Source organism: Streptomyces tyrfis, from assembly GCF_037034285.1.
Lineage (GTDB): Bacteria > Actinomycetota > Actinomycetes > Streptomycetales > Streptomycetaceae > Streptomyces.
Window position 1 is genome coordinate 1 of record NZ_JBAGJZ010000046.1, and the last position, 56,156, is coordinate 56,156.

Here is a 56,156-nt window from a genome sequence, read left to right on the forward strand (position 1 = left end):
GGCTCGTCGCGCTGCCGATGACCAGTCGGCTCACTCTCTACTGCGTCACGGCCCCGAAAAACGTCACACCCGGTGCGGAACGGCGGTGCCGCGGCCCTGGCCGCGCCGGTCGTCCGCGCCCGGGGAGCCGGTGCCGGCACCGGCCGCCCGGCCCGCCGCGGCCGGGAACACGGGCACGGTCACGGACCGGTCCGCCGACGAAAGCGCCGAACCGAGCGCGTACGAGACGGCGGGCGGCAGCACGGCCGTCGCGGCGCGCGGGCCCCTGGGCGGGGTCGCGGGCGGGCGCTTCGGGTTCGGGCCGGTGGTGAACCGGTTCACCGGGGACGCGGGGCCGCGCCCGTCGCCGAACGCGTTCGCCTCGTCGCCGTCGCGGCCGTTGTTCCCGACGGTGCCGCCCGGCCCGTTCTGTCCCTTCCCGCCCTGGTCGTCCTGGTCGTCGTTCTCGTTCCCCTGGCCGTTTCCGCCCTTGCCGCCCTTGCCGTTCTTGCCGTTCTGGCCGTTCTGGCCGTTCTGGCCTTTCTTGCCGTTCTTGCCCTTGTTCCCGTTCCCGGCGCTCTGGCCGATCAGCCGGTCGCAGTACCGCTCCAGGTTGTGCGGGCCCTTCGCCAGCGCCTCCAGGGCGCGTCGGCGGTCCGCGTCCAGGTCGCCGGCGCGGTAGTCGCGGCACGCCTTCAGCGCCTGGGCGTACCAGAGGCCGGAGGCGCCGCTCCCCGGGGCCGCGGGGGAGCTGTGGTCCGCCCCGCCCTTTCGGCCGTCGCCCTTGCGGTCCGAGCCGTCGCCGGCGCGGCCGGTGCCCCGCTCGTCGTCGGGGGCGGAGGAACCGCCCCGGGGCCCGGAGGAGGTCGCGTCCGGGGAGGCCGGCGGCTCCGCGGACGGGGTGGTCCCGCTGACGCCCTGCGAACCGCTCCCGTCGGGGGACGCGTCGGCCGAGACGGAGATCGCCGGTTCGGGAGCGTCCCGTCCGAACGGCCCCGGGAGCATCCCCGCGCCCGTGGCCACCGCCACCCCGCCGAGCGCGCAGCCCGCGAAGGAGGCGACCAGCCCGAACCGCAGCGGCCTGCCCCAACGCGGGGAGCGGGGACGCCGGGGGCCCGGGGCCGCCCCCGCCCCGGCCACGCCGCCGACGGGCCTGATGCGGACGGGAGCGAGCGCGTCGTCCTGCTCCGGCCCGCCCGCCGCCCCGGCGCTCGCGGCGTCCCCGACGCTCCCGGATGACGCGGATGACGCGGATGACGCGGACTGAACAGGTCGCTCGGCCTGCGCGGGTTCCACAGACCGCACGGGTCGCTCAGACTGCCCGGGTCGCACAGCCCGCGCGGGCTGCATGGCGGCCCGGAAGGCGGCCAACGCCTGGGCCTCGCCGGGCAGTTCACCGGTTGCCGGGCGGGCGGTCCGGGCGACGGCCGCCAGCGCCGCCGCGAGCTCCTCGGCCTCCGTACCGGGGTGACCGTCGAGGGAAGCGGCCGGTTCGCCGCGGAGCAGTTTCTCCGCCGCGTCCTTGTCAAGCCATTCGTACCGCTCGTCGGCCATCACATGTCCCTCTGCGTCCACGGACGCGAATGCGTCACACCGGCGGGCGCCGCCAGACCCTGCTGTGCGGGGCGCTGGGCGGGCAGGCCGCCGAGCCCCGCCGGCCGGCCCGTCGCACCCGGGTCCGCTGGATCAGCCGCGGGGACGCGGTCCTCACCCGTCGTGCTCCCCGTACTCCCCGATCCCCCCGGACCCGCCGGATTTCCCTGACTTCCCTGGTTCCCCCGGCCCGATCCGCTCCCGTTCGCGCTCCGCCCCCTGCTCCCCCGGCCCCCTTCGCTCCCGTCGCTCCCGCCACTCCCCGGACCCGTGTCCCTCCGCACGCCGCCCACCGCGTCCAAGCCGCTCACGTCGTTCACACCGCTCACGTGCAGCAGCTCGGCCAGCCGCTTCAGTCCCCGGTGCGCCGCGGTGCGTACCGCCCCCGGCCGCTTGCCCAGCGTCTGCGCCGCGCTCTTGGCGTCCAGGCCGACGACCACCCGCAGCACCACGGCCTCGGCCTGGTCCTGCGGCAGCTGGGCGATGAGCGACATCGTGCTCCCGGTGGCCAGGGCCTCCATCGCCTCGTCGGCGGTGTCGGACGCGGCCGGCCGGTCCGAGAGCTCCGACTCGTCGCCGCCCACGGCCGGCCGCCGGCCGCGCATCCGCAGATGGTCCAGGGCGCGGTTCCGCGCTATCCGCGCCGCCCAGCCGCGGAAGCGGTCGGCGTCGCCGCTGAACCGGCCGAGGTCGCGGGCTATCTGCAACCACGCCTCGGACGCCACGTCCTCGGCGTCCGCCTCCCCCACCAGCGTCCGAATGTAACCGAGCAGCCTCGGCTGCACGGCGCGGTACACAGTACGGAAGGCGTCTTCGTCCCCGCCCTGCGCCGCGAGTACGGCGGCAGTCAGCTCCGCGTCGTCCCCCAGCACTCCCTCAACCTGCCCTGCTGTCTTGAATAGCAGCTGGTCATCACTGCCGCGCCACCCTGCGCGACTCAGCACGCTACGTCCTCACGCGTGGCCGCGTCCATGTCTTGTACAACCTGCAACATTCTCCGGAGACGAGGCCGGGACGGAGCAGTGTGACAGAAATCGCGGCGGTGGCGCTGAGAGGAGTACGGGGTCGTCCTACGGCCCCGTCGGAAGACGACCGGGGTCTCTCCTGTGGGGGGTGGCGGCCCCGGTCGTCGCCCCATTCGCCCCCTCTGACCAGGTAATATGCGGGTCACGGACCGTCTGCATAACCAACGCGTGACCAACGCAGCCGCCAGAGCGCCCGAGGTGATATGCTGCCCAGTCCTCGCTCCGGGCCTCCCGGCTCCGCCCTCCGATCCGGTGGGCCGTGGCTCACGGCGGGGGTCACTGCGGCGATCCACACTCCCCGCAGCCGTAGGCGCCGGCCTCTCTGTGCGGGCACCGTGCCCCGGGTGGCTACGCGTGCGTCAGTTCTCTGCGGCCGAAGTCTCAAGGCCCGTGGGGCCTCCGGGGTTCGCGAGGGGATGGGCCGCGTAAGCGATCCGGACGACGCCGTCACCGTGCCGGCTCGTGGAGGCTTCGACGCCGAAGACCTCGCGCATCACGTCGGGAGTGAGGACGTCGAGTACGGAGCCGGCGGCCACCGCCCTCCCGCGGTCAAGGACGACGATCAGGTCGCAGAGCCGGGCGGCCAAGTCCAGGTCGTGCAGGACGGCCAGGGTACTCACTCCGGTCGAACGGATCAGGTCGAGCAGTTCGAACCGGGCGCGGATGTCGAGGTGGTTGGTCAATTCGTCCAAGACCAGTAGGCGGGGCTCCTGCGCCAGGGCTCGGGCAAGCAGGACTCGTTGGCGTTCGCCCCCGGACAAGGACGCGTACTCCCTGTCGGCGAAGTGGCTGATCCCGCAGCGGTCGATCGCCTCGGCGACGGAACGCCGGTCGTCCGGGCCCTCGCGACCGATCAGCCCGTGGTGAGGTGTGCGGCCCAGCGCCACGATCTCGGTCACCGACAGGCCCCCCGTGCTGCCGGCCGGGTCCTGGAGGACTGCGGCGGTTCGGCGGGCGGCGGCACGGGGCGCGAGGCGCCAGACGTCGTCCTCTCCGACCCTGACGACACCCTGGGTGGGGCGGAGCGACCGGTAGATCGCGCGGAGCAGGGTGGACTTGCCGCTGCCGTTGGGGCCGACGAGGCCGACGACCTCACCGGGGCCGACTTCCAGGTCGACCCCGTGCAGGACAGGGATCCCCTCCAGTGCGACGTGTACCTGGTCGACGGTGAGCTTCATACGGTGTCCAAGCCCTTGTTACGGCGCAACAGCCAGACGAAGAACGGGGCGCCGAGCAGGGCGGTGAGGATGCCGAGCGGCAGTTCGTTCGGTCGGATGAGGGTACGGGAGAGGAGGTCGACGAGCACGAGGTAGACGGCTCCGAGCAGCGCGGCGAGCGGGAGAAGTCGCCGGTGGTCCGCTCCGACGGTGAGGCGTACGAGGTGCGGGATCATCAGTCCGACGAAGCCGATGCCGCCGGCCACCGCGATGACCGAACCGGTGAGCAGCGCGGTGATGACCAGCAGGACGGCGCGCAGCCGGTTGACGTCCACGCCGAGTGCGGTGGCTGATTCGTCGCCGGCCAGGACGGCGTTGAGCCGCCGTCCGAACAGGCCGAGCAGGGCGGTGCAGCTCAGGACGATCGTCGCGACCACGGGCAGCTGGTCCCACTGGGCTCCGGCGACGCTGCCCAGCATCCAGAACATCACCGTGCGCAGTTCGGTGGGCGTCGCCCAGAGCTGCACGAAGCTGGTCGCGGAGAGCAGGACGTAGCCGACCGCCACGCCCGCGAGGACGAGGCGGGTGGGTGCCAGGCGTCCGCGACGCCGTCCCAGGGCGAAGACCGCCGTTCCGGTGGCGAGAGCGCCGAGGAACGCGGCGCCCGCAACCCCCACTCCGCCGATGCCGATCCCGCCCAAGGTGATGACCAGAACCGCGCCGAAGGAGGCTCCGTAGGAGAAGCCGAGCACGGTGGAGTCGGCCAGGGGGTTGGCGACCAGGGTCTGGAGGACGGCGCCGGCCACCGCGAGGCCGGCGCCCGCGAGGGCCGCGAGGAGGACGCGGGGCGTGCGGAAGCTCCACACGATCTGGTCCAGCGCGGGGTCGGCGACCGCATCATGGCCCGTCAGGTGATGGGCCACGATGCTCCAGACGTCCGCCACCGGTACGGTGACCGCGCCGATGCTGATCGCCGTGATCACGGCGGCGAGCAGTGCGGCCAGCAGGACGAGGACACCGAGGGAGAGGCGCAGTCCGGTCAGAGAGCGTCGGGGTGGAGCGTCTTGGCGATCTTCTCCACGGCCACGTCGTTGCTGGGGCCGAGGTAGATCGAGTCGGACAGCACCACGTACGCGTCGTTCTTCGCCGCCGACCACTGGGGGAACTCCTTGAGCAGCTTCTTGGCGTAGGCCGTCGGGTCGGGGTCGTTGTAGCTGATGACGACGAGGGCGTCCACGTCGGCGGCGGCCACCTTCTCCTTGCTCAGGTCCGCGAAGGAGGTCTTGGAGGCCGACTCGAAGGCGTTGGTGCCCCCGGCCTTGGCGAGGATGTCGTTGTAGATGCCCTTGGCGACGACAGAGCTGAAGTCGTTGCCGCCCATCGTCATGTTGGAGAAGAGGACCAGGACGTTGGGCTTCTTCTCGTCCTTGACCTTCTCCGCGACCTCCGCGATGCGCTTGTCGGACTCGGCGATCAGCCTCTCGGCGCGGTCGCTGACGCCGAAGATTTTGCCCATGTCGCGGAGCAGGGCCCGGCTGTCCTCGATCGTCATCCTGGACGTGTCCTGGTCGCAGCCCTGCGGTGAGATGTAGGTGTTGGCGCCCACGTCCTTGAGCTGGTCGCGGGTGGCGAAGCCGTTCTTGGCGTCGAAGCCGTACGCGGTGGTGGACAGGACCAGGTCGGGACGTTGGCCGAGCATCGCCTCGCGGGGGATGTCGAAGGCGTCGTTGAGCTTGATGTCGCCCTTGGGCAGGGCCTTGATCGCGTCAGCGCGGCCGGGCACTTCGGACATGCCGTAGCTCTGCTGGTTGACGACGATGCGGTCCTCAAGCCCCAGGGCCAGGAGCGTGGAGACCTCGGCGACGGAGGCGCCGTTCATGACGACCACTCTGCCGGGTGCCTTGGTGAAGGTCTGCTTCACCCCGCAGTTGTCCAGCGTGACCGGGTAGCCGGCGGCCGAGGACGCGGCGGGCTGCTTGGTCTCCGCCGCCGTCTCGCCCGTCGGGCCCCCGCATCCGGCGGTCGCGGCTCCGACGACGGCTATCACTCCGAGGGCGGCGAACCGCTTGGTGGACATGTGTGCTCCTAGTGTGAGGCCGGCTGTCGGCCAGGGTTCGTATCAAGAGTCGGGCGACGCCCGGAGCGAGTTCCCAAAGGTCGTGGCGAATCCGGAGCCGACGGTGCGGGCAGTGCTCCGGTAGCCACGCAGTGATCCAGCTGGCGGAAGAAGGCGGCCCGGTCGATGGCCGGATGGACGGACGGCAGCGGGCCGTCGGCCGACGCCAGGCTCTCCCGTACGTTGTCGGCCCGTACGGTCGCGAGCCCGAGGTTCCCGTCCGGCCCGTCCGGACCCTGCGGCAGGGAGTCGAAGAAGGCGAGGACCGCTGCGGCGTCCCCCGTGTTCGGGGGGATCCGCTCTCGCCAGACGTCCAGTGGAAGGGTCTCGATCTCGTAGCCGTACTCGCGCAGCCAGCGGTGCAGGTCCTTCTGGCGCACCGGAGTTCCGGCGTGGTGGTGGACCACGGCGTGGGGGCGGCGTCTGCCGGGTCCGGTCGCCACGATCTCGGCCGCGACCCGGTCGGCGGGGATCCAGGACTCCTCCGGAAAGAGGTCGGGCACGATGCCCGCAGGCACTCCGGCGCGCAGGACGGTCCACAGGAAGTCCTGGCGGTTCACCGTGCCCGCCGCGATCGGGCCGACGACGCGGCCGAGCCGGTGGACCGTGACGGGCAGGCCGCGCTCGGCGGCCCGTTCGAGGAGGCGTTCGGACGCCCACTTCGTCTGCTGGTAGCCGTAGCGCAGTCCTTCGTGCGCGGTGAGGAACGTCTCCTCGAACTCCTCGCTCAGAGCGCGCGGTGGGCCGACCGAGAGCGTGGAGACGTAGTGCACCGGGATGCCGCGCGGGGCCGCCAGACGCAGCAGGCAGCGGGTGGATTCGGTGTTGGCCGGGCGGAGGGCGGTGTAGTCGCGGACGACACTGACCGCCGCGCCGTTGTGGACGATGGCGTCGACGGTGGACCCGAGTTCGCTCCACTGGTCCTCCGTCATGCCCAGTTGCGGCAGGGACAGGTCTGCTGGGAGAGCGGTGACGCGATGGTGCTCCTCCGGTGGCAGCGCCAGGCCGGCCGCTTCCAGAGCGGCGTGGACGCGCGCCAGAGCCTCCTTGGGGCTCTGGCCCCGGACGGCGCACACCACCTCCGCCTCCGTCGACCGCAGAAGCCGTGCGACGAGGTGGGTGCCCACGAATCCTGTGGCTCCGGTGAGCAGGAACCGCCGGGGTGGCCAGGAGGCCGTCCCTGCTCCGGGGCGGATCTCCGGTGCGAGCTCGGTGTCGGCCGCCAGGGAGGACGGCAGCACGGAGTCGGCCGGGCTGTCGGACACAGGTGTTGCGGCCCCGAGGAAGACGGCGAGGGCGGCGGGAGTGGCGTACTGGAAGAGCGACGCGACCTTCACCTCCCTGCCCAGCTCCGTGGCCAGGCGGTTGGCGGCCTGGATGGCCTGGAGGGACTGAGCTCCGCGTTCGAAGACGTCGTCGTGCGCGGTGAGGTCGTCGGCCGCGAGTACCTGGCGCCACACGCCGGTGACGGTGGCCTCCAGCGTGAGGGCTCGCCCGGTGTCCTCGGCACCGTCAGGGAGCGCGGGGAGTTGGGAGAGCAGTGCGGCACGGTCCGTCTTGCCCGACGCGGTGCGGGGCAGGCGGGTCAGGAACGTGAGCGAGGCGGGGATCAGCGGTCCGGGCAGCCGGGCGCGGAGGTGGTCGCGGACCGCTGACGCTGGTGGTCTCGGTCCGGCGGGAACGAGGTGGGCGGTGACCCTGCGGGTGCCGTCGGGCAGCACCTGACCGACCACGGCCGCGTCGCTGATTCCGGGGTGGGAGAGCAGGGCGCTCTCCACTTCGGCAGGCTGGACACGGTGACCGCTGATCTTGAACTCGTCGTCCGCGCGGCCGAGATGACGCAGGAGTCCGTCCTCGCCCAGCTCCACCAGGTCGCCCGTTCGGTACGCGCGTGGAGAGCCGGGCAGCCGCTTCAGCGGGACGAAGCGCTCCGCGGTCTCCTGTGGCCGGTCGCGGTAGCCGTTGGCGAGGGCGGGGCCCAGCAGACAGAGCTCCCCGTCGACAACGGCCGCCCGGCTGCCGGGCAGGGGGCGGCCCACCGGGGTGTCGTCGGCTGCGAGAGCCGTGTCGTGCAGATCGGCCACCGTGGCGACGACCGTCCCCTCGGTCGGCCCGTAGGTGTTGAGAAGCCGGACATCCGTGCCGACCGCCTTGCGCCAGCGGGCGGCCCTCTCTCGTAGTGCGGCCTCGCCGCCGATGACGACGGTGTGCACCGTGCTTGGCAGTGCGCCGGCCCCGGTGGACAGGGCATAGGCCAACTCGTGCCAGTACGCGGTCGGCAGGTCGAGCACGCTGATGCCCAGGCGATCACACTCGGCCAGGAAGTGCGGGATCGAGTCCGTCATGTCCTGCGGCCTGATGACCAGCGTGGCGCCGGTACACAGGGTCAGGAAGATTTCCTCGATGCTGGTGTCGAAGTGCAGGGGGGCGAACTGCAGGACGCGGTCGGTGCGGCCCAGGCCGTAGCGGAGTCCGGCCCCTGCGACGAAGTGGGCCAGTGCTCCGTGTCCGACCTCGACGCCCTTGGGCTCTCCTGTGGTGCCGGAGGTGTGGATGACGTAGGCGAGTTCCCCGAACTCCGGTGCGGACATGGGCGGGTGCGTCGATGTGGCGTGCGGCTCGGCATCGACCAGCAGCACGGCGTGGTCCGGGAAGAGAGGCGCGTACGACGCTGTGGTGAGGACCAGGTCGGGTGCGGCGGAAGTGAGCAGCGCGGTGGTGCGGTCTGCCGGGGCGTTCGGGTCGAGGGGGCAGTAGACGGCACCTGCGGCCATGATGCCGAGCAGGGCGGTGACAGCCGCGATGCCGCGGGGCAGTACGACGGCCACCAGGTCGCCGCGGCGCACTCCATGGTCGGCGAGCAGGTGAGCGGTCCGGCGTGCCTCGCCGAAGAGTTCGGCGTAGCCGATGCTTCGGCCGCTCTCCTCCACGGCCACCGCGCTGCCGCGTCGCGCCGCGTGGTCGGCGATGAGGGCGAGCACCGGGCGGGGTGGCGCGGGGAGCGGGTCTCCCTCCAGTACGTGGACCGGCGTGGAGTGTGCCGCGAGCGAGGCGGAGGGCAGGGCGTTGAACGGGCGGTCTGGTTCCGCGACGGCTTCCGTCAGCAGGTCGAACAGGGCGCGCCGGTGACCGGCGACCTCGGCGGCGGTGTACAGGTCGGGGTTCGCGTCCACGGCGAAGCGCAGAGATGTGCCTTCGGAGCGGTCGTACACGTTGAACGCCAGGTCGTCGACGGGTCCGGCCGAGACGTTGTGCACCGTGCTGCGATGTCCGGCGAACCGCAGGTCATAGGCGAACGGCATGATGTTGACGCCCGGGCCGGAGAGCCGCCTCCCCGCGCCCACCAGCCGCAGGTCGCGCCGGATCTGCTCGTAGCGGTAGCGCTGGTGAGGCAGGGCCGAGCGCACCTCGCGGGAGACCGCAGCGACCAGCGCCCGCAGACTGTCGTCCGCGCCGACGGCCAGTCGCAGCGGCAGGACGTTGCGGACCATGGCGGGCACGCGCAGGGACACGGAGCCGAAGCGGCCCATCGCGGGGACGCTCAGCACGATCTCCGGTGCTCCGGTGGCGCGGTGGAGGTGGGCGGCGGTGACGGCGAGAAGGACCTCCGACCAGGACACCGACAGGGCACGGGCCGTGGCCCGCAGCGCCGCTGTCGTCCCGGCGTCGAGATCTCCCTCGTCCCGGAGAAAGGAGGCAGTCGGCAGAGCTGACCTCGCCGCCGGTGTGGCGATCTCGGGCCGGTCGGCGTACCGGTGCGTCCAGTGGTCCCGGTCGCGGGCGAACTGCTCGGACCCGCGGTAGGCAGCCTCCTCCTCGCGTACCGAGGCGAGGGTGCCGAATCCGCTCGGGCCGACCGCCGCGTTCGCGGCGAGCGCGGTGTAGACGTCGGCGACGCGCCGTGCGACCAGGGAGAGGCCGAAGCCGTCCAGCGCGATGTGGTGGACGCGGTGGTACCAGAGGTGGCGGTCGGCGGCGAGGCGGAACAGGGCGTGCCCGAAGAGTGGTCCGCGGGTGAGGTCGACGGGGCGCGCGATGTCGGCGCCGATCCAGCGCAGTGCCTCGGCCCGCGGATCGGGCGCCGAGGAGACGTCGGCGGTGTGGAGGTGCCACTCGGGTGCCGGGATGTCGACTTGCTGAGGACGGCCCTCGTCGTCGGCGGCGAACACGCAGTGCAGAGCCTCGGTCTCCTCGACCGCCCGGCGCAGCGCGGCCTCGAAGATGTCCATGTCGACCGGGCCCTCGATCACCACGTACTCGGCGGTGTTGTAGGCGGGGCTGGAGGTGTCGAGCTGGTGTCCGGTCCAGATGCCCTCCTGTGCCCCGAGCAGCCGGTGGTGGGGGCGGTCGCTGTCAGGCGTCGTCATGACGTCCTTCTTTCTGCCGTTCGTCCAGAAGCCGCCACCAGTGGTGGAAGGAGGGCAGTTCGGCAAGATCGATGAAGGAGACGTCGATGCCGTACGCCTGCCAGCGCTCGACCAGTGTGATGAGGCGGAGGGAGTCGAGTCCGGCGCCGGCGGGGTTGTCGTCGAGGTCGACTTCCTCGGGCTCCTGGTAGAGGAGTTCGGCGAGATCGGCGCGGAACTGCTGGGTGGTGAGGGCAGCGGGCATGGTGGTCCTCTCTCTTCGCGCTGCGGGCGGCGGAGGTCAGTTGACCTTGCGGCCCGGACCGCTCCAGAACCGGTCGCGCAGTTCGCGGCGCAGGATCTTCCCGCTGGGGTTACGGGGGACGTGGTCGATGAACTCGTACTTCGCGGGCAGTTTGAACGCGGCCAGCCGGGGTGTGAGGAAGGTGTGCAGGTCGCGAGCGCGCAGGGCCGGGCCGCCCGGGTCGGCCGGGACGACGAAGGCGTGGACGTACTCGCCCCAGCGGTCGTCCGGCGCGCCGACGACCACGGCTTCGGCGACGCCGGGGTGGTGTTCCAGTACGTTCTCGATCTCCGCCGGGTAGACGTTCTCGCCCGCCACGAGGATCGCGTCCTTGATGCGGTCGCGGATGAAGACGTAGCCGTCCTCGTCGACGAAACCGGCGTCCCCGGTGCGGATCCAGCCGTCGACGAGGGTCTCGGCGGTCTTGTCGGGGAGGTTCCAGTACTCCACCATGTGCGCCGGTGTGGCCAGGCGGACCTCGCCGACCGCGCCGGGCGGCAGCGGGACGCCCTGATCGTCGGTCACCTGGACCCGTACGCCGGGGTAGGGGCGGCCCGCCGCCTGCATGGGAGGCGATCCCGGCTCGTGGACGGCAGGCGGCAGGCAGACCGCCGTGTTGCCGGTCTCCGTGAGCCCGTAGATCTGCGCGAACTCGCAGCGGAACACCGCCAGGCTCTGCTCCAGCAGGGTCTCGGAGATCGGCGATCCGCCGTAGACGATCTTGCGCAGGGTCGCGAAGTCGGCCGGTGTGACGCCCGGCCGCGTCAGCATCATCCGCAGCATGGCGGGAACCACGCAGGCGGTGGTGATGCCGAGCCGCCGGATCAGCTCGATGGCCACGGCGGCGTCGAAGGCGCGCATCGCCACGACCGTGGTCCCGGCGTTGAAGTTCTGTGTGGCCCACCACAGTCCGCCAATGTGAAAGCCGGGGATGCCGACCAGCGCGATGTCATCGGAGCGCCAGTCGATCCAGTCGACCTCCGCCTTCGCCATGGCGTCCGCGATGGCGAAGAAGCTGCGGTGGGCCAGCACGACGCCCTTCGGCAGCCCGGTGGTCCCACTGGTGTAGAGCTGCGCCACCGGGGTGTCGCGCGTCGCCGCGTACGCCACGTCGGCTCCGGGGTGCGGGGCCTTCCAGGCGGTGTAGCCCTCGGCCGCGTCGAGCGCGACGACGTGTTCGGGCGGTGCGATCGGCATGTTGTCGACGATGTGCCGGAACTCTTCCTCGACGAAGAGCAGTCGGGTGCCCGAGTCCTGGAGTATGTGGCTGACCTCCGGTGACGTCAGCCGCCAGTTGACCGGGACGAGGACGGTGCCGGTCTTGGCGCAGGCGAAGAGGATCTCGTAGTACCGCTCCGACTCCTTGCCCAGGTAGGCGACCCGGTCACCGGCTGTGAGACCGGCGGCGCGCAGGGCCTGTGCGGCGCGGCTGCTCTCCCGGTGCAGGTCCGCGTAGGTGAGTGTGGTGTCGCCGCAGATGACGGCCGGGGTGTCCGGCTGTCCTTCGGCGTGGAAGCGGGCGGTGTCGACGAGGGTGGTGGGCCGGTGGTGCAGCCGGGTGCCCGGCTGCGGGGCGTCAAGGGTGCCCATGTCAGGCGTCCGTCCTGTCTGTGCCTGCCGCTGAGCGGGCTTCGGGTCGGGTGATGTTGACGAAGGCCAGGGTGGCGTCGCCGTCGCACCGGCCTCCCTCGGTGTCCCAGTAGCGGTAGGCGGTGGTGGCCATGAGGAGGGGGCCGCGGCCGGGTGACCGGAGGTCGACGGAGCGGAACGCCATCTCACCGGAGAAGTCCCGCGGACTGACCGGCCGTCGGAAGCGGGAGGCGAACCGGGCGATGAGGATGTCCGGCAGCTGGTGGCGCCAGAAGTCCTCCAGCGTCCAGCTTTCGAAGCCGGTCAGCAGCTGTTCCTTCACCGACTTGGCGACGAGGTAATACATCATCTGGTTGTAGGCGATGTTCACCTCCACCGAGTTCAGGTGGCCGGTGTCGTCGATGTAGCAGGACTCCGGGATCGCGAACGTCGCCCGAACCCGGGACAGCCCGTCGGGCAGCCCGGAGACCTCCGCGGTGAGCAGGTAGCGGCAGTGCTCCTTGTACGGTGCGAGCACCCGGGGCAGCAGGTCCTCGTCCGTGGCGAAGGTCTGCACGGGGCGCGCTTCCACGGTGCGAGCGCTGGCCCGGGTCATGCCGCTTCCAGACCGACGTGCAGCTTGCGCTCGTCGTGGACGGTGACGCGGTAGGAGACCGTAGGTTCGGGTGTGGTGGTGTGCCGGGCGCAGTGGATGAGACTGCGGTTGTCCCAGACGAGCAGGTCACCCTTCTCGAAGCTCTGGAGATGGATGTTCTCGTGCTCGAAGGTCCGGTCGAGCTGACCGGTCGCCGCGAAGAGCCGCTGGAGCAGTTCTTCGTCGAGCGGCTTGCCCTGGGCGTCCTCGATGCCGACGGTGAAGCCCTCGCTGAGGTAGAGCACTTGCTCACCGGTCATCGGGTGGGTGAAGACCGTCGGCTGGAGGACGGCGGGCGTCTTCTGCTCCACCTCGTCGAGGATCTCCGACAGCGGGCGGTAGACGTCGTGCGGGCGCACCTTGAAGTACTTGCGAACCGAGTGCTGGCAGCGGGTCTCCGTGATCTCCCGCTTCAGGTCGTCGGGCAGCTTCGCGTACGCCGCTCCCATGTCGATGAAGTACGTGCCGCGGTTCTTCGCGGGTATGACCTGCGGGTAGATCAGGGTGATCCCGAACGGGTCCGGCATGAACTGGTAGTCGGCGTGCCAGAACTTGCCCGTCTTGGGCACACCGATCTGCTTGCCGTTCTCCGGCACGTTCGAGGAGACGAACACCTCTGACACCTCGGGGTGCTGGTACATCGGCTCGTAGTACGTCTCCGGGCGGCCCAGGCGGCGGCCCAGCTCCAGGAACGCCTGCGGGGAGAGGTCCTGGCCCTTCAGAACGGCGATCTTGCGTCGGTAGACGGTCTCCTTGAGGGCCGTGATGTCGCCTTCGGAAGCCGACGTGTGGTCGAAGTCCTCGACGGAGGTGCCGATGGAGGTCCCGGCGTGGTCCGTGATGCGCATGGTGGTGCTCCTTCTGTCGTGGCGGAAAGATGTGTGGCTGCCGCCGTGTCAGGCGGCCAGGCGGGTGTCGATCAGCACGGCGGTCGCACCGAGCGTGAGGTCGGGGACCAGTTCGCTGTCCTCGACGGTGACGCCGAGGTGGCGTTCGATGTGGATGCTGATCTCGACCATGGTCAGTGAGTCGACGTCGAGGTCGGCGTAGGTCGCCTCGGGTCTGAAGTGTTCGGCGGGCGCGTCGTGCAGGGCGCTGAGGATCGACACCAACTGCTGGTAGGTGGCGGTCATGAGGCGGATTCCTCTCGGTGGTGGGGCGGTTCGGCGGTCGGGAGCAGCGCGGGCCAGGTGAGAAGGCAGGAGCCCCAGGTGAGACCGCCTCCGAAGGCGGTGAGCAGGACCCGGTCGCCCGGCCGCAGGGCCCGGTTGGCTTGGCCGGCGGCCAGGGCGAGGGGGATGGAGGCCGCGCCGGTGTTGCCGACCGTCTCCACGTGGGTGGCACATCGGTCGATGTGGAGGCCCAGGTCGGTGGCGACTGTGCGCAGGATGCGCAGGTTGGCCTGGTGGGGAACGAAGCGGTCGATGTCCTGGACGTCCAAGCCGGCCCGGTTCAGTACGGTGCGGGCCGAGTCCGTCATCCGGGCGACCGCGTGGCGGTACACCTCTTTGCCGCGCATGGCGAAATGCCGCTCGGCATGCGAAGTGCGACCGGGGTCGGCCGGGAGGCGGGAGCCGCCGGCCGCGACCGTGATCACGTCCTCGTGCGCGCCGTCACTGCCGAGGTCGAACGGCCCGATGGCACCGGTCTCCGAAGCATGCCCGGCCCGCAGGACAACGGCTCCCGCGCCGTCGCCGAAGACGACGGCGTTCTGCCGGTCCTCGGGGTCGACGATGCGGGAGTACACGTCCGCGCCGATCACCAGGACACGGCTCGCGACTCCTGAGATGATCAGTCCCGCCCCCGTTGCCAGGGCGTAGACGAACCCGGTGCACACGGCGCCGACGTCGAAGGCCGCCGCACCGGTCAGGCCGAGCCGTGCGGCCACCAGCGGCGCGGTGGCGGGGCAGGTGCGGTCGGGTGTGGTGGTGGCCACGACGACCGCATCGGCCGTGTCGGCACCGGAGTTGGCGAGCGCCCTGCGGCCCGCCTCGACGGCGAGGTCGGAGGTTGCTTCCTCCGGGGCAGCGAGATGCCTGCTGCGGATACCGGTGCGGGAGCGTATCCAGGCGTCGTCGGTGTCGAGCCGGTCCGCCAGCTCATCATTGCCGACCTTGCGCCGGGGCAGCCAACCGCCGACGCCGCTCAGCACGGCGGACCGGTCGGTGGGTGTCGCGGACATGGTTCTCCTGGGAATTGGTGTCGGTGGGGCCTTCTTGCGGGGCGGCGACATCGTTACGAGGTGTTCGAACGGATCAGGAGAGCGGCGAACGAGCCGAGCGCCAGCGCCCCGGAAGTCAGGAGCAGAGCCGTTCGTATGCCGTCGACCAGAACCGGGACGGACGACTCCTGGCCGATGCCGGAGGCCGCCGCGACGAGCAGCGCGAGGCCGACCGCGCCGCCCACCTGGAGGGACGTGGACGCGATCCCCGAGGCGATGCCCTGATCACCGGGCGCCACTCCCGAGGCGGCGGCGATCCACAGAGCCGTCCACGCGGCGCCCTGCCCCACGCTCATGAGCACGATCCCCGGCAGCAGCGCCGGATAGGAACCGTTCGCCGCCACGGCCGGCACCAGGGCGAGAGCGCCGACGGTCCCGATCCCCAGTCCGCCGACCAGCAGGCGCCGCATGCCGAACAGGGTGACGGCACGACCCCCCACCTGGGTGCCGGCCGCGACGACGACAGCCGGGACGAGGAAGCAGAGCCCCGTCACGAAGGCGTCGTAGCCCCGCACGGCCTGGAAGTAGAGGGTCAGGAAGTACGGAAGCGAACTGAACGTCGCACTGAACAGTGCCGCGACCCCCGTGGCCGCGACCAGCCCGCGGCGGCGGAGGAGACGGACGGGCATCAGGGGATCGTGCGCCCGCCCCTCGATGGCGGCGAAGAGAATCAGGCAGAGGAGCCCCGCGACTGCGGCGGCCAGGGCCGCGGGGCGCGTCCATCCCTCCGCGGGGGCGTACACCAGCAGGAAGACGAGCAGTGTGAGCCCGCCGGTGGCGGCCAGCGCCCCTGCGGTGTCGAAGCGCCGCGTGCGGTCCCGGGGCGGGTCCGCGGCGAACAGCAGGCGTCCGAGGACGGCCAGAGCGAGGGCCACGGGGACGTTGACGAAGAACACTGAGGGCCAGCCGTACCCGTGGACCAGAACGCCGCCGAGGAGCGATCCGAAGCACAGTCCGCCCGCGCCGGCCGCGCCCCAGACCGCGAGCGCCCGGTTGCGTACCGGCCCTTCGGCGTACGTGGTGTTGATGAGCGAAAGCGTGGCCGGGAACAGCAAAGAGCCGCCGATCCCCTGGGCCGCGCGTACGGCCAGCAGGATGCCGGGCGACTGCGCGAGCCCGCCCATCAGGGAGGAGAACGCGTATATCGCCGTGGCCAGGACGAACATCCTCCGGCGGCCCACGAGATCCGCCGCGCGTCCGCCGAGCAGCAGGAAGCCTCCGGTGGTGACGACGTACGCGCTGACCACCCACTGGAGGTCGTGGTCGGAAAAGCCCAGTGAGGCGCCGATGTCGGGCAGCGCCACGTAGACGATGCTGTAGTCGAGCGAGATGACGAGCTGGGCCAGAGCGAGGACGACCACCGGAAGGCCAAGGCGCTGACGTGCTGCCACGTGCTCGTCTGCGGTCGCGGACATGATCGATCCCTCTCTGGTGAAGAGCTCGGTGAACGAGGTGACGGGGGGGCGGAACGCCTGGGGAAGTGCGTCAGGGCACGCCGGACGTCGCCGCAGTGGGCGGGACGAGGGACGGGAGTCGAGGTACGGGCACCGGTGTGCGCTCCCGGCGCGATGGGTGGTGCGGAAACACGTGGAGCGACCGCATGCGCAAGGGGGCCCGGGAGGGTGTCGGTGTGTCAGTAGCGGCGGTACGTGCCCGGTTCCGGCTCTTCCTGGTCCGGCGCGCCGCGCAGGGTCACGTCTGCGCCAGCATCTTCCGCACCTCCGTCACCAGGACGGTCAGCGCCTGCCGTTCGGGGACGGTCGTCTCCGGATGCCAGAGATCGGCCAGAAGACAGGTCCTCGGGCGGTTCCCCCGGTTCTCCGCGTGGTGTTCGAAGGAGTAGTCGAAGAGGAGACAGCGGCCTTCTTCCCAGACGCGCGTCTCACCGGCGACAGTGATGTCGCAGTCGTCCGGGATGTCGACGGCGAAGTGGAGGTTGATGCTGAAGTTCCACAGATCGCAGTGCGGCGCGATGCGGGTACCCGGCAGCAGCGTCGAGAAGTGGCTTTCCAGCAGAGGGCAGATGAGACCGTGGCCGACCGCGACGTTCTTGACGATGTCGAACGCGGTGGGAGCGATCTCGGCAGACTCCGCCATGAGCTCCCCGTCCCGGTAGAGGTAGAGGGACTGCCAGTCGTCCTGGCGCGTCAGGTAGTGCTCGTAGTCCGAGAAGGCCGCACGCTTCGTCCGCCAGGCCCTCTCGTGCTCCGCGCTGATCGCCCCATGCGCGCCTTCCAGAGCCTCCACGAGCGACGCGATGCCCGGATCGCTCCTCGGGTCGTGCCAGGGCTTCTGGGATATCCCCGGCAGGATCCACTTCGCGCCCGCCTGCAGCGGGTGCCTGGGGAGCCCTCCCGGCGCCATCATCTCCTCCACCCGCGCAAGCGAGTCGGGGCCGAACTCATCACGTATCGCGGCGAACTGCTCGTCGGTCGACTGCATCACGACTTCCTTTCCGCCCTGCCGCCGAGGGGATCGGACTCGGGGTCCCGCCCCCGCACCCCTGCGGCCGCGGCCTCCCGGAGGTCGGTGGCCGCTTCGTATCAAAAGTCGAATGCCCATCCGCCCGAGTTCCCGTCACGGCCGAGAAAATCCGGTCAAAAGTGCGAGGAGGTGGCGGCGGACTCTCAAAGGCCGCCACGACGTCCTCAAGGTGCGGACCCCAGGGTGACCGGCCTGACGACGGCGTCGACGGTGACACGGCCGGTCCGTACGAAGTCGAGGGTGAACGTGATGCGGTCCCCGGGCCGCCATGTCTCGTCGGCGGGAAGGGTCACAGCCGCTCCGTACGGCGACATCTCGACCTCCCCGTACGCCGGGACTTCCACGGTCTCCGTCCGTTCCCGGTAGGCCCCGTTCGTCGCGTTCATGCGGTGCGCGGTCAGCTCGACGCCCCGCTCGGCGACGGGGGAAGTGACCGAGCGGAGCCGGTCCGGTGCACCCCCGGTGTTGACGATGTGGAAGTAGGCGTTGGTGTCCCTTCCGGGAATCACCGGAAGAAGCACGCGGGCCTCCCGCACCTCGATCTTCGCGGGACTGCCCGCGTACCCGGCGGTGGTCCAGGCGGACAGGCCGCCGACGGCGGCGATGGCGGCGACGGCCACCGCCGCGCCGGTCCCGGCCGCCTCCCGTACTCGTCGGAGACCGGGACCCCGGTAAAGATTCTTCATGAGCGTGCGCTCCACTGAGAAGAGGGAGAGGGAGGGGATATGAGCTTCGCCGCGGCGGGAGCGGGCGGAGGCGTCACAGGATGTTCCGCGGGGCGGACCGAGGGCGGGGCTGCCGGGCCGGCGACGGCTGCCAGGCGCGCAGGCGCAGGCTGTTGGCGACGACGAGAACCGAGCTGAGCGACATCGCGACGGCGGCGACCACGGGGTTGAGCAGACCGACCATGGCCAGCGGCACGGTCACGGCGTTGTAGCCGAAGGCCCACACGAGGTTGACACGGATGGTGCCCAGTGTGTGACGGGCCAGTCGGACCGCGTCTGCCAGAGCCTCGATGTCGCTGCGTACGAGGGTGACGTCGGCGGCGCCGATCGCCACGTCGGTCCCGGTGCCCATGGCGATGCCCAGGTCCGCGCCGGCGAGTGCGGCCGCGTCGTTGACACCGTCCCCGACGACGGCGACCCGCCGGCCCTCTGCCCTCAGCCTGCCGACGAGTTCGGCCTTGTCCTGCGGTGTGCAGCGAGCGTGGACCTCCGCGATGCCGAGGTCCTCCGCGACCGCCCGCGCGACAGCGGCCCGGTCGCCGGTGGCCAGCACGGGGCGCACGCCGAGCCTGCGCAGCCGGTCGACGGCACGGTAGCTGCCGGGTCGTACGAGATCGGCCACCTCCACGATCGCGGCAGGCGCACCGTCCACCCGCACCAGGACCGCCGTACGGGCCGCTTCGTCCGCCCGTTCCCGGGCCGCTCGCAGGGGCGCGGGCAGCTCCGTGCCGTCGGGCGCCAGCACCTCCACCTCGTGTCCGTCCACGTGCCCGCTCACACCGTGCCCCGCGGAGGCCCGGAACCCGGACACGGCGGGCAGGGGGTGGTCCCCGGCCGCACGGCGCGCGTGGGCCGAGATCGCCCGGCCCAGCGGATGTTCCGAGCCCTGCTCCACGGCGCCCGCGAGCCGGACGGCCCCGTTCGCGTCCAGTCCGTCGGGCACCACGGTGACCCGCCCGACGCTCATGTGTCCCGAGGTGAGGGTCCCGGTCTTGTCGATCACCACGGTGTCGACGTGCTGGAGCCCCTCCAGCACCTGCGGGCCGCTCACCAGGACGCCCAGTCGTGCGCCGCGTCCGGTGGCCGCCATCAGCGCCGTAGGCGTCGCGAGCCCCAGCGCGCACGGACAGGCGACGACGAGGACCGCGACGGCGGCGGTGATCGCGGCCTGCGGGTCGGCGCCGGCGCCGAGCCAGAAGCCGAGCGTCGTGGCCGCCAGGGCCAGGACGACCGGGACGAAGACACCCGCGACGGTGTCGGCCAGCCGCTGTGCCCGCGCCTTGCCCGCCTGGGCGTCCGTCACCAGCTTCGTGATGCGGGCGAGTTGCGTGTCCGCGCCGACCGCCGTGGCCCGCACCAGAAGCAGACCGCCCACGTTGACCGATCCGCCGGTTACGGAGGTTCCCGGGCCGGCCTCGACGGGCTCGGACTCGCCGGTGACGAGGGACAGGTCGACGGCGGAGCTGCCCTCGGTCACCTCTCCGTCGGTGGCGACGCGCTCACCGGGACGGACCACGAACACGTCGCCGACCCGCAGCCGTTCGATCGGCAGCAGCTCGTCCGAGCCCCGGCGGCGGACCGTCACCTCCTTCAGGGAGAGCTGTGCGAGCGAACGCAGTGCCGCACCGGTCCCCCGCCGGGCCCGACCCTCCAGGAAGCGGCCGGCCAGAACGAACAGCGGTACGCCCACCGTCGCTTCGAGATAGACGTGAGCCATCCCGTCGGAGGACGAGGGCACCAGGCTGAAAGGCATCCGCATGCCGGGCGCCCCGGCTCCGCCCAGGAACAGCGCGTACGCCGACCAGCAGAACGACGCCAGTACGCCCAGGGAGACCAGCGTGTCCATGGTCGCGGTGGCGTGGCGCAGGCCGCCCAGGGCACGCCGGTGAAAGGGCCAGGCCCCCCAGACGACGACCGGCGCGGCGAGCACGAAGCACAGCCACTGCCAGTTGTCGAACTGCGACGGGGGGGCCATCGACAGGACGAGCACAGGCAGGGACAGCGCCGCGGTGATGAGCAGCCGCTCACGTTCCTGCTCGGCGTCGGCCTCCGCGGAGTCCTCGGTTCGCGCGGGCCGCTGTTCCTCCGCCGACGGCACGACCAGTCGTGCCGTGTACCCGGCAGTCTCGACCGCCGACGTCAGTTCGTCCGGGGTCACCCGCGCGGGGTGGCTGACCCGGGCCCGGCCGGTGGCGAGGTTCACCTCCGCCGTGACACCGTCCAGCTTTCCCAGCTTGCGCTCGACCCGTCGGACGCAGGCCGCGCAGGTCATGCCGCCCACGGCGATGTCAGTCACCACCACTGTGGGCGCCGCATCAGATGTCATCAGTGCCCGCCCCCGTGGTCCATGGGCATGTCCCCGTCGCCGGCGGGCGAGTCGCCGGTGATCCCGGGGCCGTGTATGCCGGGCGCGACCGGGCCCACAGCGGCCCCCACGGCGTAGGCGCCGGCGAACAGCACCCCCAGGAGGAAGAGAAATCCCCACAACGCGGACGGTGGGAAGCGAGCGTTCTTCGCTTCGGGCACGGGGTCTGCCGTCTGCTCCACAGAGTGCTCCTCGACATTCTCGACGCGAGCCGTGAGAGAACGGCTCGTGGCAGTCCAGAAGTCGAAGACGCCCCGACCGGAGTTCCCCGGCGCGGGGTGAACAGCGTCACAGCCTCCGTTCGGGTGACCCCGGGAGCTGCGCGGAGACGCCGCGCGACCACTGTCGTGCCGGGCGGCCGAAGCCGTCCGGCACCGGCGCCCGATGAACGCATTCCCTCGGCCGCCCGTATGTGGAGGGTTCCCGACACGAGGTGCAGCTGAAGGCTGCGTCGAGGCGGCCGGCCTTGGCCTCTTCGATCAGGGACCCGAACTGATCCGCGCTCATCTGCACTCGCTGCCCGAAGTCGTCGGTGATCACGACCCGGCGCTCGGCCGGAGCGCTCTCGTCGACGAACATCTGTGGGCACCCGCAGTCGCCGTTCCTGCAGAAAGTGGCCAGGGGCTCGGGGGATCCGGTCATCGCGCTCTCTCGTTCACGCTCACCGGCCCCCGGGCGGGAGCCCGAGGCCCGAATACCGGGGTGATTCCTGCGGCATCCGGGCCCAAGCTCTCCTGCCCTCCGGCGTGGAAGCACAGCAGGCCGCCCGCGCGCACCCGATGCTTCCGAAACCCACGGGGAGCCGGGAACCGGAAGACGCTGCCGTACGACACCTCATGTGCCGGGTGAGCGGGCAGCAGAGGCGCGGAAGCGGTGGGAACGAAGCCTGGAACCCACTGCGCGGGACCCGGTCTGGAGGTGTCGCGCAGGGAATGCCAGGATCGGTTGGCATGTCGGTGGGGTGGTGGTTTCGCGCCACACGGTCCGCGCTGTTCGCGGTCGTGTGCGTGGCGCTTGCCGCCTGCGGCCACGTACTCATGTCGGGTGATCCGCTCCCCTGGTGGTCCCTGGCCCTGTGCGTGGGAGGAGTCGGCGCACTGGCGTGGCTCGTCGCCGGCAGGGAGCGGGGCCAGGCCGCGGTCGTGGCTCTCACCGTCGCGGTGCAGGCAGCGCTCCATGGCGCTTTCACGCTGGTCCAGACCGCGCAGCAGGCGCCCCCGTCGGCAGGTGGCGAGTCCACGCTCGCGCTGAGATGGGCGGACGCCCTGCTCTGCGGCCCGCACGGCGACACCGGCGCGGCAGCGCGAGCCTATGACGTCGCCGAGCAGGCCGGCCTCACCGACAGCATGCGACTGCCCAGCCTCGAAGGCGGTTCCTCCGCGATATCGGCGCTCGGACATGCCGCCCACGGCACCCACGCGGCCCAGCCCGTGCACGACATGGGGGCGATGACCGGCACGGCCTCCTGGGGAATGCTGGCCGCGCACGCGGCAGCGGCCGTGCTGTGCGGCCTGTGGCTGGCTCGCGGCGAGCGTGCGGCCTTCCAGATTCTGCGGGCGCTAATGGACCGCTTCCGCCTCCCCCTGTCACTTCTCGACGCGATCCGCCCGCTCCCGTCCGCGCCCCCCGCGCCCGGCGTCGACCGTTCCGGCGGGCGTCCGCGCCCGCGGCTGCTCGTTCACACGCTCGTCACCCGGGGACCTCCGAGGGAGACCGCTGTCCGCTGACAGCTGGATCACGTCGGCCGCGGCATCCGCCGCCGACGTATGCCCGCGCATCTCGACGCGGGCGAAATCTCCCTATCCCTGGACCGCGCATGCCGGTCGGCAATGCCCTGTCCGGGATTTCCGGAAGGACCGCAGTCTCCATGTTTCCTGCCCTAAGACACCATGCGGCGACGGAAGACGACGTCACCGCATGGGCCGTCGATGCCGCAGCCGGCGACGCCGACGCCTTCGAACGCGTCTTCCGCGCGCTCCACAACGACGTACGGCGGTACGTTGCCGCCCTCGCCGACGATTCCCAAGGGGCCGACGACCTGATGCAGGAGACCTTCCTGCGTGCCGTCAGCACGATCCACCTCTTCCAGGGCCGCGGTTCGGCTCGTGCCTGGCTGCTCACCATCGCCCGCCGAACCGTCGTCGACAGCCTCCGGCGCGCCGCCTCCCGGCCTCGGCTCGCCAACATCCCCGACTGGCAGTACGCCGCGGAGTGCGCCCAGCCGCGGGACCTGCCCGGCTTCGAGGAGGGGATCGCCCTCATGGCCCTGGTGGAATCACTACCCGACGACCGCCGGGAGGCGTTCTTGCTGACCCAGGTACTGGACATGCCGTACGACGACGCGGCCCGCACCAGCTCGTGCCCCATCGGCACCATCAGATCCCGGGTCTCACGAGCCCGTACGACGCTCTGCGCCATGCTCGACGACAGGGCGCAGCCGGCTCTGGCCTGCTGATCGGAGGAAAGCCCAGTCGCACCTGCGACCGCTCGGGGCGCCGACAGCGCTCCGAGCGGCGATGCGTCACCACGTGACCAACGCGTGACCAACAGCGCTCAGGAACAGGCAGAAGCACCACGAGGAACGCCAGTCCAGGCAGAAACCAGGATCCTGGACCATTTCCACAAAAACCCAGGTCAGGAGCCATCTGAGAATCAGTCATGCCGGGGGTGGCGGCCCCGGTCGTCCTTCTTGTCCCTGCGCCTCTGACCAGGCATTTTCCGGTGTTCGGGACCCATCCGTGACCAGCAGCGTGACCAGCGCAGCCGGACACTCACCCGATCCGCCCCAGTCCGATGCGCTGTGCCGTTCCCGACGCGAGCTTCCGCGCGCCCGCTACTCGCCGTTTTCCGTACTGGGCCACAGTGATTCCGTCCTTGCGGAGCAAGTACCCATCCCGGGCGAAGATGAGGTCGTGGTCGTCCCAGAGCGGGGCAAGCCTCTCCTTCCACATCTCCTGACGCTCCCACTGCGTCTTGAGGACGTTCATCAACGCCTGGTCGACGTAGATGATCGCGTTGTCGTCTCCGTCTTTGGTGAGGCGCCGAAGCACGCTCTTGTTGCCGACTTCGACGACGACCCATTCGAGCTCGATGGCGCAGTCATCCCAGTGGACGAGATGCCACATCATGCCGAGAGCCTCGCTGCGGCGGACTCCTGTTGCCGTGTAGGTGGTCCACAGCGGGGCGTCTCGGGTACAGAAGTGCAGAGGGCCACAGCCGCGCCGCCCGCAGGGCGTCCAGATCTCCTCAAGAAACCGAGCTGTGTCGGCATCGTCGAGGGTCACGTACTTGCGCTCCTGCGCCTTGATCTGTCGGATGGTAGGCGGATTTGCAGTCGACGCCGGATTGGCTGGGATCAGCCTTTTCGCGACCGCCGCGTCGAACGCGCCGGACAGGATGTTGTGGACGTGGCGAACGGACTTCGCCCCCAGCGGCTTTCCCTTGTTCGACGGGCAGGGGGCCGTCTCAAGCGTCCGGTACAGGGAATCGAGGTCATCGTCTGTCACGTCCTTGACCTTCTTAGCCCCCAGGTGGGGCTTGATGTGAAGCCGTATCTTGGGCTCGTATCCTGCCTTGGTCGTGTCTTCAACTCGGAGACCGTCGAACCACTTGTCCATCCAGTCCCCGAGCTTCATGTCCGAGCGCGAAACAACGACACCCGATTCTCGGTCTGCCATCCACTTACTGAGAGCCCTACTGACCTGGGTCTTCGTTGCGTATTCCCGACCAATCCAGAAGCGAACCTGCTTCCCCTGAGCCGGATCGTAGTGCAGGGGTGTCCGCACTCCCCAGGTGTTCGGCCTACCACTTCGCGGTATTTCGACCGGCGTACTACCGAGACCATTTCCCTTCCTGGCCACCTGCCGCCCCCTTTCCGTATCCGAGCAAGCTCGGCCTTTTAGTTTCTCGTCACACCCATTACGGGATCTGCCGGTCGAGCCATTCATTCAGATCCACCAGTCGACACCGAAGGGCATTACCGACCTTCTTGAAAGGAATCCCCTGGCTCCGCCAGTTTCCGTAAACCCAGCTTTTCGGCCTAACCAGGTACCTCGCGACATCGTCAGGAGACATGAGCACGAGCGAAGAGTCGCTTCCGCTCGCCCCTCCAGCAGAACTACTCGACCGGAACCCCATTTACGTCACTCTCCATCTGCAGGGGCGCCCTTGCGGTTCGGCGACGGGCGCCACGCTCGTCTGGGCGGCAGAGGGCAGGACGGTCCTCCCGAACACGAGTCGGCCCACTGCGTCCGCTACAGCTCCACCGCCAAGCGCAGCCAAGTGCGAACTCCTCCAGGGTCGCGACGATCGCCGGTTTGGCTAACCGGCGATCGTGGTCTATGTTGCGCGCCGCACCAGATGAATCCGACAGCGCTTCTCGGGCCGGCCGCCGTCAGGAAGTGAGCCGGTATGAACGCGGCGTCGGGGTCGCGCCGTCCGTGACAAGCACCAGCAGTCCATCGTCCGTGAGACAGACTTCGCGCTGCAACGCGCTCAGGGACACCAATGGCGCTGCCCCCTTGCCGAGTTGAAGCGCCAGGGTGTCGCAAGCCGCATGAGGACGGCACGGTCGCGGCGATAGTCTCGTTGCAGCGTGTCCTCGCCGAACAGGCCAACCGCGCAAATACAGATACAGAGCCCGGTAGAAACGGCGCTGCCCCCGCCACCTGACCGAACCACGCGTTCAGCACGCCGAGCGCACAGAGGACGGGGGACGCGAAGCGAGCGGATCGAACAGCAGATTCAGACAGATTCGCCTCCCAAGTAGAGACCATGCCAGCAAGGCAGCCTCACGCGGTGCGGGGTTCCGGGTAACCCTGACCGCGGCGGAGCTGCTTCATCTGACCCGGTTTTCCGAGAAGTTGTACGTTGACATGGTCTCTGCTGGGGTTTCCAGTCTTTTGAAGTTCTTTCTTGTCTGCCGTGGGCGAATACCCTGGGGGCGGATCACCCGAAAACCGTGCTACACCGATATACGCTCCGCGAGCGCGCTCTCGCCGACCCCATTGGGACCTTCGGGAGGAACGTGTCGTGGACGTGGTCCACTCGTCGAGGTGGGCGCGGAAGGCATGCTGGATCACATGGTTGGCCAATTCGGCTCACGACCAGGGGCGTGGGTTTGCCTCAAGCGTGGTGAAATTCGGCGATCCCCCACCGAGGGCTAGCTGGAGACCGCCTCGAAATGCGGCTGCGACTTGGTAAGTTCGGGCACATAACGCTGAATTCAGTGGATCTGCGCAAGGCCGCCCGGAATGCCTCCATGGACGCCCTCGCCATTCAACGCACGAACCGGATCGCGACACCGGATACCGAGACCCTCACACAGAAACTGGTGACGGGAACGATCCAAGGTGTCTTCCCCGGCGCCGATACGGCCGTGGTCGAATGGCGTCCGGCCCACGCGAATTTCAACTGGGCGAATATGACGGCGCCTGTGTTCTGTGTGTTCGACTGGGAGAACTGGGGCATGGCCCCGTGCGGCCTGGACGCGGCGAATCTGTGGGGCGCCTCTCTCGCCGTCCCGGCTCTGGCCGACCGCGTCCGCAGCGAGCGGCGTGACGATCTGGATACCCGGGACGGCAAGCTGATGACGCTGTTCGTCGCCGCGAAGATCCTCGGCCCCTACGCCGACCCGGACGCCCCCGACTGGGGGCTGCCCGGGAAACGGCGGAGCGCGTGGTGAAGGAACTTCAGACGGGCTGACGGCGGGCCCAGAGAAGCTGCCGGTACTCCCGGACCACCTGGTCGTCGATCTGGTACGCCAGGGCACCGGTCAGCTCCCGAAGGTGGTCGACGTTGTCCGTACTGACCGCAACCGCGTCGACCCGGGGCAAACCGTAGGCGGAGCGGAACGCCGCCTGGACCCTCGTGGCCAGCGGCGAAGGCCGCAGGAAGACCTCGGGCTCGGCGACTACCTCTCGCAGGTGGAACTGGCCGCGATACGATCCCGCAGTGATACCCGCGAGCGGTGAGCAGGGCGCACTGGGCCACTTTGTACGAATCACCCGGCACTTGGGTCCGTGAGTACCCCCTGAACTGCGGGTCCGCCGGTATCCGGCGGGCTCACACCGCCTCAGTCCTCGGTCGGCGGCTTTGCCGCTTCGGCGGCGCGGCGGTACTCGGCATTTATGCGTTGCGCCTCTTCGAGCTGGTCTTCCAGGACGACGATGCGACAGGCGGACTCGATGGACGTGCCCTGGTCGACCAGTTCGCGGGCGCGGGCGGCGATGCGCAGTTGATAGCGGGAGTAGCGGCGGTGTCCGCCCTCCGAGCGCAGGGGGGTGATCAGACGGGCTTCACCGATGGCGCGGAGGAAACCCTGGGTCGTGCCGAGCATCTCGGCGGCCCGGCCCATCGTGTAGGCGGGGTAGTCGTCGTCGTCAAGTCGGCTGTACGAGTCGTCTGCTGTCACTTGCACCTCTCTTGTGGAACGCATGGAGGGGCCCTGATGCCGTACGGCACCAGGGCCCCGAAGGAACTACTACACCACCTGCCGGTCCTGATACTGCTACTGCGCCGGCATTCTGTGTCCGCGGACCCGACCTGGCTGCTGTCGGGATTGCGGGGATCGCGGTTGCTTGACCGGGGACCACCTCACTATCGATGTCCTGCGGTACCCGGGCTCATTGCTCCGGCCCGGGCGATCCTGATGGCGTGGGCTCCTCCGTTCTTCCCTCGGTGATCAACTACCTACCATGGGGCACTGCGTACGGCTGCTGATGCGAACTGCTCGGCAGCCGGTGGCAGCGCCGCTCTCGGGCAGTCGGCCCCGTTGCCCTTTCAGCGTCTGCTCTGGCTCGGAACCCCACTGCCGAACTTCCCGGTGCGCGCGTCCGCAGCCGACGCCTTCACCGAGGTACCGCTCTGTCACTTCACTGCTGGGTACTGCGAACTGCACTCACGGGACCGCACCTTCCATGACAGTGGCCCCGCTCCGGCGGCCCCTCGTTGCGGGCCGCCCGGTCCGGCCGTCAGTCCCGTCGCCGTCCTGCAACAACCCTGGCTTCGAAACTCCACTGCCGCACCGTCCTGCGAACTACACGCACTGCCGGCAGTTCTTCTCTGCCAGGCCCTGTATGTCTCTCTGGGGACGAGAGAAACCATAACCACGCCACCGCTCAATGTCTACTCCGGCCAACAGAGATTTTCGCGTGTCTTGTCAGGAGGTAATTGGCCTTGCCGGAGGCATCGGCCAGCCCGTGGTGAACCGGCTCGCCGGGGCGGCCGCGGTCGCCCGCCGGGTCTCCTGGGGGAAGGCGGCGACTGTCCGTCCTGCTCGACAGCACGAACGGTCGGGGGACGGGACGACTCGTGATTAGGATCGGCTTTCATGTCGAAGCCTGACGAGCTGCTCGTTGACGTCGCTGCGCTGGTCGAGTCCGGGCACAGCAATCAGATGTCTCTGACCGTGGTCACCGGTGGTGCTGTCATCACCGGTCGGCTGGCCCCCGAAGCCGTGTGGCGGCAACGGGTGGCGGAGGTCCTGACGGACTCGTCCCGCCTGGGCGAGTTCTCCGCCATGTTCACCGCGATGACGCGGGAGGAGGCGCCGCCCGCGTATCTGCACTTCCATATGGCGCGGATCCTCCAGGGCGCGGTGGGCATCCCGGAGACGGGTGGGATGTACCGCGTCTCGATTGCGGAGGTCAGCGCCTGGACCGTGGGCGACTTCAGCTACTCCGATCACTGACCTCGCGCCGCGCGGAGGAACTCACTGGTACGGGAGAGGGCCCGACCGGCGTGTGCCGGTCGGGCCCTCTTGGCTGTTCGGTTGTCCGCGTACGTTTCCCCCGGGCGAACGATCAGGCGGTCGGAGGGCCCGCCGGGCCGCCGAGCATCGCGGAGGCGTGCTGGTGCGGGCTGAGGGCGCGGGTGGGCACGGTCGTCTGGGGGAGGCCGTGGCAGGTGAAGCCGAGCTTGGCCATGGCCCGGACGACTTCGTCGGCACTGAAGTCGCGGCGGTCCTGGCGGGTGATGACCTGGCCGACCTGCTTGACCGGGTAGGTGCGGCGACCGATGATCACGGACTCGCCGACGACCTCCTCGGGCTTGATGTCCTTCATGGAGTCCAGGACGCCGTTCCTGGTGAGTTCGAACGGGAAGCGGGCGATGACACAGCGCACGATGCCTCACAGGGATCACAGAGAAGGGAAGGAAGTTGTTCCGCCGGGTGAGACGGTTCAGAGGGCCAGGGCGGGGACGCCCGACGCGCCGACCTGCTCGTCCACGGCGGAGGGGGTAGCGGGCCGACGGTGGTGCGTGGCGTGCTCGGCCACCATGGTGGCGGGCGAGGTGTGCGGCCCTCGGTCGCCGAGGATGTCGCGCAACTGGAGTCGGTCCGTGTAGGCGGGGCTGTCGCGGACGGTGGTGAGCTGGGCCTGGGTGACCAGTCCGGCGCACAGGCCGTCGTTGTCGCAGACCCGCAGGTGTCCGGTCCTGTCGCTGGCCATGACGGACAGGGCCACCTCGACGGTCATGTCGTCGCAGACCTGCGGCCCGGCCGTGTTCATGGTGTCGAACACCGACTCCGACACGGGGGTGGCGTTCAACGAGGGGGGCTGCAGCTGGATCAGGGTCACGACGTACCTCCTGCAGAGATGGGTCAGCTTCCGGATCACGCGGTGTTCAGGCCGCCGCGTCGAAGGCGGAGTTCCGCCCGCTCGCGCGCCGGGCAGCCGCAGTGAGGCTGCGTCGACCGCGGGAGGCCGTGCCGCGCTTGCGTCGCTCGGGTGCCGGCGTGGTGATCGTCACGGGGATGCCGGAGGGGGTCCGGGCGCCGGTGATCCGGCGGAGTGCTTCCTCGCCGGAGCGGACCTGGGTAGCCCGGGGCACGATGCCGGCGGCCGCCATGAGGCGCGTCATGTCGCGGCGCTGGTTGTTGGTGACCAGGGTGACGACACTGCCGGACTCGCCGGCCCGCGCGGTACGGCCGCCGCGGTGGAGGTAGTCCTTGTGGTCGGTCGGCGGGTCCACGTTCACGACGAGGTCGAGATGGTCGACGTGAATGCCGCGCGCCGCGACGTTCGTCGCGACCAGGACGGTCACATGCCCTGACTTGAACTGGGCGAGGGTGCGGGTGCGCTGCGGCTGTGACTTGCCTCCGTGCAAGGCGGCGGCCCGGACACCGCTGGCGAGGAGGTCCTGGGTGAGGCGGTCAACGGCGTGCTTGGTGTCCAGGAACATGATCACCCGCCCGTCGCGCGCCGCGATCTCCGTCGTCAACCGGTGCTTGTCGGCACCGCGCACGTGCAGGATGTGATGCTCCATCGTGGTGACCGCACCCTGGGAGGGATCCACGGAGTGGACGACGGGGTCGGCGAGGTAGCGACGGACCAGAAGGTCGACGTTTCGGTCCAGGGTCGCGGAGAACAGCATGCGCTGGCCCTCGGGGCGGACCTGGTTCAGGAGCGCGGTGACCTGCGGCATGAAGCCCATGTCGGCCATCTGGTCGGCTTCGTCCAGGACGGTGATGGCGACCTGGTTCAGTCGGCAGTCGCCGCGGTCGATGAGGTCCTTGAGGCGACCGGGGGTGGCCACGACGACTTCGGCGCCGCCCCGCAGCGCAGTCGCCTGCCGGCTGATCGACATCCCGCCGACGACGGTGGCCAGGCGCAGTTTCACAGCGCGGGCGTAAGGAGTGAGGGCATCGGTGACCTGCTGAGCGAGTTCCCGGGTGGGTACCAGAACCAGGGCCAGCGGCTGACGGGGCTCGGCGCGCTGTCCGGCGGTGCGGGCCAGCAGAGCCAGGCCGAAGGCAAGAGTCTTACCGGAGCCGGTTCGGCCGCGGCCCAGAACGTCACGGCCCGCCAGAGAGTTCGGCAGCGTCGCGCCCTGGATCGGAAAGGGCATGGTGACGCCCTGCGCGGTGAGGGTGGTCAGCAGGCTCCTCGGCATGTCGAGGTCGCTGAACACGTCGACTGCGGGCAGTGCCGGAGTGGTCGTCTCCGGAAGGGCGAACTCTCCCTGCATCGCGGCGGGCCGCCGGCCACCCGAACGGTTCGGACCTGCCGAACGGTTCGGGGTGGACGAACCGAAGCGACTGCCCCGAATCGAACCAGCAGGGGAGTCGTACCCGTGGCCGCTGTTGCGGCGGGCGCGGGAGGAACGGCTGTTCGTGTTTGTGGGGTTCATGAAGAACCTTCCTTGACACGGCACGTATCAAGGAATTCCCGGCGTAAGAGCAGTGCGGGGAATCACATGCACGGACCGAATAGAATGCGAACGCGGCCCACGGGAAATCCGTGTTGACGTAAGCAAAAATGGAGGATGGCGTGCGAAAACGAATCCGGTGCATCGCCGGGTGCGTCTCCGAAGGGGGCGCGTCCCTCGATAATGTGCTGCAGAAAAGCGTGTAGCTGGGGCCCGCACCCCGAGGGATGCGGGCCCCAGCTACGAAATGCGCGTCAGCGTCAGGCGGAAACGATGTTCTCGGCCGTCGGGCCCTTCTGGCCCTGCGCGATGTCGAAGCTGACCTTCTGGCCTTCCTGCAGCTCGCGGAAGCCCTGGGAGGCGATGTTCGAGTAGTGCGCGAACACGTCAGGACCGCCACCGTCCTGCTCGATGAAGCCGAAGCCCTTTTCCGCGTTGAACCACTTCACGGTGCCAGTAGCCATGCCATATCTCCTTTGGGCAGTACACCGGAATCCGCACTGTACGGAAACCGTGTCGCCGCGATGATGCCCGCCCGGAAAATGACCGGAAATACAAAGCGCTTCCCTGTGACCTGAAGGCCGACCGGAGGCGCTGAAGTTTTTTGGGTACCAAAACTGCAACCGAGTCCGACAGTAGCATGCAGCGGCAGATTGTGCGTGTCGCATTTATTTCCCGTGTGCGCTGCGGCAGAAACTCTCCCGGTAAGGGCTGTTAAAGTCTGAGGCCGCCGACACAGGTATTCATTTACCTCGGGCATGTCGTTGCCGGACCCGAGAATGCTGCGTGCCATGTCGAACATGCCGCGCATGGACTTCACCGAGAGCTGTCGCTTCTCCGGGAGACTGATCGCGGTCGCCGTACGGCCGGCTACCGAGTCGCGGCCGTGCAAGCAGGCCCCGTATCCCTGGCAGGCGAGCGCGACGGAATCGGAGTGCTGGGGACCAGAGTTCGAGGTTGGGCGGCACCGCCAAGAGCAACAGGGCCCAGATGCCCAGGTGTCGAGCGTTCCGTGCTGCGCAGCTTGTCGTAGGCCTCGACGTCCAGGTCGAAGCTGTACCCGTCCCGGATGACCCTCGGACTCCGGGTGCACTTGAGCTGAACTCCTGACGGCATGTAGGGGTACGCACCGGGTGCTCGGCCGAGACGCGGATGGCCGGCCGAGAGCTGAGTAGGACCGGCCGCGCCCGGTACGGCAGCAGGGCCAGGACCGCGCGTCGTGGTTCTGGTCCTGCCCCATGCAGTGCCGACCTGCGGCGGCGGTCGTCAGCTCTGTGCGATGCCGTCGCCCCGTCTGTCCGGCACCCTCGGCCGCGTCGGCCTTCTCGCGCATCTTGCGCACAAGCTCCGCCTTCCGGTCGGCGGCACCCTGGCGGTCGAGGTTGCGATGCGGACCGTTGTTCTGCCGTTCGGCGCGGGACAGCCTCTTGCGCTGGCCGCCGCCCATGCCCACGGGGTTGTTGATGTTCTTGCTCACGGTCACGGATTCTCCCGGAATGATGTGAAGTGATCTAACCTCAATACCGGTAACTTAGGGTGCTTTTGTTCGCTTGACCCGTTTGGGTTTGGTGGCATCAACGATGGTGATGGCTGGGTCGCGTGGTCGGTCTGTAGTGCGGTGGGCGGCGCGTTTGAGGGGCCAGCTGGCGACTTTTCGTTTGATGACGCGGGGGTTGGACCGGCGGCGTCGTGGTGGCAGGAGGCGTTCGAGGAGTTCAGCGTGGGTGGCCTTGATTGCGCGGGTGAGTCTGCCGGGGGGGAAATGCCGCCTGGTCGGTGACCTGGCGGCGCACGACGCGCAGTGAGCGGGTGAAGGAGATCCGGTCGGGATCGTGATCGCCTTGTCGTGCGGCCTGGTGCATCAGGTGCCGGATGGCATGGTGGACGAGCAGGAAGCCGTAGAGTTCCTGCTCGGCTCCCTCGGGGTGCTGTGAACGCAGCACCAGGCGAGGCCCGCCGAGGTGAGTCTTGATTTCGTCGCGGGTGGACTCGAACTCCCATCGCTGGGCGTAGAGGGCGGCCAGTTCCGCGGCTGGGGCCTTGTCCGGGTCGAGGATCGTGGTGATGAGGCGGTAGGCGCCCTCGTGGCCGGCGATGGTGTACTCCACCGCGCGTACTGGCACCCCGCGACGGGTGTGGTGGATGTCGCTCCGGTCGAAGATCTCCGTGAGGTAGGAGCCGTCCGACAGCTGCTCCACCACGGGCAGCACCAGGTCTTTACGGACTCGCCACAGCAGGCCCGCCCCAGTGGCCGCGGCTGTACGCCACAGGTCCACGCCGTAGAAGCCACGGTCGGCCAGCAGCAGCATTCCCGGCCGCAGGGACGGCAGGACCGCCCGGGCCAGAGTCTGCTCTCCGGCGCGCAGAGCTCCGATCGCGGCGTCGAAGACCGCGTGGGTACCGCACTCCACCAGACCGACCATGCGCAACTGCGGGCATCCGACGTCCTGTTCACCCCGCCCGGAGCGAGGCGGACCACCGAAGGCGTCCACGTTCGCCTTCGTGTCAGGCAGGTCGAACGTGGTGCCGTCGATCGCGGCCAGCCGCCAGTCGCGGTAGAAAAGCACCCTGAGTGGCCGGTGTGGCGACCGGACGGCACACCCGCGCGAACAACTGCCGCAGCGGCGCCACACCCAAGCGGGACCTGGCCTTCCAGATCGCCGCCGAACTCGGCACCACCCACGACGCACGCCAGCGCCGCGCACCCCGCAAACCCGCGGTCAGCAGCCGGGCGACCTCCTCATAGCTCTGCCCCGAGAACAGGCACATCGCCAACACGAAGTAGACCACCAACCGGGCCGGCAACAGCCGATTCCGCTGCTGCACCCGGCCCGTCTCCGCCAACACCTCGTCCACAAGCGACTGAGGAAACGCCTGCGTCAGTACCCCGACCGCGACCCGGTCCGACAGACGCTCACCAAATGACTTCAGCTGACCCGCTCTTGGCGCACCAACAACAACGACCGGAATGCCCCTAAGTTACCGGTATTGAGGCTAGGCGGACTTCCCCCCACCCCATCAGCGTGATCGGCGGATCGCACGTGCCGGCCGCCGGTCGCTGCCCCGACCAAGTGACACGGCCCGGTGCCGCGCCCCGCACGCGGGGTCCGGCCTGCCGGCGTCGTGTCTCCTCGTCACCGCGTGGTGCGTCCCGCCTCAGCGACGACGTCCCGAGGCCGTGTCCCGATGGCCGAGGGCGAGGAAGCGTCGTTGGCCGCATCTCCACTGGTCGGTGACGCTGAGGGCAAGGTCCTCGGCGGTCCTGCGGAGTGCCGGTGCTCCCAGACGTGCCCAGGGAAACGGCGGACCTTCGTGGCCGTGACCATCTTCGAATCGGGCGGTGCAGCGTTCCTCGACGTCGTCGAGGTCGACCTCGACGAGGAGAAGACCCGTCGGGGCGGTGACCTGGATGCAGCGGTACAGCAGAGCGCCCGGGTCACCGCCGATACCGATGTTGCCGTCGATGAGCAGGACGGTCTCCCAGCCCCCCTCGGCCGGTAGCCGGTCGAACACTGATTGACGCAGCGCGATTCCGCCGAGAGCGATCGTATGGGCCACCGCGCGGGGAGCCACATCGACGCCGAGTGCGAAGGCTCCGCGACCCAGGAGTGCCCTGCACAGCCGGCCGGGCCCGCAGCCGACGTCGAGAATGGGGCCGACGCAGCGATTGAGCACGGATTCGTCGGCCGCGGTGGGGTGTGAGTACCAGCGATCCACCGGCATCCGGATCCGGCGCCCGTCCGCCAGTCGCAGGTACACCAGTTCGCGGCCATTGCGCAGGGCCAGTGCGTAGGGGTCCGCGTCGGCGCGGGGCGATCGCTCCTCGCCGGGCGTCATGACGCGGCGTCTTGACCCGATGCGGGTCGTTCCTCGTCCGCGCGCGCGGCCCGCCGGAGTCGGCGGAGCTTGAGGGCGAAGGCAAGGGCGGAGGCGCCGAAGAGCACGGCGGTGATGGCCAGCCATCGGCCGAGGTAGACGCCTTCGGACAGTCGTGCGGCATCGGGGTAGGGGATCGCGAGGTCGAGGATGAGGGGGAACCAGACGAGCAGGAGCACGCCGGAGAGGAAAGCGGGCACCCGCAGATAGTTGATCCACGGCGGTTGCGGCATGCGGGGGGCGCGATGCCGCAGGACGGCTTGAGCCGACAGATCGGCGAGTGAGTACAGGGGGAGCAGGATCAGGTCATGGACGACCACCGCGCCGACGAACCAGATCGCGACCTCGACCGGGCGAACCGCGAACAGCCGCACCAGGGCGTAACCGGTGAGGGCGAACGAGGCGATCAGGACGAGAAGATGGAGGGGGCCGGAGCCGTACCAACGGACGAAGCGCGCCATGGTCACGTCCTGAAGGTGAGCCGGCGCACCCACTTGGTGTTGTTCACGCCGGGATTGGCCGGGACGATGACGCGGGCCGGGTGGCCGTGGTCGAGCGAGAGCTCCGCGCCGTTGACCCGCAGGGCGAGCAGCGACCGGAGATCGTGAATCTGGTTGCCCCGCAGCACCACCGAGCTGTACGGGCCGCGCGGCTGGACGGACTCCACCAGGACGCCTCCGGCGTCGGGGAGGCCCGCCAGGGCGGCGAGGTCGGCCAGACGAAGGCCGCTCCAGTCCTGGTCGTCGGTGGACCACCCCTCCACGCAGGCGATCGGCAGCGCGGCGGCATGCTGGTGCATCGCGAGGAGTTGTGCGCGGGTGAAGACGAGCGTCGGCCCGTGGCCTCGGACCTCCAGCCGCCAGTCCGGCCCGACGAGGGCGGGGGTGACGCCGACGGAAGCGGCCGTCTTGTTGACCTGGAAGTCCTTCGGGCCGCCGCCCGGGTCACGGTTGTGCGGCGCGAGAAGGGCGGTTCTGCGCAGCCGGCCGCCGATGCTCTGTCCCGCGGTGACCACCAGGAGGAGCAGCGACCCGGCCCCCACCATGGCGAGTGCGCCGCGCCGGGACATGGTGGGCGCCGCGGGTTCGAGCGCGACCAGGCCGTCCGGGTCGGGTGGTTCCGGCCGGGTGCCGGCGAGCCCGGTGCGCAGCTCCGTCAGCAGGTTGCGGGAGCGCAGGGAGCGGGTCATCCGGCCGATTTTCAGGCTCACATGGACGACGAACGCGGCGATGAACACCCAGGCGCCGTAGAAGTGCAGGGTGTAGAAGGAGCCCGGGAAGACGTAGTAGAGCTGGATGTTGAGGATCCCGGTGACGAACTCGAAGACGGCCCCGCCCACCAGCGCCAGCAGCGACAGCCGCTCCAGCGCGTGGGCGGCGCTGCGGACCGGCAGCCACTCGAACAGCTTCGGGATCACCGACCACAGTTTGGCCAGCACCACCGGCACCAGGACCACGCCGAGCGTCACGTGCACGCCCTGGGTGAGCCGGTACAGCCAGTAGGGGTGCGTGGGCCAGTCGAACAGGTAGAAGCCCAGCAGGCCCTTGTCCGGGGTCTGGTCGTTGAGTGCGCCGAGGCCGGGGTTGTAGGCGGCGTAGGACAGCGCGCCGGTCACGAAGAGCAGGGGGATGCCGATCAGCAGCACCAGCCCGAACACGGACGTCAGCCAGGGCCCGCGGAGGGGACTGCGCCAGAAGCCGGGACGGAACGGTCCCGGGGGCGGAGGAGTCCGCTCGACCCGCCTTACAAGGGCCCGGGTACGAGCGGCCCCCTTGGTGGCCCTCGCCGCTGCGGCAGCGCGAACGCGCTCCAGGCGCCCCGGCGCGTGATCCTCGTCCGGTCCCGGGCGCTGCGGCCCGTCGGAGTCCGGTGCCGACGGTCGTCCGTCACTGCCCACCGGCCGCCTCCTCCGCCTCCGCGCCGGCTCTCCGAGGGGTGGATCGAACCCCGCCGCGCCGTCGGTGTCTGTCGCGTCGTCAGCTACAAGCTGACACAGGCAGGGGCGTCCTTCCGCGCCCGGCGTGCATGCGGGTGTCCGTCGCCAGCCGAACGGCCGAACCGGTGCTCCGCACGGCTGGACGGGTCGCCCGGTGGCCCCATGATGGTGGGGTGCGACGCCTCGGCACACAGCGCAGCGCCTCCACCCGGCCCGGCCGCACCGCGCTGACCAGGGAAGCGTTCTGGTTCGTCGTGATCGGCGTCGCCTCCACGGTGGCCCAGGCCCTGCTGTACTGGGTTCTGCGCCACTGGTCGCCGCCCGTCCTGGCCAATTTCGCCTCCCTTCTCGCCGTCACCGTCCTCAACACGGAGGCCAACCGCCGGCTGACCTTTCGCGGGTCCCCGGTCCGGGTCCTTCAGGCGCATCTGGCCGCAGGGGGCCTTTTCGTCCTGGCGTACCTGGTCACCTCGGGCGCGGTCCTGCTCTTCCGCCACTACCGGCCCACCGCCTCGCCGGCGGCGGAGACCCTGGTGCTCGCGCCGAGCTTCGCCCTGGTGACCGTGGTGCGCTTCACCGTCCTGCGGCTGGTCGTCTTCGGACGCCGCCACCGATGACCCCCGCGCACCCGATGCGGCCCGCCCGCCTGCCCTCCCGCACCGTCCCGCCGCCCGTCTCCGCCACCGCGCGCCCGCGCCCGGACGAGCACACCGGCGAGCACCGTCGCAGCGGCCGTCCCGTACGCGGCTGCCTGGACGCCGGGCCAGTGCAGTTCGTTCGCGACATACAGCACGGTGCCCGCGGCGGCGACGGCGAGCCACTCCCCCCGGCCACCCATGGCCACGAGAGCCACGACGAGCAGCGCATACCAGTAGTACGCGGGCGAGGCGAGCAGCAGCGCGGTCCCTGTGACCAGCAGCGATCCATGCCACGGCCGCTCCGGCTCGCCGTGCCGCAGGACGTGCCAGGCGGTGAGCGCCACCAGTGCGAAAGCGGCCGGACCGGCCCACGCGTCCGGCAGCACCAACCGCAGCAGCGCGAACCGACCGACGTCGCCCGGCTCGTACCCCTCCTCCCGCAGATAGCCGGGGAGATAGCCCAGGACCGCGGAACCGGATGCCAGCAGGTACGGGAGATAGACGAGCGCCACGACGCCGACGGCGGCGAGCAGCACACTCGCCGCCTCCCGCAGCCGGGTACGCGGGCTGCGCCCGGGGGCCAGCACCCCCGACAGTGCGCCCGGAAGGGTGAGTGCGGGCAGCAGCTTGGCGGCGATCGCCGCCCCGAGCAGCGCTCCCCGGCGTGCTCCTGCGGCCGCGCCCAGCGCGACCACCGTGAGCAGCACTCCGACGGTGTCCACATGGGCGTCGTTGACCGCGGCGAACGGCACCGCCGGACACCATGCCCACAGCGCCACCCGCCGCATGTCACCGCACGTACGCCGCCGCACCAGCAGCAGCGCCGCCGTCGTGGCGACGGAGAGCACCGCACCGGCGAGCTGCAGGGGCTTGTGCCGCCCGCCCGCCGGGGAGACGGCGTGCACCAGCAGGAACCATCCCTCGGCCACGGGCGGATAGATCGTGGGTTCGGAAGGCCTGTTGATGTGCGTGCACACACCCGCCACCGAGTGGAGGTCCCACCCGCGGCACGCGGTCCCGGCGGGGAAGAGCCACGGATCACGCAACCAGGCGAGCTGTGGCGCGTCCGGCGGGTAGGCGTACGGGGAGATCCTTGTGGCCTGCACGCGACCGTCCCACGCGTAGCGGTACATGTCGTCGCTGGTGCGCGGCGGAGACGAGAGCGCCACCGCGCACAGGGCGATCCCCCCGGCCAGGATCAGCGCCACGGCGGTGCGCACCGGCACGCGCCGCACGGTCCACGCCGCTCCGGCGAACAGCACCCACGCGGCGGCGTACCAGTACAGCAGCGCGGCCGGATGGCCGAGATCGCCGCCCAGGCGGACCGTCGCGGCGACGACGGCGACGAGGGCGGCGAGCAGTGCCGTGGCGCAGAGTGTGCGTACTCCCACACCCGTCATCGTGGCAGCCGCCGGCACGGCGGACGGCCTCGCAGCGCCGCGTGTCGGATCCGGCCGTAGCCTCGAAACATGTTGGTGCTTGTCACAGGAGGGGCCGGGTTCATCGGCTCCCACGTCGTCGGTGCGCTGGTCGAGGCCGGACATGGGGTGCGCGTGCTGGACGCGGTGCTGCCCGCGGCGCACGGCGCGGCGGCCTTCCCGTCCTCACGGCCGCCCGGTGTGGAGTTCGTGCGCGGCGACGTGCGGGACCGGGCGGTGGTCGAGGAGGCGCTGCACACAGTGGACGCGGTCTGCCACCAGGCGGCGATGGTCGGCCTGAGCCGGGACTTCGACGACGTGCCCGCCTATGTGGGGTGCAACGACCTGGGCACCGCCGTCCTGCTCACGGCCATGGCCCGGCTGGGGGTGAGCGAGCTCGTCCTGGCCGGCTCGATGGTCTACTACGGCGAGGGCCGCTACTCATGCGCCCGCCACGGGGCCGTCCGGCCCGGCCCGCGCCGGGTCGCCGACCTGGACGCCGGGCGGTTCGAGCCCGTCTGCCGGCGCTGCGGCGATCCGCTCACCCCCGGCCTGGTGCCGGAGGACGCGCCGCCCGACCCGCGCAACGTCTACGCGGCGACGAAAGTCGCCCAGGAGCACCTGGCCGCCGCCTGGGCGCGGGCCACCGGCGGCCGGGCGGTCGCCCTGCGCTACCACAACGTCTACGGACCGGGAATGCCGCGTGACACCCCCTACGCCGGGGTGGCCTCGTTCTTCCGTTCCGCGCTCGCCCGCGGCGAGCCGCCCCGGGTCTTCGAGGACGGCGGTCAGCGCCGGGACTTCGTCCACGTCGCCGATGTGGCCGCCGCCAACCTGGCGGCGCTCGGCGCGGTCGGCGCCGCGATCCCGGAGGGGACGCTGCGCGCCTACAACGTGGGCAGCGGAAGCCCGCACACCGTGGGGGAAATGGCCACCGCGCTCTCCGCGGCCCACGGCGGGCCCGCGCCGGTGGTGACCGGTGAGTACCGGCTGGGCGACGTCCGCCATATCACCGCCTCCTCGTCACGGCTGCGCGAGGAACTCGGCTGGCTGCCCCGGGTGCCGTTCGCCGCCGGCGTGCGGGAGTTCGCCGGAGTCCCCCTGCGCGGCCAGTGATCGAAGCCCCGGTGACGCACGTGCGGGAGACGGCCTCGAACCCGCGGCCGCCGGAACCGTGGCGGCCCGCACCGGTTCGAGGCGCCCGCCGCCGGGGCCCGTGTCGCTGTCGAACAGGGCGATGGCACACCCGCCCGCGCCATACGGCGACGGCGGATCGCATCGGGTAATCCAGATGCATTACTCCATTTCCGCCCATACATGGATATTCGTACGCTGAAAAACATGACCGAGAGGCATCGGCCCCTGGTGGACGTCGTGCTGCCGTGTCTTGACGAAGCGGCCGCCCTTCCCTGGGTGCTGGAGCGGGTACCGCCCGGGTGGCGCGCCGTGGTCGTCGACAACGGCTCGACCGACGGCTCCGCCGAACTCGCCGCGTCGCTGGGCGCGCACGTCGTGAGCGAACCGGTGCGCGGCTTCGGCGCAGCGTGCGCGGCCGGGCTGCGCGCCGCCACCGCGCCCGTGGTCTGCCTCTGCGACTGCGACGCCTCCCTCGACCCGGGGCTGCTGCCGTCGCTGGCCCACGCCGTCCTGAACGGCGAGGCGGACCTGGTGCTCGGGCGGCGCAGGCCGACGACACGGCGCGCCTGGCCGGTGCACGCCCGGCTCGCCAACCGCGAGCTGGCCCGGCTGATCCGCCGCCGCACCGGCCTCCGCCTGCACGACCTCGGCCCGATGCGGGTCGCCCGCCGGGAGGCCCTGCTCGACCTGGACCTGACCGATCGCAGGTCGGGCTACCCGTTGCAGATGGTCATCCGCGCCGCCGACGCCGGATGGCGGGTGCGCGAGGTCGACGTGCCCTACCGCCCACGCGCCGGCCGCTCCAAGATCACGGGAACCTGGCGTGGCACCTGGCACGCGGTGCGCGACATGCGCGCGGTCCTCGGCGAGCCGCCCCGGCGTCCGGCGGGAGCCCCCCGGTGAGCGGCCCGGCCGGACCGACCGCGCTGCTGGTGATAGCCAAGGAGCCACGGCCTGGACACGTCAAGACTCGGCTCACGCCGCCGTTCACACCCGCCCAGGCCGCCGCCCTCGCGGAGGCGGCGCTCGCCGACACCCTGGAGACCGTGCTGCGCTGCCCGGCCCGCCGCCGGATGCTCATCCTGGACGGCGCGCCCGGACCCTGGCTGCCGCCCGGCATCGAGGTGATCCCGCAGGCGTCCGGCGGCCTGGACGAGCGGCTGGCCGCGGCCTTCGCCGCCGTGCCGGACGGCGCCGCCCTACTGGTCGGCATGGACACCCCACAGCTCACCGCGAAGCTCCTCGCCCCCGCGCTGGACCCCGGCGCGTGGCGGGAGTGCGACGCGTGGTTCGGCCCGGCGGAGGACGGCGGGTTCTGGGCGCTCGGCCTCGCCGCGCCCGCCCCGGCGCTGCTGCGCGGCGTCCCGATGTCCACCGCGTACACCGGCGCCGCCCAGCGCGACCGGCTCACCGGGGCAGGCCTCCGGGTGCGCGACCTGCCGCTCCTGCGCGACGTGGACACAGCGTCCGACGCCGCCGCGGTGGCGGCCGCAGCGCCGGGATCGAGGTTCGCCACCCTCGTGAAGCGCTGCTCGCCCGGCCTTGTCCCATGACCCGCCCGCGGGCGTCGGCGGCCTCGCTCCTCCGAGCAGACCGCCGATACCGACAGCCCCTCGTCAGCGTCCCTCGTCGATCCGCGTCGCCAGCGCGCGGAACCGGTCCCAGCTCAGGGCCGGCCGCCCCGGGTCCCAGAGCTTCTGGGACGTCGCCCGCAGCGGCATCCGGATGCCGTCCGCCACCTGGTCCTGGGTCTGCGCCTCCGGGAGGTCGCCCCAGACCGCGAACCGGCCGCCGAGGATCTGCCCCGAGTAGCGCGCCGCGACCGGCTGGGTGCCGCGCAGCACCAGCGGGGTCCACTGCTCGTAGATCCGCTGTCCCGTGGGGTAGACGAAGTTGTTGGGCTGGCCGAGCACGTAATAGAGGAACTCGTCGTTGAGGTTCACGACCTTCCGTCCCTCGCGCAGATACTCCTCCGGCGGCCGGGCGCCGTACTCCTTGCCCGTCCAGTACTCGACCTCGATGTCCTTGTCGGCGTGCACCACCCCGCCGCGGAAGAAGCCGTCGTTCCACGCCTTGGGCTGCTTGCCGTGCGGGCGCACCACCGCCGCGCGGTCGTTCAGCCAGCCGGTGGCGAGGTCCTTGATGCCGGCGCCCGCTCCGTACTTCTCCTGTGCGGCGCGCTGGAGCTGCGGGTACGAGTCGGCCGGGTCCCGCGCCATCAGCGCGAGGTACTCGTCGGCGCCGAGGTGCCAGTACCGGCCGGTGAACAGTTCGGTGAACTCGCCGAGGAGCTCGTCGACGAGCTTCGCCGCCCCGGGGTTGGAGATGTCGAGCGAGCCGGGCGAGCGCGCCCCCGACTTGTTGCGCAGCTGGAGATCGGGGTGGGCCCGCAGCACCGCGCCCAGATGGCCGGGCGAGTCGAGCTCGGGGACGACCTGGATGTGCAGCCGGTCCGCGAGCGCGAGGATCCGCCGCACCTCGGCCTTGGTCAGGTGCTGCGGCGACACCACCTCGGGGTGGGTGGCGGACTCGATGCGGAACGCCTGGTCGTCGGAGAAGTGCAGGCCGAACTGGTTGAGCTTGAGGTCGGCCAGCTCGCGCAGCCGGTCCTCGATCCAGGCGACGGTGTAGTACTTGCGCGCGATGTCGAGGTTGAATCCGCGCTGCGGCCGGTCGGGGCGGTCGCGCACCTCGCCCTCCGGCATCATGCCGTCGGCGCGGACCGACTGCTTGAGGGTGCGGGTGCCGTAGAAGACGCCGGCCTGGTCGGGTCCGCTGATGGTGACCCGCCCGTCGCGGGCCTTGAGCGTGTACGACTCGGGGGTGCCCTGGCCCGGGGTGAGGGCCAGCTCCACGTCACCGGCGCGGGCGGGCACGTCTCCCCGGTAGTGGATGTCCAGCTCCTGGGCGATCAGCTTCCCCTCGTCCGCGAGCCCCTTGCTGTCCCCGGCGACCACGACCCCGGAGTCGGGGCCGGGCCGCCAGCCGGGGCCGCGGGCCGCGATGTGCTGGCGCACGGCCGGGATGGTGCGGGGCGCGGCGGAGAGCGGGTAGCTGCGGGTGGGCGAGGCCGGCGAGCCGGTGGGCGTACGGGCCCCCGACTCCCCTGTGCCTCCACCGCCCGAACCCGTCGGCCAGACGACGACGGCGATCGCCGTGGCGGCCGCCGCGGTGAGGACCGCTCCGGTCACGAGGGCGCCGCGTGAGGGCGACATCGGTCAGAAACCTCCGGTTACGAGAAGGGACAAGGAAAGGGAACGAGGTGAAGGGGATGAGGGAAGGGCGCGGTGAAGGGGATGAGGGAGGAGCAGGGGCCGAAAGGGGACGAGGGGAACGGGACGGGGGAGGGAATCCGGCGCGGGGCCGGAAGGGGGCGGGGGCGGGGGAACGGCCGGGCCGCCTCCTTGGCCCGCCTCCTCCATGGGATCGGGGAAACTCCGGCGATCTCCTTGGAACACGGCCCATGAGACGTTTGGATACATCCCAACGGCCCACCGGGCGTTCCGAAACTCTCCCGTCCGGGTGAAGTTCGCGTAAGCGTCGCAGGACTGTTGCCCGGCCTCGCTAGCTTTGAGGCCCGTTCGCCTCCCTGTTCACCCTGTCCGCGCCCGGTCTCACCCGTCCCACCGAGTCCGGGTCCGCCGGCACCGTCACACCGTTGATCCGAGGAGTCCCACGCTGTCCAGGTCCAGCGAGTCCCACGCCGGCCTCCCGAAGCGACCGCGGCAACCGGCCACCCGGGCGGCCCTGCCCGTCCAGCAACCCGGACCGGGCCCGGACCTCGGCCGTGCGCCGGGCGTCCCGGACCTCGACCGTACCTCCCGCCCCGGCCGCGCCTCGGGCCTCGGCCGTTTCAACGCCCTGACGCCCGCCGACGCCGAGGCCGCCCTGCTGGGGTGCTGCGGCAGCCGCCGCTGGGCGGGCCGGCTGGCCGCCCACCGCCCGTACCCGGACCTGGCCGCGCTGCTGGCCGCCGCCGACGAGGCGGGTTACGACCTGTCGCCGGCCGACCTCGCCGAGGCGCTCGCCGCCGAGACCGCACCGGGGCTCGACGACACCGCCCCGCGCTCCGCCCGGCTGGCGCTGCGCGCCGCCCACGCCGCGTTCGAGAGCCGGTTCGGTCATGTCTTCGTGATCTGCCTGGACGCCTACGAGCCGGCCGAGCGGCCGGACCAGGTGCTCGCCGGGATCCGGGCCCGGCTGGGCCACGATCCCGACCAGGAGCGGGTCACCGCGGCCGACGAGCTGCGCCGACTCGCCCGGGGCCGGATCATCGGTCTGGTATCGGATCGATAACGGAACGGGCTCGGCGGGCCGGGCCTGCCTGTCCGGTTCTAGCCCGTCCGTGGCTGTTTGATTGCCACTTTGATCACACCACCGGCCCCGGCGCGAGCGAACCGACAAAGCGTCGCTACGATGGCCGGGGCCGGTGGACCGTACCCGGCCGGGTCAGACCGACAGTCAAGCCGGCCGGCCCCGATCCCCGCTCCCGGAGGGTTTTTCCGTGCCGGCTGGAACGCTGTACCGCGGCCGGGAAGGCATGTGGTCCTGGGTGGCTCATCGAGTCACCGGTGTCCTCATCTTCTTCTTCCTGTTCGTACACGTCCTGGACACCGCTCTCGTCCGCGTGTCCCCCGAGGCGTACGACGACGTCGTGGCCACGTACAAGACGCCGATCGTCGCGCTGCTCGAATACGGCCTGGTGGCCGCCATTCTCTTCCACGCGCTCAACGGTCTGCGCATCGTCGCCGTGGACTTCTGGTCCAAGGGCCCGCGCTACCAGAAGCAGATGCTCTGGTCCGTCGTGGGCATCTGGATCGTGCTGATGGTCGGGGCGCTGTACCCCGTCCTCGGTCACGCCGTACGCGAAGTCTTCGGGAGCTGAGGCCCATGTCCACCGAGTCCTCCGCCGCGATCGGCTCCGTCGAGGGCGTCAGCCTCTACGACGTCGACAACCCGGCCCCGGTCATCGAGCCGCCGCGCAAGCGCACCGGCAAGACCCCCAAGGGTTCGCGCACCAACTTCGAGATGTACGCCTGGCTCTTCATGCGCCTGTCGGGCATCGTCCTGGTCGTCCTGGTCCTGGGCCACCTGCTGATCCAGCTGGTGCTGGACGGCGGCGTCTCCAAGATCGGCTTCGCCTTCGTGGCCGGCCGCTGGGCCTCGCCGTTCTGGCAGCTCTGGGACCTCGGCATGCTGTGGCTGGCCATGCTGCACGGCGCGAACGGCCTCCGTACAGTCATCAACGACTACGCCGAGCGCGAGAACACCCGCTTCTGGCTGAAGATGCTCCTGTACACCGCCACGGTGTTCACCGTCCTGCTGGGCACGCTGGTGATCTTCACCTTCGACCCGAACATCCGCTAGGCGCGCCGGGCCAGAGGGACCAGAGGAAATCATGCAGATCCACAAGTACGACACCGTCATCGTCGGCGCCGGCGGCGCCGGTATGCGCGCGGCCATCGAGTCCACCAAGCGCAGCCGCACCGCCGTGCTCACCAAGCTCTACCCCACCCGCTCCCACACGGGCGCCGCGCAGGGCGGCATGGCCGCCGCGCTGGCCAACGTGGAGGAGGACAACTGGGAGTGGCACACCTTCGACACGATCAAGGGCGGTGACTACCTGGTCGACCAGGACGCCGCCGAGATCCTGGCGAAGGAGGCCATCGACTCCGTCCTCGACCTGGAGAAGATGGGCCTGCCGTTCAACCGCACGCCCGAGGGGCGGATCGACCAGCGCCGCTTCGGCGGTCACAGCCGCAACCACGGCGAGGCCCCGGTCCGCCGGTCCTGCTACGCCTCGGACCGCACCGGCCACATGATCCTCCAGACGCTGTACCAGAACTGCGTCAAGGAGGGTGTGGAGTTCTTCAACGAGTTCTACGTCCTCGACCTGCTGCTCCAGGACGACCCCGAGACTGGGCTGAAGAAGTCCGCGGGCGTCGTCGCGTACGAGCTGGCGACCGGCGAGGTCCACGTCTTCCAGGCGAAGGCGATCATCTTCGCCTCCGGCGGCACCGGCAAGTTCTTCAAGGTGACGTCGAACGCGCACACCCTGACCGGTGACGGCCAGGCCGCCGCCTGGCGCCGCGGCCTGCCGCTGGAGGACATGGAGTTCTTCCAGTTCCACCCGACGGGCATCTGGCGCATGGGCATCCTGCTGACGGAGGGCGCCCGCGGTGAGGGCGGCATCCTCCGCAACAAGGACGGCGAGCGCTTCATGGAGAAGTACGCGCCGGTCATGAAGGACCTCGCGTCCCGTGACGTCGTCTCCCGCTCCATCTACACGGAGATCCGCGAGGGCCGCGGCTGCGGTCCCGAGGGCGACCACGTCTACCTGGACCTGACCCACCTGCCGCCGGAGCAGCTGGACGCCAAGCTCCCGGACATCACCGAGTTCGCGCGCACGTACCTCGGCATCGAGCCCTACACGGACCCGATCCCGATCCAGCCGACCGCGCACTACGCCATGGGCGGCATCCCGACCAACGTCGAGGGCGAGGTGCTGGCCGACAACACCACCGTCGTCCCGGGCCTGTACGCCGCCGGCGAGGTCGCGTGCGTCTCCGTGCACGGCGCCAACCGCCTGGGCACCAACTCGCTGCTCGACATCAACGTCTTCGGACGCCGCGCGGGCATCGGCGCCGCCGAGTACTCCGCCAAGGCCGACTTCGTGCCGCTCCCGGAGAACCCGGCGCAGCTGGTCGAGGAGCAGATCGAGCGGCTGCGCAACTCGACGGGCTCCGAGCGGGTCGCGGCGCTCCGCCAGGAGCTCCAGGAGTGCATGGACGCCAACGTGATGGTGTTCCGCACCGAGCAGACCATCAAGACGGCCGTCGACAAGATCGCCGAGCTGCGTCGGCGCTACCGCGACGTGTCCATCCAGGACAAGGGCAAGCGGTTCAACACCGACCTCCTGGAGGCCATCGAGCTGGGCAACCTGCTCGACCTGGCCGAGGTCATGGCGGTCTCCGCGCTCGCCCGCAAGGAGTCCCGCGGCGGTCACTACCGCGAGGACTACCCGAACCGCGACGACGTCAACTTCATGCGCCACACCATGGCGTACCGCGAGGTCGCGGAGGACGGCACGGAGTCGATCCGACTCGACTACAAGCCGGTCGTCCAGACCCGCTACCAGCCGATGGAGCGTAAGTACTGATGGCAACCCCGACTCTGGACAAGGTCGAGGCGCAGTCCGCCGCCTCGCCGTACATCACGGCGACCTTCCGGATCCGCCGCTTCAACCCCGAGGTCTCCGACGAGGCCCAGTGGCAGGACTTCCAGGTCACGATCGACCCGAAGGAGCGTGTGCTCGACGCCCTTCACAAGATCAAGTGGGACATGGACGGCACGCTGACGTTCCGCCGCTCCTGCGCCCACGGCATCTGCGGCTCCGACGCGATGCGGATCAACGGCAAGAACAGGCTCGCCTGCAAGACGCTGATCAAGGACATCAACCCGGAGAAGCCGATCACGATCGAGGCCATCAAGGGCCTCACGGTCCTCAAGGACCTCGTGGTCGACATGGAGCCGTTCTTCCAGGCGTACCGCGACGTCATGCCCTTCCTCATCACCAAGGGGAACGAGCCGACCCGCGAGCGCCTGCAGTCCGCCGAGGACCGCGAGCGCTTCGACGACACCACCAAGTGCATCCTGTGCGCCGCGTGCACGTCCTCGTGCCCGGTGTTCTGGAACGACGGCCAGTACTTCGGCCCGGCGGCGATCGTCAACGCGCACCGCTTCATCTTCGACTCGCGCGACGAGGGCGGCGAGCAGCGCCTGGAGATCCTCAACGACCGTGACGGCGTGTGGCGTTGCCGCACCACGTTCAACTGCACGGACGCCTGCCCCCGTGGCATCGAGGTCACCAAGGCGATCCAGGAGGTCAAGCGGGCGCTGATCACGCGCCGCTTCTGACCCCCGCCGGCCCGACCGGCGCACCGGCGACACCGGGCCCCGTTCCCCGCGACACCCTCGCGGGGAACGGGGCCTTCGTCGTACCGGGAGGGGCGGCGGGGGCCTGACGAGGGCGGCGGCGGGAGCGACGGCGACGGCGGGGCGGGCAGCCGGGCCAGGGCGGCGGGCGGGGCGGGGCGAACCGCCGCCGGGGCGTGTGCAGTTGTGTGCGACACCGTCAACCGGGTGCGTGTCGTCGTCAAGACCACCCGCTCGGAGGTCCCCCGCACGAGGACGGTACCCGCACATATCCGCACATCGCCGGTGTACGCGTACCTGCTGTCCCTACGGTCTTGTTCCTCACCTACCGCAACGGGGGCCCGCGCATGACGACGACCACGGCGTACGAGGCGGACGGCGGCGGCCGTACGCGCGCCACCCGCCCGGGGACCGCCATCCGTGCGGGGAACACCGTCCGCCCGGGGACCGCCATCCGTGCGGGGAACACCGTCCGCCCGGGGGCCGTCGTCCGCTTCGGGTCCGGGTACGGGCGCGCGGCCGGGCGGCGGTGAGCGCTTCGGCCCGGCCTCTCCCCCACCCCGCGCGCCACCCGCGCACCCCACCCACCGAAAGCAGGAGGCGCAGTGCAGTGTTCCAAATGCGGACGCCAGATGAGCCGGAACGTCGGCGGCTGGTGGACCTGCTGGAGCTGCGGCAACACCCAGCCCGGCCACCGGGAGGCCGGTGAGCCTTCCCCGTCGCACCGGACGTGCGAACCCGTCGCGGACCGGCGGGCGCCCCGGCATCCCGCCCCCGTGCCGGATGCGGGCCCGCTTGCTGCGCCGTCGCGGTCCGGGCGGTACGGTCGTGCGGAACGGAAGACGGTGTGCCACCACCGGCGCGGCAGAGCCGGGGACACAGGCTTGATCGAGAGCGGGGAACGTTGAGCGATCCGAATCCGCACGCGGACAACGCGTACACCTGGGGCCCTCCCCAGCAGGGCGGTCCGCCCACCGGCCCGGGCGGCCAGGGCGTCGGGCCCGCGCCGGGCGCTCCGGCCTACGGGTACCCGCAGCCGCTGCCCGAGTCCGCCGTGCAGCCCGGCCCCGCCTACGGCTACCCGGCGGGCGTCGCGCCCCAGCCGGTCATGCCCGGTTACGGCCACCCGCAGCCGGGCGCACCGGCGGCCGGCGCGCCGATGCTCGTGCTCGGCGACATCACCGTGATGAACGACCAGATCGTGACGCCGGTCGGCACGATGCCGCTCAAGGGCGCGGTGTGGACGGCCACGGACCTGTCGCACACCGAGGAGCGGATCCCTACGGTCGCCATCGTGCTGGCGATCGTCTTCGCGCTGCTGTGCCTGGTCGGTCTGCTCTTCCTCCTGATGAAGGAGAAGAAGACGACCGGCTTCATCCAGGTCTCGGTGACCAGCGGCGGCAAGCACCACTCGACGATGATCCCCGCGACCGGCCCGGAGACCTTCCCCTGGGTCATGTCCCAGTTGAACTCGGCCCGGGCGATGAGTGTCTGACGGTTCGTCGGTCGCGCTGATGGCCGCGCCGGTCCGTCGGCGCGCACCCCGGGAGCGGCCGTCGCGGCGGTGCTCCCGAGCCTCCCCGGCGGCTCCCGCCCGGCGACGGCATGACGCCGGGAGCCGGGGGCCGGCCGGGGCGGATACGCTCGGTGTGTGGCGAAGGAAGTGAAGGACCCGGCGGAGACCGGGGGGCCCCGGGAGAAGGACGCCAGGGTCCCCAAGAGCGAGCAGACCCGGACGCTCATCCTCGAAACCGCGCTCCGGCTCTTCCAGGAACGCGGTTACGACAAGACGACGATGCGGGCCATCGCCCAGGAGGCGGGCGTCTCCGTCGGGAACGCCTACTACTACTTCACCAACAAGGAACACCTCGTCCAGGGCTTCTACGACCGGCTCGCCGCCGAGCACGAGGCGGCGGTCCGGCCGGTCCTCGACGGCGACCGGGACCTCTCGGCGCGGGTGCGCGGGGTCCTGCTCACCTGGCTGGACGTGGCGGAGCCGTACCACCGTTTCGCCGCGCAGTTCTTCAAGAACGCCGCCGACCCGGAGAGTCCGCTCAGCCCCTTCTCGGACGACTCGGTCGCGGCCCGCGAGGCCGCGATCTCCATTCACCGGCGGTGCCTGGCCGGGTCCGACACCAAGGCCGACCCCGAACTTGCCGAGCTGCTCCCGCAGTTGATGTGGCTGATGCAGATGGGCCTGGTGCTGTACTGGGTGTACGACCGCACGGAGGGCACCGAACGCAGCCGCCGGCTGGTCGAGCGCGCCGCCCCGATCTGCGCCCGGGCCATCGCCCTGTCGCGGTTCCGGGCCCTGCGGCCGCTGGTGCGGCAGATCCACGAGGTGCTGGTGGAGTTCCTGCCGGGCGCCGCGCGACGCGGGGCCTGAGGGCCGCGGGGCGCCGGTCCCGAGCGGTCCCGCGGCGCGGCGGCGGGCGGCCCGGGGCCCGCCCGCCACCGGACGGGGTCGCCCCGAGGCCGGCGGGGCCGTGCGCGCCCGGTCCGGCGCGCACGGCCCGTTCGGTCAGATCCGGCCCAGCTCCCACAGCCGCCAGATGCCGGTGCCGTTCGAGAGGTACTGCGAGCCGGAGACCGCGGTCTTGCTGACGACGTAGTCCTTCTTCTGCCACAGCGGCACCAGCGGCACGTCGTCGCCGACCAGCGCCTGGAGCTCCTTGTAGTCCGACGAGGTGCGCCCGCGGTCGCCGTACTGGAGCGTGGACGAGATCAGGGAGTCCATCTTCTTGCTGGAGTAGCCGTTGTGGAGGCTGTTCTGGCTGCCGACGAGCGGCTGGCTGAACGTGTCGGGGTCCGGGTAGTCGGGGAACCAGCCGATGGCGTACGCGTCGTACTTGCCCGCCGCGTACTCCTTCTGGAACCGCTGCCACTCGACGGACTTGAGGGTGACCTTGAACAGCCCCTCCTTCTCCAGCTGGCGGCGGATCTCGGCGCTCTCCTTGACCGACGCCTCGTTGCCCCGGCCGTAGGCGATGGTGATCGCCACCGGGGTCTGCGCACCGGCGTCCTGCAGCAGCTTCTTGGCGCGCTCGGAGTCGGGCGAGGGGTAAGCATCGAAGAACGGCGTGCTGTGCCCGATGACGCCCTGCGGGATCAGTGAGTAGAGGGGCTCGACGGTGCCCTGGTAAACGTCGGTCACCAGCGGCCCGCGGTCGAGGACCGAGGCGACCGCCTGCCGGACCTTCTTGTCGGCGAACGGGGAGTCGGGGCGGACGTTGAAGACGAGGAAGCGGATATCGGCGCTGTCCGCCTCGGTGACGCGCAGATCGGGGTCGCCGGGGTTCAGCTCGGCGAGCGCGGACGGCGGGAGCTGACGGTGCGTCACCTCAAGTTCGCCGCCCTTCCAGGCCGCCAGGAGCTCTTCCGACTCCTTGTAGTAGTGCACGGTGACCGGGACACCGGTCTTCTTCACCGCACCCTTGTACTGCGGGTTGGGGACGAGCTCGGCCAGCCGGCCCGGCCGGTACGTCTTCAGCAGGTACGGACCGGAGCCATCGACGGTGTTCCCGGCCCGGAGCTTGTCCGCCGGGTACGACTCGCGGTCGACGATCGAACCGGCCCCGGTGGCCAGCTTCTGGGGGAAGGTCGCGTCCCGCGAGGAGAGGTTGAAGGTGATGGTGCGGCCCTCGGTCACCACGTTCTTGAGGCTGGGGAACAGCACCCAGGGGCCGACATCCGTCTTGATCTTGATCATGCGCTCGATGGAGAACTTGACATCGGCGGCGGTGATCTCACGGCCGTTCGAGAAGTGCAGGTCGTCCCGGAGCCTGCACTGGTACGTCTGGAGCTTCTGGCCGATGAACTGGCAGCTCTCGGCGGCGTCGGGCTCGGGCACGGTCGCGCCGGGCTTGAACGTCAGAAGTGACTGATAGACGTTGCTGTACAGCGCCCAGGAACCGACGTCATAGGCCCCGGCCGGATCGAGCGAGGTCACCTCGTCCGTGGTGCCGACCGAGATCGGGTCGTTCTTCGCCTCGTCCGAGGGAAGCAGCTGCCAGGCCACGACGCCTGCGATGACCAAAACCGCGAGAAGCGCGAGAATCCGTACCCGGATCGACCGCATGGACGTGCTCTCCCTTTACCAGCCCCACCTCGGCAGCGTGCGCAGACACGCCCTACCGCATGCTCGCGTTCACCCAATCACACGGTTTTCACATCTGGAAGACCAAAACTGGTACTCATAGCCTTTTGTTCGGCACTTGAAACCTTGGGCGGTTCGGCATGGTCTGTAACAAGACAACGACGGAGCGTCAGGTCTGACGGGAGGCGAGTTCCACGACGGTGATGTCGGAGGGCGCGCCCACCCGGACCGGCGGCCCCCAGGCGCCCGCGCCCCGGGTGACGTACAGCTGGGTGTCGCCGTAGCGGTCGAGTCCGGCGACCGTGGGATTGGCGAGCGCGGCGACGAGGTCGCCCGGCCAGAGCTGACCGCCGTGGGTGTGTCCGGAGAGCTGGAGGTCGACGCCCCAGGCGACGGCGTCGTCGATGACGACGGGCTGATGGGCGAGGAGGACGGAGGCGCGCGCCGGGTCCCGGTCGCCGAGCGCGGCGGCGAAGTCGGGGCCCTGGCCCTCGGATTCACCGGCGATGTCGTTGACGCCGGCGAGGTCGAATCCGTCGATCTCGACCCGGGCGTTCTCCAGCGGGTGGAGGCCGAGTTCCCTCACCCGGTCGACCCAGGGGGCGGCGCCGGAGTAGTACTCGTGGTTCCCGGTGACGAAGTAGCTTCCCCGGCGGGCGTCCAGCAGGGCCAGCGGCTCGGCGGCCGGGCCGAGGTCCTCGACGGTCCCGTCCACCAGGTCGCCCACGACGGCGACCAGGTCCGGCCGGGTCCGGTTGATCGTGTCGACGATCCGCCGGGTGTGGGCACGGCCGAGGATCGGACCGAGGTGGATGTCGCTGACGACGGCGATCCGGAAGCCGTGCGCGGAGCGCGGCAGCCTGGCGAGCGGGACGGTGATCCGCTTCACCCGCGGCCCGCGGAGCACGCCGTAGGTGCCGTAGCCGACCGTGCCGAGCCCGGCGACGGCGGCGGCGCCCCCGACCGCCCGCGCGACGAACAGCCGGCGCGAGGGGCCGGGGGCGGTGCGTCCGGAGCCGGCGGAGGCGTCGGCGGGTGCGGGAGTGGGCGCGCCGGGTGCGGCGGAGGCGCCCGGAGCGGCGCCGGACGCGGGAGTGACGGGAGCGCCCGGAGCAGCGGGCGTGCCGGGTGCGGCGTCAGGTGCGGGTGCGGCGTCAGGTGCGGGTGCGGCGTCGGCGGCCGCGGGGCCGGGGCCCGTGACGGCGGTCACGGCGGCCTCCGCCGTCACGGGCCCGGCGGAGGCCGCCGTGACCGTGACGGGTACGCCCCCGCCCTGCTCCGGCGCGGCCCCGCGCCGTTCCCGTGCGGCGTCGCGTCGCGCGAGCGCCCGGCGCAGTACCGGGCGTACCGCCTCGCCCACCAGCAGGGCGAGCGTCAGATACAGCACCGCCGCCAGCCACAGGAAGCCCGGCCAGGCCAGTGCCTGCTGGAGCGGGAACGGCGCGCCGACGCGGCCGGAGACCAGGGCGCCGACGGTCAGCAGCGGCAGCAGGTACGCGGCGGCCGTGCCGGCCCGGCGCAGGGCGCTGCCCTCGGCCGTGGTGTCGCCGACGAGGCGCCGCCAGAGGTAGCGGTGCACGCCGGCCAGCAGCGCGAGCACCACGATCACCGTCAGCGCGAAGCCCGCCACCGCCATGTGCGTCTCTCCCGTCGTCCGGCCGGCCCGTTATCCGCGCTCGCGGCGCAGGGCCCTGACACCCCGGAACCCGATCACTCCCACGGCCGTCCCCAGAAGAAAGGACGTGATGGCGAGCAGCAGATGCACCCAGAAGTACGCAGTCGGGTCACCCGCGTCGTCGAAGGCGAGCCCGCTGGCGTCCTTCCACAGGTTCTTGACGAAAGTGATCCAGATGACCCAGCTCCAGACCCCGAAGGCGAGCAGGAACCAGGAGACGGGGCGGCTGAGCTTCATGGAATCAGTATCTCCGCCGCGCTCCGGAGGAGTCGCCCGGGGTGGGCCGTCCCGGCGTCGGCCACGGCGGGTCAGGCCATCCGTACCCACATTCATATCTTCGCCCTGTACTTTTCCGATCGTGCCCGCACTCAAGAAGGCCGTGCTGACGGTCGCATCCGCCGCGCTGTTGACCGCACTCGCCGCCAGTCCGGCGGCGGCGGAGGACGAGGACGCCGTCGAGAAGCAGCCGAAGCCGCCCGCCCATATGTCGCAGGTCGGCGGCGAGCTGCTGGGCCGGGCGGGTACGCAGGTGAAGCTGGGCGCCGGGGCCCCGGTCCTGCCCAAGGGCCTCACCGGCAGGTCGTGGATCGTCGCGGACGCGGAGAACGGCCAGGTGCTCGCCTCGCACAACGCGCACTGGCAGCTGCCTCCGGCCTCCACCCTGAAGATGCTCTTCGCGGACACCGTGCTGCCCAAGCTCCAGCCGAAGACCCGGACGTACACGGTGCGGCCCGAGGATCTCGCCGGCGTGGGCGAGGGCAGCAGCCTGGTCGGGGTGAAGGAGAACCTCAGCTACACGGTCCACGACCTGTGGCTGGGGGTGTTCCTGCGGTCGGGCAACGACGCGGTGCACGCGCTCGCCGCGATGTACGGCGGCGTCCCCCGCACGGTCAAGGACATGCAGGCGCACGCCGAGGAGCTGCAGGCGCTGGACACGAGGGTGGTATCGCCCGACGGGTACGACGCCCCGGAGCAGGTCTCCAGCGCGTACGACCTGACGCTGTTCGCCCGCAGCGGGCTCCAGAAGGCGGACTTCCGGGAGTACTGCTCGACGGCCGAGGCGGACTTCCCCGGCGAGGCGAAGAAGAACGGGGAGCGCGAGACCTTCGAGATCCAGAACACCAACCGGCTGCTCACGGGCGCGGACGGGGTCTCCCCGTACAAGGGCATCGCGGGCGTCAAGAACGGCTACACCACCCACGCGGGCAACACCTTCACGGGGGTGGCCGAGCGCGACGGCAGGGTGCTGCTCGTCACGGTCATGAACCCGTCGTCCGAGGAGCGCCACGCCGTCTACAAGGAGGCCGCCTCCCTCCTGGACTGGGGCTTCGAGGCCACCGGCAAGGTGACCCCGGTCGGCGAGCTGGTGCCCCCGAAGTCCGCCGCGACCGGCACGGGGAACGACGACTACAGCGGCACGGGGAAGGGCCCCACGGCGAACGGCACGGCCGGGGGCCACGGCGGCCCCTCGCACGCCGCCGGGGCCGCGGCCTCCGGGGGCGGCGACGGCGCCGGGGTCGCGCTGGGGATCGCCGCGGGCGCGCTGGCGCTGGTGGGCGGCGGGGCGTTCCTGATCAACCGGCGCTGGCCGCTGCCGGACCTGGTGCGTCGCCGTTCCCGTCACTGACGGGCGTGGTGTCCGGCCCGGCGTCCGGCCCGGACTCCCGACTGCTCGGCGTCGCCGTCCAGGCGGCGCAGAACAGCAGCAGCCTGGCCGTGAAGTTGAGCCACAGCAGGAGCGCCACCGGCACCCCGAAGGCGCCGTACATGCTCTTGCCGGCCACGCCCTTGAAGTAGCTGCCCAGCAGCAGCTTGAGCAGTTCGAAGCCGATCGCGCCGATCGCCCCGGCGACCAGCAGCCTGCGGCGCGGCGGCTCCACCCCGGGCAGCAGCGTCAACAGGTAGAGCAGCAGCAGGAAGTCGGCGAGGACCGCCACGACCATGGCGGCCACCTGGATCACCACGCCGCCCGCGCCCCGGTCCGGGATGTCCAGCAGCCGGGCGGTCCAGCCGACGGCGACCGATCCGGCCGAGGAGAGCGCGATCGTCGCGAGCGCCGCGCCGCCCAGTCCCAGCAGCAGCCCGGCGTCCTTGAGCTTGCGGACGAACGGGTTGCCGGTGTCCGCGTCGTCGATGCCCCACACGGCGCGCAGGCAGTCCCGCAGGGCGCCGATCCAGCCGATGCCGGTGAGCATCAGCACCGCACCGGCCACCACCCCGATCGTCCCGGCGTGGGCCACCAGGTCCCCGATGCCCAGCTGGTCGGAGATGCCCGGCACCTGCTCGGCGACCACGTTCTCGATCCGGTGGAGCTGGCCCTCGGTGAGCAGCGCGGCCCCGATCGCCGCGCCGACCGCGATCAGCGGGAACAGCGCCAGAAAGCTGATGAAGGTGATCGCGGCCGCGAGCCTGGTCCAGTGGACCCGGTCCAGGGTCTCGTAGGAGCGCCAGGCGTGAGTCGCCGTCAGCCGGGTGACGATCGGCCCGACGACGGGGAGTTTCTTCAGCCAGTCCATGACATACGACTACCTGTCCGGCCAGGGAAATCCGAAACCCACCTCACCGGCGAATGAGTCGAAACATAATGAATCGCCCATATAGGTGAGCACGTTGATAAATCCCTCGAATGGGTTTTCTCAGGCGATACGGTCACCATCATGTCCGTCGACACCGTGTCCCTGACCGGCTGGGGCCGCACCGCCCCGACGACCGCCCTGCGCTTCCGCCCGCGCACCTACGAGGAGGCGGCGGCGACGG

50 protein-coding genes and 5 pseudogenes (1 of these 55 running past the window's edge) are annotated in these 56,156 nt (G+C 70.7%); 18 read left to right on the forward strand and 37 right to left on the reverse strand.

Annotated elements, in window-relative coordinates:
• Nucleotides 1–63 precede the first annotated feature (63 nt).
• From WA762_RS28135 to WA762_RS28220, 18 genes and pseudogenes are all read right to left on the reverse strand, one after another.
• Nucleotides 64–1,554 (reverse strand): hypothetical protein, encoded by a 1,491-nt coding sequence (locus WA762_RS28135; RefSeq protein ID WP_335939327.1) that lies wholly within the window; start codon nucleotides 1,552–1,554, stop codon nucleotides 64–66.
• The gene (locus WA762_RS28140) at nucleotides 1,533–2,444 is read right to left on the reverse strand and encodes an RNA polymerase sigma factor (protein WP_335939328.1); all 912 of its coding nucleotides are present in this window, start codon (nucleotides 2,442–2,444) and stop codon (nucleotides 1,533–1,535) included. Before WA762_RS28140 ends, WA762_RS28135 begins: the two co-directional genes overlap by 22 nt.
• Nucleotides 2,445–2,956: 512 nt before the next feature.
• Nucleotides 2,957–3,775 carry an ABC transporter ATP-binding protein gene (locus WA762_RS28145; RefSeq protein ID WP_335939329.1) on the reverse strand — a complete coding sequence of 273 codons (819 nt, stop codon included), beginning with the start codon at nucleotides 3,773–3,775 and terminating at the stop codon, nucleotides 2,957–2,959.
• On the reverse strand, nucleotides 3,772–4,737 hold the full coding sequence (locus WA762_RS28150) for a FecCD family ABC transporter permease (protein WP_335939330.1): 966 nt from the start codon (nucleotides 4,735–4,737) through the stop codon (nucleotides 3,772–3,774). Before WA762_RS28150 ends, WA762_RS28145 begins: the two co-directional genes overlap by 4 nt.
• 56 nt (nucleotides 4,738–4,793) lie before the next feature.
• Nucleotides 4,794–5,831 carry an ABC transporter substrate-binding protein gene (locus tag WA762_RS28155; protein ID WP_335939331.1) on the reverse strand — a complete coding sequence of 346 codons (1,038 nt, stop codon included), beginning with the start codon at nucleotides 5,829–5,831 and terminating at the stop codon, nucleotides 4,794–4,796.
• 8 nt (nucleotides 5,832–5,839) lie between these two features.
• On the reverse strand, nucleotides 5,840–10,237 hold the full coding sequence (locus tag WA762_RS28160; protein ID WP_335939332.1) for an amino acid adenylation domain-containing protein: 4,398 nt from the start codon (nucleotides 10,235–10,237) through the stop codon (nucleotides 5,840–5,842).
• Nucleotides 10,224–10,481 (reverse strand): phosphopantetheine-binding protein, encoded by a 258-nt coding sequence (locus WA762_RS28165; RefSeq protein WP_073781604.1) that lies wholly within the window; start codon nucleotides 10,479–10,481, stop codon nucleotides 10,224–10,226. The genes WA762_RS28160 and WA762_RS28165 overlap by 14 nt, the downstream gene beginning before the upstream one ends.
• 36 nt (nucleotides 10,482–10,517) lie before the next feature.
• Entirely contained in the window at nucleotides 10,518–12,110 is a 1,593-nt protein-coding gene (locus WA762_RS28170) for a long-chain-fatty-acid--CoA ligase (protein ID WP_335939333.1), read from the reverse strand.
• Nucleotide 12,111: 1 nt separating this feature from the next.
• A complete protein-coding gene (scoD, locus tag WA762_RS28175) occupies nucleotides 12,112–12,705 on the reverse strand; it encodes a (2E)-enoyl-ACP glycyltransferase (RefSeq protein WP_335939334.1) in 594 nt (197 codons plus the stop codon).
• Nucleotides 12,702–13,592 (reverse strand): (3R)-3-[(carboxymethyl)amino]fatty acid oxygenase/decarboxylase, encoded by an 891-nt coding sequence (scoE, locus tag WA762_RS28180; protein WP_335939335.1) that lies wholly within the window; start codon nucleotides 13,590–13,592, stop codon nucleotides 12,702–12,704. Before scoE ends, scoD begins: the two co-directional genes overlap by 4 nt.
• A gap of 48 nt (nucleotides 13,593–13,640) precedes the next feature.
• A complete protein-coding gene (locus WA762_RS28185) occupies nucleotides 13,641–13,877 on the reverse strand; it encodes an acyl carrier protein (protein WP_335939336.1) in 237 nt (78 codons plus the stop codon).
• Nucleotides 13,874–14,926: a beta-ketoacyl-ACP synthase III gene (locus WA762_RS28190; RefSeq protein ID WP_335939337.1), complete on the reverse strand. Its 1,053-nt coding sequence runs from the start codon at nucleotides 14,924–14,926 to the stop codon at nucleotides 13,874–13,876. The genes WA762_RS28185 and WA762_RS28190 overlap by 4 nt, the downstream gene beginning before the upstream one ends.
• A 53-nt stretch (nucleotides 14,927–14,979) precedes the next feature.
• A complete protein-coding gene (locus WA762_RS28195) occupies nucleotides 14,980–16,380 on the reverse strand; it encodes an MFS transporter (RefSeq protein ID WP_335939338.1) in 1,401 nt (466 codons plus the stop codon).
• Nucleotides 16,381–16,657: 277 nt separating this feature from the next.
• Entirely contained in the window at nucleotides 16,658–17,407 is a 750-nt protein-coding gene (locus WA762_RS28200; RefSeq protein WP_335939339.1) for an aspartyl/asparaginyl beta-hydroxylase domain-containing protein, read from the reverse strand.
• 206 nt (nucleotides 17,408–17,613) lie between these two features.
• Nucleotides 17,614–18,135, reverse strand: coding sequence for a copper chaperone PCu(A)C (locus tag WA762_RS28205; protein ID WP_073781597.1), 522 nt, complete (start codon nucleotides 18,133–18,135; stop codon nucleotides 17,614–17,616).
• 73 nt (nucleotides 18,136–18,208) lie between these two features.
• The gene (locus tag WA762_RS28210; protein WP_335939340.1) at nucleotides 18,209–20,500 is read right to left on the reverse strand and encodes a heavy metal translocating P-type ATPase; all 2,292 of its coding nucleotides are present in this window, start codon (nucleotides 20,498–20,500) and stop codon (nucleotides 18,209–18,211) included.
• Nucleotides 20,500–20,721, reverse strand: coding sequence for a hypothetical protein (locus tag WA762_RS28215; RefSeq protein WP_335939341.1), 222 nt, complete (start codon nucleotides 20,719–20,721; stop codon nucleotides 20,500–20,502). The genes WA762_RS28210 and WA762_RS28215 overlap by 1 nt, the downstream gene beginning before the upstream one ends.
• A gap of 262 nt (nucleotides 20,722–20,983) precedes the next feature.
• Nucleotides 20,984–21,181: pseudogene (locus tag WA762_RS28220) on the reverse strand (hypothetical protein); the annotation flags it as partial.
• A 290-nt stretch (nucleotides 21,182–21,471) separates the two neighbouring features.
• On the opposite strand from WA762_RS28220, the gene WA762_RS28225 reads away from it, so the two are divergent.
• Both WA762_RS28225 and WA762_RS28230 read left to right on the forward strand, forming a co-directional pair.
• A complete protein-coding gene (locus WA762_RS28225; protein ID WP_335939342.1) occupies nucleotides 21,472–22,266 on the forward strand; it encodes a hypothetical protein in 795 nt (264 codons plus the stop codon).
• A gap of 140 nt (nucleotides 22,267–22,406) precedes the next feature.
• The gene (locus tag WA762_RS28230; RefSeq protein WP_335939343.1) at nucleotides 22,407–22,994 is read left to right on the forward strand and encodes a sigma-70 family RNA polymerase sigma factor; all 588 of its coding nucleotides are present in this window, start codon (nucleotides 22,407–22,409) and stop codon (nucleotides 22,992–22,994) included.
• A gap of 316 nt (nucleotides 22,995–23,310) precedes the next feature.
• On the opposite strand, the gene WA762_RS28235 is transcribed toward WA762_RS28230, so the two are convergent.
• Nucleotides 23,311–24,216, reverse strand: a complete 906-nt coding sequence (locus WA762_RS28235) for a tyrosine-type recombinase/integrase (protein ID WP_335939344.1) — start codon at nucleotides 24,214–24,216, stop codon at nucleotides 23,311–23,313.
• 241 nt (nucleotides 24,217–24,457) lie between these two features.
• Nucleotides 24,458–24,676, reverse strand: coding sequence for a helix-turn-helix domain-containing protein (locus tag WA762_RS28240; RefSeq protein ID WP_335939345.1), 219 nt, complete (start codon nucleotides 24,674–24,676; stop codon nucleotides 24,458–24,460).
• Nucleotides 24,677–25,784: 1,108 nt separating this feature from the next.
• On the opposite strand from WA762_RS28240, the pseudogene WA762_RS28245 reads away from it, so the two are divergent.
• Nucleotides 25,785–26,242, forward strand: a pseudogene (locus WA762_RS28245) (hypothetical protein); the annotation flags it as partial.
• On the opposite strand, the gene WA762_RS28250 reads toward WA762_RS28245, so the two are convergent.
• Together WA762_RS28250 and WA762_RS28255 are read right to left on the reverse strand one after the other, a co-directional pair.
• Entirely contained in the window at nucleotides 26,230–26,373 is a 144-nt protein-coding gene (locus WA762_RS28250; protein WP_335939346.1) for a hypothetical protein, read from the reverse strand. The pseudogene WA762_RS28245 and the gene WA762_RS28250 sit on opposite strands and share 13 nt — an antisense overlap.
• A gap of 239 nt (nucleotides 26,374–26,612) precedes the next feature.
• Complete coding sequence (locus WA762_RS28255) at nucleotides 26,613–26,951, reverse strand: MerR family transcriptional regulator (protein ID WP_335939347.1); 339 nt, start codon at nucleotides 26,949–26,951, stop codon at nucleotides 26,613–26,615.
• A 918-nt stretch (nucleotides 26,952–27,869) separates the two neighbouring features.
• On the opposite strand from WA762_RS28255, the gene WA762_RS28260 reads away from it, so the two are divergent.
• Nucleotides 27,870–28,229 carry a hypothetical protein gene (locus WA762_RS28260; protein WP_335939348.1) on the forward strand — a complete coding sequence of 120 codons (360 nt, stop codon included), beginning with the start codon at nucleotides 27,870–27,872 and terminating at the stop codon, nucleotides 28,227–28,229.
• Nucleotides 28,230–28,341: 112 nt separating this feature from the next.
• Here WA762_RS28260 and WA762_RS28265 read toward each other — a convergent pair whose 3' ends face one another.
• The 9 genes and pseudogenes from WA762_RS28265 to WA762_RS28305 all read right to left on the reverse strand — a co-directional run bounded on the left by WA762_RS28265 (nucleotide 28,342) and on the right by WA762_RS28305 (nucleotide 36,230).
• Nucleotides 28,342–28,662: an SCO5918 family protein gene (locus WA762_RS28265; protein WP_335939349.1), complete on the reverse strand. Its 321-nt coding sequence runs from the start codon at nucleotides 28,660–28,662 to the stop codon at nucleotides 28,342–28,344.
• A gap of 57 nt (nucleotides 28,663–28,719) precedes the next feature.
• Complete coding sequence (locus tag WA762_RS28270; RefSeq protein WP_335939350.1) at nucleotides 28,720–29,118, reverse strand: CBS domain-containing protein; 399 nt, start codon at nucleotides 29,116–29,118, stop codon at nucleotides 28,720–28,722.
• Nucleotides 29,119–29,164: 46 nt separating this feature from the next.
• Nucleotides 29,165–30,670, reverse strand: coding sequence for a DEAD/DEAH box helicase (locus tag WA762_RS28275; protein ID WP_335939351.1), 1,506 nt, complete (start codon nucleotides 30,668–30,670; stop codon nucleotides 29,165–29,167).
• 278 nt (nucleotides 30,671–30,948) lie between these two features.
• Nucleotides 30,949–31,152 (reverse strand): cold-shock protein, encoded by a 204-nt coding sequence (locus tag WA762_RS28280; RefSeq protein ID WP_335939352.1) that lies wholly within the window; start codon nucleotides 31,150–31,152, stop codon nucleotides 30,949–30,951.
• Nucleotides 31,153–31,976: 824 nt separating this feature from the next.
• Nucleotides 31,977–32,171: pseudogene (locus WA762_RS28285) on the reverse strand (DUF6243 family protein); the annotation flags it as partial.
• Nucleotides 32,172–32,403: 232 nt separating this feature from the next.
• Nucleotides 32,404–33,619 (reverse strand): annotated as a pseudogene (locus WA762_RS28290) (IS4 family transposase).
• 225 nt (nucleotides 33,620–33,844) lie between these two features.
• Nucleotides 33,845–34,525, reverse strand: coding sequence for a class I SAM-dependent methyltransferase (locus WA762_RS28295; RefSeq protein WP_335939353.1), 681 nt, complete (start codon nucleotides 34,523–34,525; stop codon nucleotides 33,845–33,847).
• Nucleotides 34,522–35,025 (reverse strand): hypothetical protein, encoded by a 504-nt coding sequence (locus WA762_RS28300; protein WP_335939354.1) that lies wholly within the window; start codon nucleotides 35,023–35,025, stop codon nucleotides 34,522–34,524. Before WA762_RS28300 ends, WA762_RS28295 begins: the two co-directional genes overlap by 4 nt.
• 2 nt (nucleotides 35,026–35,027) lie before the next feature.
• Nucleotides 35,028–36,230 (reverse strand): molybdopterin-dependent oxidoreductase, encoded by a 1,203-nt coding sequence (locus tag WA762_RS28305; RefSeq protein ID WP_335939378.1) that lies wholly within the window; start codon nucleotides 36,228–36,230, stop codon nucleotides 35,028–35,030.
• A 359-nt stretch (nucleotides 36,231–36,589) separates the two neighbouring features.
• Between WA762_RS28305 and WA762_RS28310 the strand changes: the two are divergent.
• Nucleotides 36,590–37,039: pseudogene (locus WA762_RS28310) on the forward strand (GtrA family protein); the annotation flags it as partial.
• On the opposite strand, the gene WA762_RS28315 reads toward WA762_RS28310, so the two are convergent.
• Nucleotides 36,997–38,538 carry a hypothetical protein gene (locus WA762_RS28315; protein WP_335939355.1) on the reverse strand — a complete coding sequence of 514 codons (1,542 nt, stop codon included), beginning with the start codon at nucleotides 38,536–38,538 and terminating at the stop codon, nucleotides 36,997–36,999. The pseudogene WA762_RS28310 and the gene WA762_RS28315 sit on opposite strands and share 43 nt — an antisense overlap.
• A 69-nt stretch (nucleotides 38,539–38,607) precedes the next feature.
• Between WA762_RS28315 and WA762_RS28320 the strand changes: the two genes are divergently transcribed.
• The 3 genes from WA762_RS28320 (at nucleotide 38,608) to WA762_RS28330 (ending at nucleotide 41,246) form a co-directional block, all read left to right on the forward strand.
• The gene (locus WA762_RS28320; protein ID WP_335939356.1) at nucleotides 38,608–39,672 is read left to right on the forward strand and encodes an NAD-dependent epimerase/dehydratase family protein; all 1,065 of its coding nucleotides are present in this window, start codon (nucleotides 38,608–38,610) and stop codon (nucleotides 39,670–39,672) included.
• A 225-nt stretch (nucleotides 39,673–39,897) separates the two neighbouring features.
• Nucleotides 39,898–40,596 (forward strand): glycosyltransferase family 2 protein, encoded by a 699-nt coding sequence (locus WA762_RS28325; protein WP_335939357.1) that lies wholly within the window; start codon nucleotides 39,898–39,900, stop codon nucleotides 40,594–40,596.
• The gene (locus tag WA762_RS28330) at nucleotides 40,593–41,246 is read left to right on the forward strand and encodes a TIGR04282 family arsenosugar biosynthesis glycosyltransferase (protein WP_335939358.1); all 654 of its coding nucleotides are present in this window, start codon (nucleotides 40,593–40,595) and stop codon (nucleotides 41,244–41,246) included. Before WA762_RS28325 ends, WA762_RS28330 begins: the two co-directional genes overlap by 4 nt.
• A gap of 63 nt (nucleotides 41,247–41,309) precedes the next feature.
• On the opposite strand, the gene WA762_RS28335 is transcribed toward WA762_RS28330, so the two are convergent.
• Entirely contained in the window at nucleotides 41,310–42,908 is a 1,599-nt protein-coding gene (locus WA762_RS28335) for a beta-N-acetylhexosaminidase (protein ID WP_335939359.1), read from the reverse strand.
• 463 nt (nucleotides 42,909–43,371) lie between these two features.
• Here WA762_RS28335 and WA762_RS28340 point away from each other — a divergent pair, with 463 nt between their 5' ends.
• The 8 genes from WA762_RS28340 (at nucleotide 43,372) to WA762_RS28375 (ending at nucleotide 50,014) form a co-directional block, all read left to right on the forward strand.
• The gene (locus WA762_RS28340) at nucleotides 43,372–43,989 is read left to right on the forward strand and encodes a 2-oxo-4-hydroxy-4-carboxy-5-ureidoimidazoline decarboxylase (RefSeq protein ID WP_335939379.1); all 618 of its coding nucleotides are present in this window, start codon (nucleotides 43,372–43,374) and stop codon (nucleotides 43,987–43,989) included.
• A 208-nt stretch (nucleotides 43,990–44,197) separates the two neighbouring features.
• Entirely contained in the window at nucleotides 44,198–44,578 is a 381-nt protein-coding gene (gene sdhC / locus WA762_RS28345) for a succinate dehydrogenase, cytochrome b556 subunit (protein WP_335939360.1), read from the forward strand.
• Between the two features lie 5 nt (nucleotides 44,579–44,583).
• A complete protein-coding gene (locus WA762_RS28350; RefSeq protein WP_124716825.1) occupies nucleotides 44,584–45,060 on the forward strand; it encodes a succinate dehydrogenase hydrophobic membrane anchor subunit in 477 nt (158 codons plus the stop codon).
• 31 nt (nucleotides 45,061–45,091) lie between these two features.
• Complete coding sequence (gene sdhA, locus WA762_RS28355; RefSeq protein WP_335939361.1) at nucleotides 45,092–46,852, forward strand: succinate dehydrogenase flavoprotein subunit; 1,761 nt, start codon at nucleotides 45,092–45,094, stop codon at nucleotides 46,850–46,852.
• Nucleotides 46,852–47,610, forward strand: a complete 759-nt coding sequence (locus tag WA762_RS28360) for a succinate dehydrogenase iron-sulfur subunit (RefSeq protein WP_335939362.1) — start codon at nucleotides 46,852–46,854, stop codon at nucleotides 47,608–47,610. The genes sdhA and WA762_RS28360 overlap by 1 nt, the downstream gene beginning before the upstream one ends.
• Nucleotides 47,611–47,975: 365 nt before the next feature.
• Complete coding sequence (locus WA762_RS28365) at nucleotides 47,976–48,161, forward strand: hypothetical protein (RefSeq protein ID WP_335939363.1); 186 nt, start codon at nucleotides 47,976–47,978, stop codon at nucleotides 48,159–48,161.
• A 371-nt stretch (nucleotides 48,162–48,532) separates the two neighbouring features.
• Nucleotides 48,533–49,123 carry a hypothetical protein gene (locus tag WA762_RS28370; RefSeq protein ID WP_335939364.1) on the forward strand — a complete coding sequence of 197 codons (591 nt, stop codon included), beginning with the start codon at nucleotides 48,533–48,535 and terminating at the stop codon, nucleotides 49,121–49,123.
• 156 nt (nucleotides 49,124–49,279) lie between these two features.
• The gene (locus WA762_RS28375) at nucleotides 49,280–50,014 is read left to right on the forward strand and encodes a TetR/AcrR family transcriptional regulator (protein WP_443080703.1); all 735 of its coding nucleotides are present in this window, start codon (nucleotides 49,280–49,282) and stop codon (nucleotides 50,012–50,014) included.
• 135 nt (nucleotides 50,015–50,149) lie between these two features.
• Here WA762_RS28375 and WA762_RS28380 read toward each other — a convergent pair whose 3' ends face one another.
• The 3 genes from WA762_RS28380 to WA762_RS28390 all read right to left on the reverse strand — a co-directional run bounded on the left by WA762_RS28380 (nucleotide 50,150) and on the right by WA762_RS28390 (nucleotide 53,636).
• Nucleotides 50,150–51,706: an ABC transporter substrate-binding protein gene (locus WA762_RS28380; protein WP_335939365.1), complete on the reverse strand. Its 1,557-nt coding sequence runs from the start codon at nucleotides 51,704–51,706 to the stop codon at nucleotides 50,150–50,152.
• A 187-nt stretch (nucleotides 51,707–51,893) separates the two neighbouring features.
• Complete coding sequence (locus tag WA762_RS28385; RefSeq protein ID WP_335939366.1) at nucleotides 51,894–53,360, reverse strand: metallophosphoesterase; 1,467 nt, start codon at nucleotides 53,358–53,360, stop codon at nucleotides 51,894–51,896.
• Between the two features lie 30 nt (nucleotides 53,361–53,390).
• Nucleotides 53,391–53,636: an SCO4848 family membrane protein gene (locus WA762_RS28390; protein ID WP_335939367.1), complete on the reverse strand. Its 246-nt coding sequence runs from the start codon at nucleotides 53,634–53,636 to the stop codon at nucleotides 53,391–53,393.
• Between WA762_RS28390 and WA762_RS28395 the strand changes: the two genes are divergently transcribed.
• Entirely contained in the window at nucleotides 53,575–55,026 is a 1,452-nt protein-coding gene (locus WA762_RS28395) for a D-alanyl-D-alanine carboxypeptidase (RefSeq protein WP_443080704.1), read from the forward strand. The two genes, WA762_RS28390 and WA762_RS28395, sit on opposite strands and share 62 nt — an antisense overlap.
• Here the strand turns inward: WA762_RS28395 and WA762_RS28400 are convergent.
• Nucleotides 54,974–55,915 carry a YihY/virulence factor BrkB family protein gene (locus tag WA762_RS28400; RefSeq protein WP_335939369.1) on the reverse strand — a complete coding sequence of 314 codons (942 nt, stop codon included), beginning with the start codon at nucleotides 55,913–55,915 and terminating at the stop codon, nucleotides 54,974–54,976. The two genes, WA762_RS28395 and WA762_RS28400, sit on opposite strands and share 53 nt — an antisense overlap.
• Nucleotides 55,916–56,056: 141 nt before the next feature.
• Here WA762_RS28400 and WA762_RS28405 point away from each other — a divergent pair, with 141 nt between their 5' ends.
• Nucleotides 56,057–56,156, forward strand: partial view of an FAD-binding oxidoreductase gene (locus WA762_RS28405; protein ID WP_335939370.1) — the 5' end (the start) only. The gene runs 1,250 nt beyond the window's last position; the window shows 100 of its 1,350 coding nt (coding positions 1–100); the start codon lies at nucleotides 56,057–56,059; its stop codon lies beyond the right edge, outside the window.

Excerpts from the sequence above, each read along its gene's own strand:
- WA762_RS28235 (WP_335939344.1), bottom strand. The coding sequence starts at position 24,216 with ATGGCAGACCGAGAATCGGGTGTCGTTGTTTCGCGCTCGGACATGAAG.
- WA762_RS28210 (WP_335939340.1), bottom strand. The coding sequence starts at position 20,500 with ATGACATCTGATGCGGCGCCCACAGTGGTGGTGACTGACATCGCCGTG.
- WA762_RS28240 (WP_335939345.1), bottom strand. The coding sequence starts at position 24,676 with ATGGGGTTCCGGTCGAGTAGTTCTGCTGGAGGGGCGAGCGGAAGCGAC.
- WA762_RS28230 (WP_335939343.1), top strand. The coding sequence starts at position 22,407 with ATGTTTCCTGCCCTAAGACACCATGCGGCGACGGAAGACGACGTCACC.
- WA762_RS28360 (WP_335939362.1), top strand. The coding sequence starts at position 46,852 with ATGGCAACCCCGACTCTGGACAAGGTCGAGGCGCAGTCCGCCGCCTCG.
- WA762_RS28170 (WP_335939333.1), bottom strand. The coding sequence starts at position 12,110 with ATGGGCACCCTTGACGCCCCGCAGCCGGGCACCCGGCTGCACCACCGG.
- WA762_RS28155 (WP_335939331.1), bottom strand. The coding sequence starts at position 5,831 with ATGTCCACCAAGCGGTTCGCCGCCCTCGGAGTGATAGCCGTCGTCGGA.
- scoE (WP_335939335.1), bottom strand. The coding sequence starts at position 13,592 with ATGCGCATCACGGACCACGCCGGGACCTCCATCGGCACCTCCGTCGAG.
- sdhA (WP_335939361.1), top strand. The coding sequence starts at position 45,092 with ATGCAGATCCACAAGTACGACACCGTCATCGTCGGCGCCGGCGGCGCC.
- WA762_RS28165 (WP_073781604.1), bottom strand. The coding sequence starts at position 10,481 with ATGCCCGCTGCCCTCACCACCCAGCAGTTCCGCGCCGATCTCGCCGAA.
- WA762_RS28185 (WP_335939336.1), bottom strand. The coding sequence starts at position 13,877 with ATGACCGCCACCTACCAGCAGTTGGTGTCGATCCTCAGCGCCCTGCAC.
- WA762_RS28205 (WP_073781597.1), bottom strand. The coding sequence starts at position 18,135 with ATGAAGAATCTTTACCGGGGTCCCGGTCTCCGACGAGTACGGGAGGCG.
- WA762_RS28145 (WP_335939329.1), bottom strand. The coding sequence starts at position 3,775 with ATGAAGCTCACCGTCGACCAGGTACACGTCGCACTGGAGGGGATCCCT.
- WA762_RS28195 (WP_335939338.1), bottom strand. The coding sequence starts at position 16,380 with ATGTCCGCGACCGCAGACGAGCACGTGGCAGCACGTCAGCGCCTTGGC.
- WA762_RS28400 (WP_335939369.1), bottom strand. The coding sequence starts at position 55,915 with ATGGACTGGCTGAAGAAACTCCCCGTCGTCGGGCCGATCGTCACCCGG.
- WA762_RS28225 (WP_335939342.1), top strand. The coding sequence starts at position 21,472 with ATGCCAGGATCGGTTGGCATGTCGGTGGGGTGGTGGTTTCGCGCCACA.
- WA762_RS28295 (WP_335939353.1), bottom strand. The coding sequence starts at position 34,525 with ATGACGCCCGGCGAGGAGCGATCGCCCCGCGCCGACGCGGACCCCTAC.
- WA762_RS28200 (WP_335939339.1), bottom strand. The coding sequence starts at position 17,407 with ATGCAGTCGACCGACGAGCAGTTCGCCGCGATACGTGATGAGTTCGGC.
- WA762_RS28320 (WP_335939356.1), top strand. The coding sequence starts at position 38,608 with ATGTTGGTGCTTGTCACAGGAGGGGCCGGGTTCATCGGCTCCCACGTC.
- WA762_RS28350 (WP_124716825.1), top strand. The coding sequence starts at position 44,584 with ATGTCCACCGAGTCCTCCGCCGCGATCGGCTCCGTCGAGGGCGTCAGC.
- WA762_RS28190 (WP_335939337.1), bottom strand. The coding sequence starts at position 14,926 with ATGTCCGCGACACCCACCGACCGGTCCGCCGTGCTGAGCGGCGTCGGC.
- WA762_RS28160 (WP_335939332.1), bottom strand. The coding sequence starts at position 10,237 with ATGACGACGCCTGACAGCGACCGCCCCCACCACCGGCTGCTCGGGGCA.
- WA762_RS28335 (WP_335939359.1), bottom strand. The coding sequence starts at position 42,908 with ATGTCGCCCTCACGCGGCGCCCTCGTGACCGGAGCGGTCCTCACCGCG.
- scoD (WP_335939334.1), bottom strand. The coding sequence starts at position 12,705 with ATGACCCGGGCCAGCGCTCGCACCGTGGAAGCGCGCCCCGTGCAGACC.
- WA762_RS28275 (WP_335939351.1), bottom strand. The coding sequence starts at position 30,670 with ATGAACCCCACAAACACGAACAGCCGTTCCTCCCGCGCCCGCCGCAAC.
- WA762_RS28315 (WP_335939355.1), bottom strand. The coding sequence starts at position 38,538 with ATGACGGGTGTGGGAGTACGCACACTCTGCGCCACGGCACTGCTCGCC.
- WA762_RS28395 (WP_443080704.1), top strand. The coding sequence starts at position 53,575 with ATGACCCAGCTCCAGACCCCGAAGGCGAGCAGGAACCAGGAGACGGGG.
- WA762_RS28325 (WP_335939357.1), top strand. The coding sequence starts at position 39,898 with ATGACCGAGAGGCATCGGCCCCTGGTGGACGTCGTGCTGCCGTGTCTT.
- WA762_RS28280 (WP_335939352.1), bottom strand. The coding sequence starts at position 31,152 with ATGGCTACTGGCACCGTGAAGTGGTTCAACGCGGAAAAGGGCTTCGGC.
- WA762_RS28390 (WP_335939367.1), bottom strand. The coding sequence starts at position 53,636 with ATGAAGCTCAGCCGCCCCGTCTCCTGGTTCCTGCTCGCCTTCGGGGTC.
- WA762_RS28365 (WP_335939363.1), top strand. The coding sequence starts at position 47,976 with ATGACGACGACCACGGCGTACGAGGCGGACGGCGGCGGCCGTACGCGC.
- WA762_RS28380 (WP_335939365.1), bottom strand. The coding sequence starts at position 51,706 with ATGCGGTCGATCCGGGTACGGATTCTCGCGCTTCTCGCGGTTTTGGTC.
- WA762_RS28385 (WP_335939366.1), bottom strand. The coding sequence starts at position 53,360 with ATGGCGGTGGCGGGCTTCGCGCTGACGGTGATCGTGGTGCTCGCGCTG.
- WA762_RS28260 (WP_335939348.1), top strand. The coding sequence starts at position 27,870 with ATGTCGAAGCCTGACGAGCTGCTCGTTGACGTCGCTGCGCTGGTCGAG.
- WA762_RS28300 (WP_335939354.1), bottom strand. The coding sequence starts at position 35,025 with ATGGCGCGCTTCGTCCGTTGGTACGGCTCCGGCCCCCTCCATCTTCTC.